Genomic DNA, 57,671 nt, shown 5'->3' on the forward strand with positions numbered 1-57,671 from the left:
GAATGACTTCTCCTCCTTCAAATGGTCCTGCTTCAGTGATCCTTTCGTCCAAAACAACTAAAAAAGAACACAAAAAACTCCCGCCCCTATGGGACGAGAGTTGCTCTCACGTGTTACCACCCAAATTCCCCATGTTTTTCGCAAAACACAGGCTCTGTCGGTCCTTCGACCGCCCATTAACGCTGGATCACGCCTCAGCCTTACGACAGCAGCTCTGAAATCGCTGTCTGCACGCTCGAAAGAGGTTCCTCCGGGACCATGTTCCATCCTCCTCCCAGACCGGTTCTCAGCTCATCCGGCTCTCTGCACTGGGGGTGTGTCTGTACTTATCCCTTCACTGGAAATCATATAGAAGTTGTTCAAAAAGTAAAACCAGACTTTTGAACTTGCACATATAGGAAAAATATACTGAAATGCGGGCCCCTTTGTCAAGTGGGCAGCAGCCTCGATTTCAATTCCAGTTTGCTTCACGGCCACCCGAATACTTCAGGTTATAACGTTACTCGGATACCAGAGTAGACTTCTCCGCCTTTGGTGGCACCAGATCTACACCACCTGGATGAAACGGATGACATTTGGCAATACGTTTCGCTGTTAACAACGAGCCTTTGAGCGCACCGTGCACTTCAATCGCCTCCATGGCATAAGCCGAACAGCTCGGATAGAACCGACATGTTGGCGGCGTTAATGGAGAGATATAGTTGCGGTACACACGAATGGGTGCCTGAGCGATTCTGCGCGATAACTTCATCGTCAGTGCTTCCCGTGAGCGTGATGTCCCGACGCCGCTTTGGCAGGAGCATGCTCAGCACAGTCCTTGCAATAGCCAAACACCTCAAACTTGTGGTCCACAACCTGAAATTGTTCAGGCGCATCCGCAAGCTGCATCGGGCAAAAAATAATAGGATACGTCTTCTGACACTTCAGACAGATCATATGATGGTGATGATGATCTTCACTACAGTGTGCTTTGAATTTAACGCCATCTTCGAAGATGACCTGTTCCAGTACACCCAGTTCCTGCATCACCCGCAAATTCCGATATACTGTGTCAAAACTCAGTCCGCTGTAAGTCTTACCCATATATTCATAGACGTCCTTGGGTGTAAGATACCCGGGGGACTCGGCAAATAACCGGGCCAGTGTTTTCCGCTGATCAGTAATGCGGAGCCCCTGTGAGGACATAGTCGAAATAATCTGTTCTGTCGACAGCATGATCTAAAGCACCTCCTGTCTTACGAGCATTTTGCCTCTTCTGTATACATCTAATAATGCATCAAATTACGATTAGAGTCAACGAAGACACCGGGTTAGGTCATTCCAACAACACATAAAAAGGACTCCATACACATGCATTGCCATTACGTTTAGCTTTGAGCTAATGACATTACATATTAATGGAGTCCCTTCCTGACGGTTCAGATGATCAATCGTTCGGGCGACTTTTGGGGTGAACGGGTATATATGATATAAGCTTTCACTCCAAACCGTCCGTGCATGTTCATGATATTACTTTTCAGCCGGAAGCGGCGTGAACAGCAGGTTAACAGGCAAGTTACTTCCTGGTGCCGCCGAGAAGAGAATCGTTACACTCTCGCCGTATGAACCTGTGCGATACATTACGCTTTGCTCATTAGGTGCAGTTACAGATTTACCTGTGGAAATCTGAACAACTTGTCCGTTCACGAGTGCCACACCTGAGTATCTGCCTCCACGAGGGTTAAATGAAATCAACGTGCGCGGAGCAACATTATTCAATGTAATTTTGTACAATACACCGAAGTTACCTGCGTTGGAAGCTTCTGTGTAAGCCATCGGGTCCGTTCCCACAAGGTTCGGATCACTTGCATTGTCTCCAAGTGGAAGACGTGCAGGCTTCGATCCTATTTCTTGATCATACGTGATGATCCGTGTTGCATTCGGGTACGTTCCGCGGTTGTGAACACCATCACGATCCAGAACCGGCAGGCTCGACAACACTTCCATCGGGTCCTTGTTTTCTTCGATCATGATAATGTTATAATCCAGTTCATAGTCACTGAATACATCCGAATACAAGGAAATGACTTGTCCCTGTTTCATCGGAAGAACGCTCAGATCATTAAGAATCAGCTTGCTTTCTCCTGGCTGGATGTACACTTTCTTTTGTCCTGTGCCATTCTGCATGGACTGGAACCAACGATCAATGGACAACTTTCCAGCTACCGTTGCAAAAGGAGATGGTCCTGCAAAGCCCATGTTTTGTTGTTCAATGGACGCCGTGTATGCATTGTTGTTTGTCGCTACAACATACATTTTCACGTTTTTGCCCGTGTTGTTCACATGGTGAATCATGAATCGTGTCTGTCCGAAGGAAGATTCCTTGTACACAATGCCTTCTGTATTCACGGTTTCCGGGCTGTTACTGCGGATCAGCAGACTGGGTTCATCATAATAAGTGAAAGGTACTTTCTCCAATGCGGGTACTCCACCACCGTCAAAAGTGAACTTCTCACCAACTGGTGTGAACAATTGATTGAAGTCGGACAAACTATACAGCGTTTCGCCCGTAATGTTGATCATCTTGGTGTAGCTATCACTAGCACCATGTTTATCGGTAACTGTAATCGTTACGGTCTTCGGTCCTGGAACAAAGAATGCAAGTGCATTATTATCCCATTCGGTTTTAACAATTGCGTTCTCATCATCTGTGCTTTGATCAATATAAGTGATTTTCTCACCCATTTTGTATTCTTCTTTATCTGTCGTAAACATTGCGACAGGTGGCAGATTCGGTCTTTCAACCTTAATCGTAACCGAATACGGATCGCTCCATTGACCACTTGAATCCTGAACCGCATAGGTTACTGTGTATACACCTGGTTGGTCGAATGAATCCTGACGGCCTGTCCAACGCTCATCTACAATGCTGAGTCCCTTGGGAGAGCTGGATCTGGTGGTGTAGGTTACCTGCTCTCCGGCAAAGACCTCTTTTTGTACCGTGAAGCTTGCTACCGGTTTGGTACTCAGATTCAATACAACCGTTTTGGCAGATTGATTTACTTTATACGTAATGTCCAGAGCCTGTGTAATTGAAGTCAACGGCACCATGAACGTATTTTTTTGTTGATAAGCCGCGCCCTTCATCGTTCTGGACACACCATTAACGGTATAGATCTTGCTGTTGGTTTTGAAACGCAGCTCATCTTCACCACTAATAATGATCGTTTCTTTGGTTGTGTTATCGTATTTGACATCATAGCCAACCCGATCAACGAGAGCACGAATAGCTACATAGGATACACCATTTTTAACAGCCATTGGCTGCCCGGCAAGATATGTTTTGCCATCTTGCATCATTTTATTACTGTTCATATAAAGAGTAAGGTCTCCACCTCCGCCTCCAGCAACAGATGAACTCCCCGTAGACGGTTGCTCTACTTCTACTGGTGCAGGTGATGGTGTTTCCTCAGCTGTACCTTCTTCGTCCGTCGGTTCCTCTACCGGATCAACTGGAGTAACATCTGTTCCAGTAGGAACATTGGTTTCCGGATTCCCTTCTTCAGTTGTTTCATTATTTGATGTTGGCGTGTTTGTTTCGGATTTCACTTCGGATTCCGCGATGGTTTGTTCTTTCTTCACAACCTCCACGGATTTAACTTTGGCTGTATTCACTGGTGTAGTATCGCTCTGATCTGCTGACTGTGCATTGGCAGGAATCACTGCAAACGCCTGAAAAACAGCAAAAGCGGTAAGTATGGACAATTTCTTCTTCAAATTCATTCTTTGTCTTTGGCTCCTTCTGCTCCCATTTATAAATATCCCCCTCAAAAAGTCATATTATTAGACGCTTGCAACCGGGAAAAGTTGCTAAAAAGTTAAGAGGAGAATTGTAAACTTTTAATAGAAGGAAAATACTATGAAAATTGTTATCTATCAATAATCATTTCGGCATGGGATTCCAAAATTACCCATTGACAACTTTCAACAAAAAAATCTCTCTGCCATATGGTCTATCAGCACCATATCACAGAGAGATGTAAGGATTGAATAGATCTAGCGCAAACGGACAGGCAGGCGTCCTGTTGGCTGCAGTCCCCCTGTTAACACTTGGGACAGTGCCCGGACGACTGCTGGTGTATTCTCATAAGTACACACATAACTTCCCGGCCTCGAAATCTCCAGCAGATCATATGGATTGCGCAGAGCAATGACAATCAGCGAATGATTCTCACTCAGCTTTTCAACCAAATACTGTTGCCCTTTCGGAAGATGCCCTGCAGATGTGTATGTACATACGATAACTTGCTCACTCTCCGACACTTCAGCCAATATCCGATCTGCTTCATCATAAGTAGGCTGAGTTGTAATCTTGTGTTCACGAACTCTGCCTCGCAGTTGCGATAACGCTATACCAAGCGATTCTGTATGGGACCATGGTTCATCCACCTCTGTCCGCTGCACAACCTCAGGCCAGATGACATGCACGTCCTTCTCTGGATCCAACGGCAGTAGTCCATCATTATGAACGATGGTAATGCTGCTTGAAGCAATCTTGAACAGCGTCGATTCGTTTCGTTCACTGGGATCACTGGGTTCAGTGGATTCATTGTCATTAACAGGTTCAACATCGGTTATTTCGATCGTTTCACTTGCTTTAGGCGAATCAAGACCAGTGTCCGGGTACCCGCAGCGCGCTGCCTTCCATGTAATAATACGTTCCAGTGCCTTGTTAATGATATCTTCCGTAATTCGCCCTGTTCGAACGGCTTGAACAATGGCTTCAACAGCAGCAACCTGATCTTGCAGGGTATGACTTACCAGAATCAGATCTGCTCCTGCCTCCACAGCACAAATGGCAGCTTCAGCTACCCCATACGGCTTGGATATTGCATGCATTTCTAGACAGTCTGTAATAATAATGCCCTCAAAGCCCATTTCTTCGCGTAGCAGACCAGTTAAAACTTTACGCGACAACGTTGCCGGAATGGGCTCAGGCTCAATTGAAGGGAACATCACATGAGCTGTCATAATAGCATCAACTCCGGCCTCAATCGCCTTGCGGAACGGCAACAACTCCATCTGTTCCAATCTGTTTCGATCATGAGGTACCGTAACCATACCCAGATGAGAATCTACGGCGGTATCTCCATGTCCCGGAAAATGTTTGGCAGTAGCAGCTATGCCCTGTGATTGATATCCGCTGATGGCTGCTACGCCATGAGCGGCCACACTTTCAGCATGTTCACCATACGAACGCACACCGATAACCGGATTGAGCGGGTTGTTATTCACGTCAACCACGGGGGCAAGGTTCATATCAACACCGATGCTTTTTAACTCACGCCCCAGAATTTGGGCACACGCCAGGGTATATTCCGGATTGCCTGTCGCACCAAGTGCCATATTACCCGGCACTTGAGTCATTCCCTCTTTGTCAATCCGTGCAACCATGCCACCTTCCTGGTCCACCGAAATCATGAGTGGAAATGCCCCCGATGCAGCAGCCATATCTTGCAGTTCGGCGGACAGCTTTGTCAATTGATCTACACTGTGCACATTGCGGCGGAAATAAATGACGCCTCCAATATGATAGTCACGAATTAAATGAGTAATCTGTTCATCTGCGTGCTGACCGTGAAATCCACACATCAACAATTGGCCTACCTTTTGCTCCAATGTCAGCTCATTCAAGGGTTTCATTCGACCTCTCCTCTCGTTTCCGTTGCCGCTATGAACCCAGTCGTTTGCTCTGTCTATACTCCGAAGGTTTCATGTGGAAGTGTTTGTGAAACACCTTGGAGAAGTAACGGCGCTCCTTGAACCCTGTTGCTTCCCCAATCGCTGTAATGCTCCATTCGGTTGTACTCAACAATAAAGCAGCACTTTCCATCCGTTTCTGGGTCATGTATTCCACAAAAGTAACACCCATTTGAGTTTTAAATAGCTGGCAGAAGTATCCCGGACTGATTCCGAGCCAATCGGAGACTTCATCTATTCCCAAGTCCTGTTGCAGCCGTGCATCCATATACTCACAAGCAGACAGGATCAGTTCCGATACGGAAGGACGTGGCTGCGTTTGTTTGCCCTGACAGGCTTGGGTAAGAACCTCTGCAAGTTCAAGCAGTTCCCTCATGGACACGGCCCCTTGCAGTGCATTCCAATAATTCACTTCATGCCCTTCAGAGATGGCCTGTACTTCGCGCAGTTCCCGAAGCATGTGTACAAGCATAAACCGAAGATTGGTTTCATCCATTCTATTGAAGGTGTGTCCTGAATTCCCCATTCGTTGTTTAAGACGATCCAACACATCGCGTAACCCGTGCTTGTTCCCTTGACGAATCCACCGAGTAACCAGCTCCAGATCTTCTCTTGTAATCCATGAGTTAGCCCCTTTGAAGGCGGTGTGATCATACGATAAAGCGGTTTCGGGACAACTCGAACTCAGCACCCTGTCTTCACTCTCCGAATGGAACATCAGTATTTTTTGACAATGCCGGTATCGCTCCAGAATTTGACTTTCCCGGTTCACGGGCACATCATCCTGAACAACCCTGATCCTCACACTTGAATTCAAGGATACGATCGCATTCAATTCATGATACAGTTGATGGGCCAGTTCCTCTGAACGACATTTCCACTCACTCGATGCCTCCAGCAGGATGCACCACTCACCTTTGCGAGTCGAAAGAATCTGACAGTCCCCCGTCATGCTCTCTGCCACTTCCCGAAGTCTTGAACTGATGTTCTCATGCCATCGCTCATGCTGAAGCTCGGACCAGCCGATAGAATGGCGAAAATAACCGACCGCATCCACCAGCAGCAACGTATACGGTGCAGCCGCTGTTATGAACTCAGGAACAGAGGCAGGATAGGCAATTTTCTGCGGTGCTTCTCCCCGCAATAGGTCAATCAAATGTTTGTGTCTGATCCAGCTTTCCATCTCTTGGCTGCGATAACGTTGCGATTCGTTTTCCATACGTCTCTTCTGGATCTGCCCGGCAAGCTCACGCAGTTTATGTTCCAGATTCAAATAATCGATGGGCTTGCATATGTATTCATGCACGTTATATTGAATAGCAGTCCGAGCATACTCAAACTGCTGATAACCGGTCAGCAAAATAATTTCACACGTTTCACCTTGCTCTCGCAGCAACCGAATGAGTTCCAATCCATCCATGGACGGCATCCGAATATCGCATAAGAGAATGTCTGGATGAATTTCTGTTACTTTCCCCAGCGCTTCTGCCCCGCTTCTCGCTGTACCTGTAATTTTAATCCCCATCTCTTCCCAGGGTAAGATGTAGTTCAGATTCTCCAGAATCGGGAGCTCATCGTCAACCAGCATTGCAGTCAGATTCATCCGGCTTCCTCCTGCTCATATAATGGTATGATGCATCGAATCACAGTGCCATACCCCGGTGCAGAACATATGAATATGCCATACCCGGTCCCGTATTGAATACGAATTCGATCTGCCACACTTCGTAATCCCAATCCCCGGCGTTCCGTTATGGATGATAATGATTCCGTCCCTTTGACCAGCATGTCTTCCGGCGGATCTGCTGCCATGTACTCAAATCGTGCGAGCATTTCCTGGGGAATACCAATCCCACTATCCTCAACACATAACACAAGTTGATCCCGTTCTGCATATGCGCTTATCCGCAGTACACCTGGATAGGTGATTCCCTCAAACCCATGTTGAATGCTATTTTCCACCAGAGGCTGGAGCGTCAGTTTGAGCAAAATTGAACTGTATAGATGGGGTGGTATGTCAATCTCATAGGTGAACAAATCACTGAACCTGTATTGTTGAATTTCCAGATAACTCTGCAAATGCCTTATCTCCTCACTCAGCGGAATCTCCTCCTGATCCTGAATGCTGATACGAAGCATATTGCCCAACCTGGTCACCATCTCGCTTACTTTGCGGCCCTCGCCACGTAGTGCCAATCCATTAATGGATTCCAATGTGTTAAACAGAAAATGGGGTTTGATCTGGGCTTGGAGTACACGTAGTTCCGCTTGGGCCTTCTGCTCTTGCTCAGCCCGAACACGACGGAATAATCCCCCAATACGTTCCAATAGCTCATTGAATCCTTGCGCCAGCAGCTGCATCTCGTCAAAACCTTTACCTTCCACCCTTGCGTTAAAATCACCATCATCCACACGGCGCATAAATCTTACAAGTACAGCAATATTGCCCGTAATGCGATTCATGAAAAATAGATTAAAGATCATGGCGGCGAACAGGCACGACAGAATAATAATGACAGACCAGCCTGCAAAAGCATTTGTTTCCGCAGATAAGGCTTCCCATGAAGTCACACTGACGAGACTCCAGTTATAGTTCTTCAGATGATATTGCGAAATGATGCTCTCCTTGCCGTCAAAGACCGTTCTGACGCTGCGAAAGCCGGGACCGTAACTGCCGGATTCTGCTCCAAGGTTCTGCATGTTCTCACCGTTATAACGCCCTGCTGGATCATAAACGATCAGTCCTTCTTCGTTAATTAACAGGAATGATGTATCCTGTGCCGAATCACTGATTTGCAGATGACGAAAGATCCGGTCAATTTCTCCTTTTTTGATCTGAACAACAAGCACGCCGATATTTTGAAAATAACTGAGTTCCTTGACCAGTCTGATCTGGGTGAAAACAGGTTCTACTCCGGTTAATTCGGAATACTCCAGAGGCGCGAGCCATTTGGGCACGCCATTAAGTTGCTGAATTTCGTTGAATAAGGGATGCACTTTGAATTGCTGAAAAGGAAGGGCTTGAAAATTCTCTTTGGTGAAAATGGAGACAATCTGGTTGTTCTCGGAAGAACGCAAATCATATAAAAAGGCATAACTGATGAACGGATAATTATATAGAAGGGAACGGAAATTGCGCTGGCTGGCATTCAGGGATAACTGATTACCGGTGCCCAGATCCTGCTTGGTCGGGTCTTTCGCGTTCAATGCCATCTGGAAAACAGATGTCGCTATCCCGTTGTCGGTCACATTATTAATCTGCTGAAATACATTCTCGATATTGTAACTAATGGCCTGAAGCGCATATTCGGCCTGTTGATTGTATTTTTTCTCAATCGTATGTGATGTGACCAGAAACATGCCAATGCCCAGCGCACACATCGGTACAATGATCAGCAGCAGAAATGCCAAGGCCAGCTTCATTCGCAAGTTCATATCCCGTTCTCCCTATTCACTGGTTCATGGTATTAACCTTTGACACCGCCTGCAGTTACTCCTTCTATAATTTTCTCCTGGAGTATGGCGTAGATCACAAGTACAGGTACAACACTGTATACAATACCTGCCGACATCTGAGCATAGTTCATCTGATATTGATCCCGAAACTGGACCATACCCACGGGCAGCGTGCGCAATTTATCGGTGGATAAGAAATAGTTGGCGAGTAAAAATTCGTTCCAGTTCCCGAGGAAATTAACGATAAAAACGGTAACAATAGCCGGAACCGTAAGAGGTATCACTATTTTAGCAAAGATACCCGGAGCCCTCAAGCCGTCCATAACCGCTGCTTCCTCAATTTCACCAGGCAGAGATCGCATAAAAGCCGCCAGTATAATAATGGTAAAGGGAATCGCATTCGCCACATAGGGAACGATCAATGCCAGATGTGTATCCAATATGCCCATTTTGCGTACAAGCAGATAAATCGGCAGCATGAGTGCATTGTTGGGAATAAGCATGCCCGCCAGAATCAAGCTGTACAGAAATAGACTCCATTTCCGGTGTCTCATCCGGGTTACGGCAAAAGCAAACATCGCACCGAGTGCAATTGTACACGCCGAAGACAGAATTGAGATGTATAGGCTGTTCCAGAAATACGTGCCAATCTTCGCATTCACCCAGGCCTCCACATAATTGTTAAACTCCCATGTTGTCGGCAGACCGAACGGATTCAAGGCAATTTCATTGTTATCCTGCTTGAAGGACGAGAAAATCACAAATAAAAAGGGAAACAAAATCGCGATTAAATACAACATTAACAACACATGAGGTATACTACTTTTTATGTTTTTCGCCATCAATATTCCACCTTCTCGCTCTTTCTCGCCACCAGCAGTTGATACATCGCAGTAAGCACAAGCGTCAGAGCAAAGATCAGTACCGCAATGGTATTGCCATAACCATATTTGAAATTGGTAATCGCATATTTGATCATGTATGTCGCCAGAACCTCGGTGGACCCAGCGGGCCCACCTTTGGTCATGACAATCACGATGTCAGCTGCTTTCATAGCTCCTGCAATGGACAACATGATAACGACGGAAATGATCGGACGAATCAGCGGCAGTGTTATCCGCATTGCACGTTGTACCGCCGTTGCACCATCGATTGCAGCTGCTTCATCCAAATCACGGGGAATCGCCAGTATGGCAGCCAGTACCATGACAATGTAAAATCCCGTCCACTGCCAGGCATTGGTAACCAAAATGGACAACATGGCAAATCGGTTATCGGATAACCAGTAGATTGGATCGATGCCCAGCACATGAAGCATTTTGTTTAATAATCCGATGTTGGGCTCATAGATGAACCCCCATAAGATACCGATCACGGCTGTCGACATAATGGATGGTAAAAAAACAGCTGTTTTATACAGACCTTTCAGCCTTTTCACATTGGCAATCAGTAGCGAAAACAGGACGATTAGAGGTACCTGAATCAGTACCGAAAATCCGATGAAAAAGCCGTTATTCCGTGTGGAAATCCAAAATCGTTCATCGGTCAGTGCCTTCACATAGTTGGATAAGCCCACAAAACGTGGCTCAGCGGAAACCCCATTCCAACTCGTCAGACTGTAATATAAGGAGCTGCCAATAGGATATAGAAAGAACATGATAAACAGAATCAGGGCTGGCATTACAAACAGCGTATAGATTAACGGGCTGCGGAGTGAAGTATTCATGGTCAGCCTCCTTAAGTCACTTCAACGGTCGCAGTTTCAACTTGGATTGATTTATTCCACTGAAGCGTTTGCTTCCTCCTGTACCTTTTGCAGTTCTTCTGCCATTTTCTCTGGCGTAGTCTGCCCACCAATCAACTTCTGAATCTGCAGATTACTGATCTCTGTCGTCACATCAGCCTGAACGAGTGCATCAAATGCCGGGAACGACGTCTTGGACGCATTAAGCACGGCCACAATTTCTTTCATCAGATCATCGGTAATGCTATCGGTTAACACTTTTTCATCCAGCTTCATGGCAGGCAATACACCATCTTCCACAAGGCCGCGAACCTGCATATCTTCATTGTAGAAATTTTTGATAAAAGCTTTAACGGCTTCCAGCTTCTGCGGATCATCCGCCACGGCTGCCGAGAATCCATATCCATTGTTCACATCCCGCATCAAGGACGTCTGATCACCTGCTCCGTTCTCTACCGGAGGCATATTAAAGAATCCAACCTTGCCAATGAGCGATTCCCCGCTCTGGCCTTCCTTGAATACAGATGATTTCCATGTTCCGTCATACATTAATACCGCTTCTCCGCTGGTAAATTGCGTGGTGTATTCGGCATATTCGAAGCCCAGTTCACCTTTTTTGAAATAACCCTTATCAACCCATTCCTTATGTTTGGCAAAACCTTGGACAACACCCGGATCGGTCCACTTCGCTTCACCTGTTGCAAACTTTGCGGTAATCTCCGGCCCGGCATAGCGGGACCACAGGTGGTTGGTTAACATAAGCGGAACCCAGCCTGCCTTGGATGCAGAAGCAAGCGGCACTTTGCCATCAGCCTTAATCTCGGCCAACATGTTGTCCAGTTCAACCATGGTGGTTGGAGCTTTCCATCCTTTTTGTTCAAAGTACTCTTTATTATAGAAAAAACCTTCGCCCGAACCGCCAATCGGCAGTCCATACACTTTGTCTTCATACGTAAATGGCTCAAGGGATGTAAACTGGTCCTGGATGCCCAACTCTTGAAGGATTGGAGTCAGATCAAGCAGCATACCTTCCTTGGCATACACTTTGGAATCCGGACTGCCGAACAGTTCAAATATATCCGGCGGGTTACCTGCCGCCATCTCCCCGCGAAGCTTCTCCTTGCGATTCACATCGGATTCGACACCATCCAGCGTAAAGGTCAGATTGGGTATCTCACCCTCCACTTTGTCCACAACGTCCTGCAGAATGGCCAATCGTTTCTGTTTGTCAGCCCCCACCTGCGTGTGGCGAAGGAGCATCTCAACCGGTTCCTTACTTGTTTCCTCCACAGGTGTATTGCCTGCGCCTTGCTGTGGCTCGTTACTTGAGCTTGCACATCCCGCCAAAGTCCATGAAGTGATAAGCAATAATGAAAGCAGCAATGTCATTCTTTTTTTCATCGGGTTGACCCTCCTCAAGATATTGAGCATTTGGCTTTACACTCTGATTATAAAAAGCCGGAGCTTACATCGTAAGGATGACAATTCATCAATGGAGGGATAAAATCCTTCACTGGACAAAAAACAGCCCCTGCGAAGTATACTCGCAAGGGCTGCTTGGCTCTTGGTTTTTACGTTATATATAAATGTTGATCACTTATCGGAACAAGCCACGCCAGCCGTTTCCTGGCGACCTTGTTCGATGAGGCGATACGCCCGCTCCACTTCTTCTTCACTTGGTGAAGGAACGCCATCCAGTGGATATATTTTGCCGAGTGCTTCCCATTTGTAGATCCCCATCTGATGGTATGGAAGAATTTCGAACTTCTCGACGCCATTTAATGTTCCAATAAACCGTCCGAGGTTAAGCAGATCCTCTTCCTCGTTATGAATGCCAGGCACATACACGTGGCGTATCCACATTTTCCGACCTTGCTCCGATAACCACTTGGCCGTTTTCAATGTTCTCTCGTTGGATTTGCCTGTCAGCTTGATATGTTTCTCGTCATCAATATGCTTGAGATCCAGCAGAACCAGGTCTGTGTTATCGAGCAGATCGTGAATCCGTTCCGGTTCGTTAAATCCGTTGCTGTCCAGTGTCGTATGCAATCCCCAGCGACGTTTCACTTCTTTGAAAATTTCGCCTACAAAGTGGGCCTGCAACGTTGGTTCTCCGCCAGATATCGTGAGTCCGCCTCCGGAGCTGCGGTAATAGGATAGATATGGCTCAATTTCAGCCAGTACCTCCTCAAGTGTCATTTCTTTTCCACCATCCAGCGCCCATGTATCAGGGTTATGGCAATACTGACACTTGAGTAGACATCCTTGCATAAAAAGCACGAAGCGGATGCCTGGGCCGTCAACCGTCCCGAAAGTTTCGAGTGAATGAATATGTCCGTTAACCATGCTGCCTCTTCCTTTCTGTATCCGCATCCGCTGTGCGTTTAATATGAGTTGGAATGTCTTGCTCTAGCGGTCTTCTACTTGCATATTACTTACATCGAGCCATGGAACGTACGGTTGATGACATCCAACTGTTGTTCACGAGTCAGTTTAATGAAGTTAACCGCATATCCGGATACCCGTACTGTCAGTTGCGGATAGTTTTCCGGGTGATCCATCGCATCAATCAGTTGCTGACGATCAAATACGTTAACGTTCAGATGATGAGCGTTTTGACCAAAGTAGCCATCCATCATCGCAGTGAGATTGGATTTACGTGTAGTCTCCTCTTTACCCAATGCTTTTGGCACGATGGAGAAGGTATTGGAAATCCCGTCAAGACTGTGTTCATAAGGCAATTTGGCTACAGAGCCAAGGGAAGCCAGGGCACCTTTTTTGTCACGACCATGCATTGGGTTCGCACCTGGAGCAAATGGTTCACCTGCTTTACGACCGTCCGGTGTAGTCCCTGTTTTCTTACCATATACCACGTTGGAAGTGATCGTCAGAACGGATTGTGTTGGTATTGCGTTACGGTATGCTTTGTGCTTACGAATCATGCCCATGAAGCTCTCAACCAGTTCAACAGCAATGCTGTCCACGCTATCTTCATTGTTACCGTAACAAGGGAAGTCGCCTTCGATTTCGAAATCAACAGCGATGCCTTGTTCGTTACGGATTGGTTTTACTTTGGCATATTTGATGGCACTCAGTGAATCTGCTGTAACCGAGAGACCCGCGATACCACAAGCCATCGTACGTACAATGTCACGGTCATGCAATGCCATTTCGATACGCTCATAGCTGTATTTATCGTGCATGTAGTGAATGACGTTGAGGGTATTCATATACAGCTTCGCGAGCCACTCCATCATTGGTTTGAAGCGTTTCATGACCTCATTGTAATCCAGCACTTCACTGGTAATGGCAGGATACTCCGGTCCGACCTGTGCTCCGGATTTCTCGTCACGACCACCGTTGATCGCATACAGGAGAGCTTTTGCCAAGTTGGCACGAGCGCCGAAGAATTGCATTTGTTTCCCGATCTTCATCGCCGATACACAGCATGCAATACCGTAATCGTCACCATAGATTGGACGCATCAGGTCATCATTTTCATACTGGATTGAACTGGTTTCAATGGATACTTTGCTGCAATAATCTTTGAAAGCTTCTGGAAGCTTCGTGGACCATAGTACAGTCAGGTTCGGTTCTGGTGCAGGACCCAGGTTGTGCAGGGTATGCAGGAAACGGAAGCTGTTTTTCGTTACGCGTGTTTCACCATTCACTGACATACCGCCGATGGACTCCGTCACCCATGTTGGATCTCCACTGAACAGTTCGTTGTAATCCGGTGTACGCAGGAATTTGACAATCCGCAGTTTCATTACGAAATGGTCAACGAGTTCCTGAGCCTGTTCTTCGGACAGAATGCCTTCTTGCAGGTCACGTTCAATGTAGATATCCAGGAAAGAAGATACACGTCCCAGAGACATCGCAGCACCGTTCTGCTCTTTGATGGCAGCGAGATAACCGAAGTACAACCATTGGAACGCTTCTTTTGCAGTAGTCGCTGGCAAGGAAATATCGAACCCGTGCATATCACCCAATTGTTTCAATTCTTGCAATGCACGAATCTGCTCAGACAATTCTTCCCGCAGACGAATGACATCTTCATCAATAACATCAACTTCGAGTGCGTTCAATTCGCCTTTTTTGTTACGGATCAGGAAGTCTACTCCGTACAAAGCTACACGACGATAGTCTCCGATGATCCGGCCACGGCCGTAAGCATCTGGCAGACCTGTAATAATCCCTGCTTTACGCGCTGCACGCATATCCGAAGTATAAGCATCGAATACACCCTGGTTATGTGTTTTGCGAATGTTTGTAAATATATCAATGACGCCTTGAGGCAATTCGAAGCCATATGCTTCACATGCATCAATCATCATCCGGATTCCGCCTGTTGGTTGAATGGAACGTCTGAATGGAGCATCCGTCTGAACGCCGACAATCTGTTCTTTGGACTGATCCAGATAACCTGGTTGATGAGAAACAATTGTCGCTGGTGTGTTCACATCAACATCAAGTACACCGCCGTTATCCCGTTCTTTTTTGGTCAAATCAGATACGATCTCCCACAATTCTTTGGTATTCTGGGTTGCACCTGCTAGGAATGCTTCATCACCGTAATACGGAGTCAAGTTGTGTGCCAGAAAATCATTCACATCTACGGATTTGGTCCATGTTCCTTTGGTAAAGTTTCTCCAGCCTGTTTGTTGTTTGACATCTTTTTCAATCACCGACATCTTAATCCCTCCACTAATTTGGATTTCTGGACACATAACATCTTGCTTCATTCGTAGCATTGTGTGCCCAGAGCCGCGATTAATGTGAATTGTTTCACATAAACCGGATCATGTTCTCTCTACTTGGGAACCGGAACCGCGGGATGAATGTTTTTCTTACATTTTCAGTATACGTCTTGAGGCTTTCATCATCTGTGATTTTTGTCACAAAGTCAGTGAACTAACTCACTCCACCTGCGCTATGTCCTATTGAACCCTGTAAATTCACACATAGCCACTGCGCGGGCAGAACAACCTTCCAATCGCTGCTCACTATTTAAATTTACTGAAAAAGCGAATGAACATTAGGTGGTGTACACTGGCCACTGCAAGTAGAGAATAACCTTCCGATCGCTGTTATCCCCGGATTTTTTGATCACTTTTTCAAAGGTGAAAATCCGTTGATAAAGGCGAACGCTCCGCTTCTTCAGGTTTTTTCTCTCCTCTCCGTTATCGTGTACATGTGTAGTTCAACTGATAAAACAACAAAGTTCAAAATTTATTTTAAAGACGCATGCTTCGCTTTTTAGGTTTGTTCTGCCCCTCTGTTGTTGTGTAAAGGGAATAGTTCAAACGGCCACATCACGGATTCCGTGTAACCTCTTTAGAACCCTTTTGCTCTTCTATGCTGGAGCAAATCAAATCTTAGAATATACCCTGAAAAACAGGTGCTTCACTCTTCTGTTTTTCTGCCCGTTCTGCTCTGTTCGTCATCGTGTTAGTGTCTCACTTGCTCACTTAACTTCGTGTAACCTCTATAAAGACGGCAATCGGGGCTCCCCTCTCGGGGAACCCTGATCTTTTTTTGCCGTAAGGCACGCTTCGTTCTAGATTTGTTATTCAAACTTTCCGTAGAAAGCGTTGCGGTATACATCAGCCAGTTCAGTTACCAGCGGCAACTTCGGATTGGCGGTTGTGCATTGGTCTTCAAAGGCACGGTCTGCCAGATAATCTACATGTGCTTCGAAGTCTTTAGCATCAAATCCGATTTCTTGGAACGATTCTTCAATGCCCAATGTTTTGTTCAGTTTACGAATGGCATTAATAAGACTGGTTACGCCTTCTTCTGTCGTACGTGCAGGCAGTCCCAGAATCCGGGCAATTTCGGCATACCGCTCATCCGCTACAAAGTGCGAATATTTCGGGAACGATGCAAATTTGGTCGGTTTTTTCGCGTTGTAACGAATAACGTGTGGCATCAGAATTGCATTGGTGCGTCCGTGTGCGGTGTGGTACTGACCGCCCCATTTGTGCGCCAAGCTGTGGTTAATGCCCAGGAATGCGTTGGCAAAAGCCATACCGGCAATGGTGGAGGCATTATGCATTTTCTCACGTGCCAGTTTATCACCTTGCAGTGCCGATTGCTCCAGGTATTGGAATACCAGTTGAATCGCTTTGATCGCAAGGCCATCCGTGTAATCATTCGCCATGACAGACACATAAGCTTCAATCGCATGAGTCAGTACGTCCATACCTGTATCTGCAACGGCTGTTCTAGGCAGAGAGTATACGAATTCCGGATCGACAATCGCTACGTCTGGTGTCAGCTCATAGTCGGCCAATGGATATTTAGTATTCCCTTGATTTTTATCTGTGATAACCGCGAACGATGTTACTTCAGAACCTGTACCGGATGTCGTTGGAATCGCTACAAATTTCGCTTTTACGCCGAGACGTGGATATTTATAGATCCGTTTGCGGATATCCATGAATTTTTGTTTCAGATCGTTAAAGTCCGTGTCCGGATATTCATAGAACAACCACATGGCTTTCGCAGCATCCATCGGTGATCCCCCGCCGAGTGCGATAATGCAATCTGGCTGGAAGCGGCGCATCATTTCGGTTCCGCGATCTACCGTTGTTGTGGATGGATCTGGCTCCACATCAGAGAATACTTCGATTGCTACCGGCATTTGGCGTTGACGCAGATAGTGTTCTACCTTTTCAACATATCCCAGTTTCACCATCATGGCATCCGTAATAATCGCCACACGTGTGATGTCAGGCATTTTGGCAAGATACTGTGTTGCCCCTTTTTCGAAGTAGACTTTGTTCGGCACTTTGAACCATTGCATATTCACGGTACGGCGAGCCACCCTTTTCACATTGATTAAGTTCACAGCGGTTACGTTGGAAGAAGTCGAGTTACGTCCATATGATCCGCATCCCAGTGTCAATGATGGCATATTCGTGTTGTAGATATCCCCGATGGCACCATGTGTAGATGGTGAATTCACAATGATCCGTCCAGTTTGCAGACGATCTGCGAATTTGCCAATCACTTCTTCATTTGTGGAGTGGATCACCGAGGAGTGCCCCATGCCGCCAAAAGCAACCACTTCTGCTGCACGCTCAATGCCCTCTGCTGCTGTTTTGACTTTGTAACAAGCGAGTACCGGACTTAATTTCTCTGCCGACAATGGGAATTTGGTACCTACCCCTTCAATCTCGGCTACAAGAATTTTGGTGCCTGCAGGAACTTCAATTCCGCACAACTTCGCAATGCTCACCGCAGATTGACCCACAATCGCCGGGTTCACCGCACATTTCTCGGCATTAATTGCACCTGCTGTCAATTTTGCTGCTTCATCTTTGTTAACAAAGTAACAGCCATTCGCGATCATTTTTTTCTTCACTTGATCAAAGATCGGTTCTTCAATGATGACCGCTTGCTCGGAAGCACAGATCATGCCGTTGTCGAAGGACTTGGACAGGATCAAATCCGTCACTGCTTGATTGATATCCGCGCTTTTCTCGATAAAGCAAGGAACGTTACCCGGTCCTACGCCCAGTGCGGGTTTACCACAGCTGTACGCTGCACGTACCATGCCTGATCCGCCTGTTGCCAGAATGAGAGCCACATCATTGTGATTCATCAGTTCGTTCGTACGATCCATGGAAGGATCATCAATCCATTGGATACAATCTGCTGGAGCACCATGCTTCACCGCTGCATCCCGCAGGATTTTGGCAGCTTCGCGGCTACAATTCTGTGCAGATGGGTGGAAACCAAAGATAATCGGGTTACGCGTCTTGATGGAGATCAGTGCTTTAAACATCGTTGTTGATGTTGGATTCGTGACGGGTGTAATCCCCATAATAATACCGACCGGCTCCGCGATTTTCTGGAAGCTCTCATACTCGTTATCTTCAATTACACCTACGGTTTTGTCATACTTGATGCTGTGGTAGACATATTCTGTTGCAAATATATTTTTGGTGATTTTATCCTCATATACTCCGCGGCCTGTTTCTTCTACGGCCATCTTGGCGAGCATCATGTGTTTATCCAGACCCGCAAGCGCCATCGCTTGCACAATCCGGTCAATCTGCATCTGATCCATCTTCATGAATGCGGCGTGTGCTTTATTCGCTTTGTCGATTAACGTTTGAATATACTGACCTGCTGTCGGTTCTTTTGCTGGGGCGACCTCGTTCTTTACAGCCATCTCCCTCATCCTCCTAAAGGTTCGTATTGGTTTGTCTCTCTTCTTTACATTCACATCGTAACATGACCATAAACTTAATTATGTGATTTTTTTCACAAAGTATAACAAATTTAATTTAAGTTTTGTAGTGTCCTTCATCCAACCATTTTCACTTCCTATTTAAAGTATAGGGCTGTAAAAATCATGTTCTCCAATAAAAGTGAATTTAATCACAATGTTTGAAATTTCGTCATTTTTGCCCCCTTTCCTTCCCCCTCAAACGGTAAGATTAGGTATATACTGAACTTAAAAATTGAACCACCGCAATTTGTACCGTCCTTCCTCCCGGCCGAGATGACCCTGATCAGGACGGCAACGGTTTGCGGCAAACCTCGGAGGCTACTGCAAGCTACAGGAGTCCATCCGACGGACACAAAGGGGAGATAGACTTATGTTAGAACTAACAACTGTACTGGAAAAACGCGGCAATACGAACTGTTTCTCGGAAGCGAATTTCAACCATCTGCTGGTTACCATGAAAGATAGAACCTATCCGGAAGGTACACATCTGTACTGGGAAGGAGACGTCTCTGACAAACTTTATTATATGAAACGGGGCCGTGCCCAGATCACCAAATCCACGGATGAAGGCAAGGAACTAATCATGTACATGTATCAGTCCGGTGATATGATTGGGCAGGCTGATCCCTTCTTCGGCTCGAAACACACCTTCTCAGCGGAAGTACTGGAGGATAGTGAGATCGGTGTACTGGAGCATAAGGACCTGGAGATGCTAATCTGCCAGCATTGTGACTTCGCGATCGACTTTATGAAATGGATGGGCATCCACCACCGGTTGACACAGACGAAGTTCCGGGATCTCATGTTATATGGCAAACCAGGTGCGCTTTGCTCCACCCTCATTCGATTGTCGAATTCGTATGGTGAGCCTCATGGAGAGCATGTCATTATTCATAAAAAAATTACCCACACGGACCTGTCCAATATGATTGGAGCTACCCGTGAAAGTGTAAACCGCATGTTAAGCGATCTGCGCAAGAAAGATGCGATCGAATATGACAATGGCATGATCGTCATCAAAGATCTGAAGATGCTGCAAGGGATCTGTCACTGTGAACTTTGCCCGAACGAGATCTGTCGTATTTAATAATTGACTATGCTAATCGAATGTTGCTTATAATTTTAATGAAAAAAGCCCATTTCTCCTAAATAGAGATTGGGCTTCTTGGTATGCTTAGGATGCATTGGTCAATTCAAGCTTCACCGCATCACGTGGATTCAATTTCATGTCCAAACCATTTTCCATTAGTTCTTTGTCGTTCACCATAATGACCCACCGCTCATTCATTCGGGGTGTGACATTTTCGACCGAAACGACGAATTTGTTATTCTCTGACATTCTTACAATTCCGCTGGACTTCAACACATCGCGAACGGTACACTCTTGAACGTAGACTCCGGCATATTGACGATTGAGGGTTGGCATAATGTTTCCACCGCTCACCTTGAGTAACGTTGTCTGATATGCAACGCCATCCCCCCCACTGTCAGCGGCTTTCACGTAAATGATCACTTCATCTTTGGCATGAAGCTCCATGTCCCAATCTTCCTGTTCAATGTCCTTGCCATTCAATTTGACAGCCCAGCTAAGCGAAGAATCCAGAGAAACTTCACCAACGGATTGTATCCGTTTGCCATCTGCCGTAAAATCAACCAGTCCGCTATTGAGTAATGCCTTTTTGAGTGTCAAACCCTCGCTAAAATCTCGCTTAATGGACTTGGTTGCATCAGGCAAAAACGTACTGCCATCTACAGCCACTGTAATCGTATTCGCTGTTTCTGTCTCTTTGACAATTGGCTGTTCAGAAGGCTGTGTCTCACTACAACCAGCCAAGATCGTCAGTAAGAGCAAACATACACCTATGTAACCGGGGATTTTCTTCATCATGTAGGTAACACCACCCTGCGTAAAATCATTCACCCTGTTGTCCATAACCTCTATTATGGCACAACCTTCAGCAAAAAAAAGTGTCAAAGCCGTTACTTTTAATGGAGTGCCTCTCCAAATAAGGCTTGTACAAGAAAGAGAGCCTGCACACAGGCTCTCCAATCTGAATCATTTTCTCGATTTCATTGGTTCTGCTGTTACTGCACACTAGCCTGCATGTATGTCCGTCCCCCATCTCCATCTTTCAGATATGGATTAAGTCCGAAGAACTGTTCTTCAGACACATATACACCTGTCAGCAATCGCCCTTCAAGCAAGCCTCCGTCCACCTGCACGCAACATGAAGGTGCGTCTACATACTCCTGATATAACGGAATCTGCCCATATTGTTGATGTATCTTGAACACCTTGCCTTGCTCATGCAAAGGCCGTTCAGAGAAATAGGTAGGCACAATATAACGGGCAATGACATCCAGTTCCTGAACGCTATAGAAGGCGTCATCCCCAAGCCAAGGTGCAAACATTCGAATCTTCTCATATTGAGACCAGACAACCGCCTGAATCAGCATTTCTGCGTGAACCAACCGACCTTCTCCGATATCCAGAAGCAACTGCTTTTCATCGATTGTTTCTTCCATCTGAGACATCGTTAAATCAGGTTGTCTCAGTTCACATCCGATACACTTCCAGCCCCTGGACGTTTGAATCCATTTTTGCAGCACAGCCGGAGCTAATCTCGGGCCATCGCTGTTCACAGAATGTGTATTCACTTCGGTTAGATCATCTTTAACCGAACGGGAGTATGCTGTGCGCTTAAATAACTCTGCAGCTTTTTTGTATATTAGATGGACCTGAATGGATGCGCTCTCAAGTTCTGCAATATCTTTCTTGCCGTAGCGTACTTCACGGGATAAGCTTTCTTCTCTCATGACAAGTGGGCCTCCTTCGCTCCGGCCGTCTGTGGCCATTTTCTATAGATTATACTACAACTCATGACAACATGTGCAACGCCCAAGAGAAAAACGCCGATCCACGTTATTTTTAAGACAAAAACCCCTGATTTCCACAGAAATCAGGAGTCTAAGTCATTCATGCAACGAAAGTGGGTGATGTTGCTTAGACGTTAGTCAACCCACTTCTCAGCCCAGTCTTGAATTTGATTCATGACAGGCTGGAGCGCTCTACCTTTATCCGTCAGTTCATATTCAATACGAACCGGCGTCTCAGGATAGACGTGACGAACCAGAATACCTTCACCCTCCAGATCTTTCATCCGTTCGGATAACATCTTATCACTCATGGATGGAATCAGATTGGAGATATCCTTGAATCGCTTCGAACCACTCATCAACGTTTGAATAATTAAACCATTCCAGCGCTTGCCCAAAAAGGAAAACGCCGTCTCAAAACGCGGACACATCCGCAAGTCTTGACCTTCCACATTAATCACCTCTTTAGAGATCACTCAACTTACATTTTGTTAGTATATTTCATAATAACATATTTAAGCATTAAAGAAAACGTCTGCCCCTAAAAAGTTTAAATTTTAGAAGTATTACTTGTTATATCCCAGTATACCTTACAGCCCGTCTCGTAACCATGGGAAATATCGTATAACTTCCCCATAATACTATCTTACCCAAAAGGAACCCAACTGCCACAGTCATCATCGACTTGCAGAAGGGTTCCTTGGTATGGATATGTTATCCCAGATTTTTTGATTCCTTTCTAGGAATAAAGAAATTGTGAATTAAACCAGCACGCCACCAAATGGTCTTACAGGTTCGCTCTTGCCAAATTCCGGCTTAAAGCTGCGGGCAGGATATGCCCATTTTACTGCGTTACTGATTACTCGCAATATTTCCGGTTTGTAATAGGTCGGATACGTCTCATGACCTGGTCGGAAATAAAAGATTTTACCTTCACCACGCCGGAACGTACATCCGCTCCGGAATACTTCCCCACCCTGGAAGTTACTTACAAACACCAGTTCATCCGGTACTGGAATATCGAAGAATTCACCGTACATCTCTTCTTTTTCCAATACAATCTTGCCTTCAATGCCATCTGCAATCGGATGAGATGGATTAACACACCACACAATTTCCTGCTCGTCAGCTACACGCCATTTCAGATCGCAGCTGGTTCCCATCAGCGCTTTGAATGGTTTGGAGAAATGACCTGAATGGAGCACAATCATTCCCATCCCGTTCAGCACTCGCTGTGCAACTTTCTGTGAGATCTCATCGCTTACACGATCATGTGCCATATGTCCCCACCATATAAGCACATCTGTGGAATTCAGCACTTCATCAGTCAAACCGTGTTCAGGCTGATCCAGTGTAGCCGTACGAATAGCAAAGCCTTCGCCGCCAAGTCCGTCAGCCAGTGCTCGATGCAGACCATCCGGGTAGACTTCCCTTACTTCATCGTGAATTTTCTCATGGACAAATTCATTCCAAATGGTGACGTTGATCATATTCAATTTCCCCCTAGTGTAGCTCTAAACCCACCACATATCGCCCAGCGGTTCTTCAATCAATACTTGCTGGAGATTTTGTACGGCTTTAGAGAATCCTTCTTCAACCGACATCAGACCGTCCTCGTGTTCAATACTTACTACGTAATCATAACCGACCAGACGCAAGGCACTAATAATATCTGCCCATGTCTTGTTATCATGTCCATAACCGACCGAGCGGAACTGCCAAGCGCGATCCAGCATATTCGTATAGTCCTGCATATCCGTTACACCGTGTTTGTTCACGTTTACCGGATCAATTGTTGTATCTTTGGCATGGAAGTGATGGATGGCTCCTTCACGGCCCAAGATGTGAATGGCCTGAACCGGATCAATACCTTGCCACCACATGTGACTTGGGTCCAGATTGGCTCCGATTACTTCACCTGCTGCCTCACGCAGTCTCAGCAAGGTTGCTGGTGTATGAACGGAGAATCCACCGTGCAGCTCCAATCCGACTTTTACGTTACGATCTGCTGCAAATTTACCCCACTCTGTCCAATACGGGATCACTTTGTTCTCCCACTGCCACTTCAGGACCTCCTGGAAATCATTCGGCCATGGTGCAACAGGCCAGTTCGGATACTTGGCATCCTCATGGTCTCCCGGACAACCGGAGAATGTATTCACTACAGGCACTTCCAGCTTCTCAGCCAGTTCTACCGTTTTAACAAAATCATCGTGGAATCCCTTCGCAATATCCTTTTGCGGATGAAGCGGGTTACCGTGACAGCTCAGTGCACTAATTGTCAAACCACGTGACTCCACTGCATTTTTGAAGTTTTTAAGTGCCGTAGGATTGCTTAACAATTCATCCGGCTTACAATGTGCATTGCCTGGATGTCCGCCTGTTCCGATCTCTACTGCTTTTAATCCCTTGGATGCTACATAATCAAGAGCATCCTCCAATTTACGTCCTCCGAATAGTACCAAAAATACGCCGAGTTTCAAGTGCGATTCCTCCCTGGATTAGATATCGAATAATTGCTGAATTCATGAAAATTGAACTGTATACATTTACCGCTCAGAATCATATGCCTGTTTGCTTAGTGTGGAAAATCGAGAGTGTTTCTATCCTGAAATTGAACGTAAGAATACTGGTTATTCTTCATCATTCGTATGGGCATCAAGCGTTAACACTTGTTACTCATACTAGAGCGATTCCACGCTTTCAATCTCAGTTTGAACTGTGCGAGTTACTGCAAAAGCGTCATAGCTGCTCTCCAGATGTATGTGCTTGCCTTCAAGTGAAGAACGCTGGAATGAATGCATAGCTTCCAGTACGTGATAAGCGAGCTTGCCACTGGCTTTGTGTTCGCGTCCGGCACGAATGGATTCAACCATTTCGGTTACGCCGATGCCTCGTTCGTTTTGTCCACTTTCGAAGACTGGTTTGACTGTCTCCCAAGTGTCTTGACCGTATCTGCGAACCTTCACTTCCCCGTTAAAATAGTTGGGGTCCGGTACGCTAAGCGTACCTTCTGTACCGTAGATTTCAATACGTGGCAGATCCGAAGCTCCGCGAATATCGAAACTGGTAATCATGGTCGCAATGGCACCTTCTGCGAAATCAATGGTTCCTGCCAAGTGGGTAGGCGTCTCTACTTGCAACGCTGTACCTTCCTTCGGCCCGGAGCCGATCTTGCGATCTGCAATCTGTATGCCTGCCGAGGCGCTAATTCTGCGTATCGGTCCAAGCAGCGTAATCAGAGCGGTCAGGTAGTAGGGTCCCATATCAAACATCGGTCCACCACCTGCAACATAAAAGAACTCCGGATTAGGATGCCAAGCTTCCGGTCCTCCACCCATGAAGAATGAAGTCGCTGCAATCGGCTTGCCGATCAGGCCATCCTCAATCGCTTTACGAGCCGTTTGAATGCCTGAACCAAGGAACGTATCCGGTGCAGAACCCACGTACAATCCCTTTTCTTCAGCCAGTTCAACAACCTTGCGACCATCCTCAAGCGAAATTGCCAGCGGCTTCTCGGCATACACATGTTTGCCTGCTTCGAGTGCAGCCAGATCGGTCATGGCATGACTGCCAGGAACCGTAAGGTTCAACACAAGTTCAATTTCGTTATTTTGCAGCAACTCATCTACATTGTAAACGTTTGCGATATTAAATTCATCTGCCCGTTCCTGAGCGCGTTCACGAATCAAATCCGCAACAGCCACGACTTCAATGACCGGGTTGTTTTTGAGATTTTCCAGGTAGATGGCGCTGATGTTACCACACCCGATGATGCCTGCTTTCATTTTCTCCACTGTGACGTTCATCTCCTTACGCATGGTGAAAATCTGCGTTTGAATGGTTGAGATACATATGTTTTGTTGGATGTTTCCTGTTCCTTAAATCTAATACTATGGTATTCCGTTTCAGCTTCAATTAAAATGAATAATATGATTGAAACATGAACTATCTGGTCATAATTTTCAAATTGCAAGGAGTATGCCCATGTCGACAGATCAATCCTGCCAAGTTCTTACAGCAGGCTTTTCATTTCATCGTAAACCCTACGCTATGGTGCAGCCTGAAGGGGTCAAGAACTACCTGTTAAGACTGCAAACAGACGGACGTTGCCGTGCACGCATTGACGGGGACATGTCCCTAGTGGATGCGGGCGATCTGCTTCTTTTTGATCCTGATGAGCCCTATGAGCTGAGAATAGACAATGAAATTAATCCGATGGGAGAACGACTGGTGGAGAGTGGTGACTATCACATCTTCTTCAATGGTTCCTGGGTGGATGAGTGGTGGAAGCGTCACAAACGGCCGACACGGATCAAAGTCGAACTGACGGAAAGTCTTTTAGTCCTGTTTCGACAGCTCGTGCTGGAGCAACGCCGCATCTCTAATCCTTATCCTGAAATTTCAAGTTATTATATGCGAATTTTATGTCTCGAAGTGGATCGTCTGCTTGCGGAGCATCCAACGATAACCAATACCAATTATGTGGCTTATGAGATCAAGAACTACATTGAAGAAAACGCTTCCTCTTTATTCAAGCTGGATGATGTGGCAACACACATTGGCATCAGTGTCTCACGGGGTGTTCATCTCTTCAAAGAGGCATTTGGCAAAAGCATCATGCAATACACGCTTGACGTACGGCTGAACATGGCCAGGGAACGGATTATTTTCAGTCCAATGACCCTGGAGCAAGTGTCCGAATCTTCCGGCTTCAACAACTATACCTATTTCCATCGGGTATTCCGTTCCCGGTTCGGCATGTCCCCGAAGGAATTCCGCGTCATTCACCGGGAACAGATGTAATCATACCAGTATACGTAAGTTGAACTTATTTGCGCGCGGCTATGGCCTCGGATACAACCATCGCCAGATCTTCATTGCCAAACATGGACAACACGCCAAGTACCGTATCATCCGGGATCTCACCGGCTTCCTCCTTGGATACAATCAGCTTCTGCACCTGCTGCAAACGCTCGTTGCTCTGCTGATTCGGGTAGGCTTGCCGGTACATCTCTTCCGGGTCCAAACCATTATTCACACACCACTGGGCAAATACGAGGATCATCATCTCTTCTTCCTGTTTATAGGTTTCAATGACCGCTTCCTCGATCTGCTTGTTACGTTCCTTTTCATATTCATCCATGACGTGTAATCCTCCGTAAGTGTATTCTCTAACTATTTGCGAATCAATTGTTCAGCCAGTTCATGACTGTCCATGACATGACTTGCACTGATCAGGCAATCATCTGGCGAGTCCAGACAAGCCAGGAAATTATCAACTGCTCCGCTAAAACCTCTGCGTGCTAACACGGTGTCCCAGCTCCCGAACGCTTCTTTGGTTTCCAGACTCCCCTGTTCCAAGTAGCTAATCGTGTCCATGTTCACCACTTCAGCAGAACGCCCACCACCATGCAATTCGACCTTCTCCAGATCTGCCCCAGCTTCACGCACCATATCGAATCGACCGTAGGCTGTTCTACCCAGCTTGGCCGTTCCGGTTGCATGCAGTAATCGGTCCAGATCATTCTTCCGAATCCATTGGTGAAGCAGCTCCACATTATGATTCGAGTACCACAACATCAGATCGAGCAGATGGATGAGATCATCATAGATCGTTTCTGCCGCAGGACGATCCTGAATGCCTGTACGATGTTTGGTCACTGTCAGGGAGTCGAAGCCTTTTCCACCCTCCATCCATTGTTTCGCTTTTTGATACATCGGTGCGAATCTGCGGTTGAAGCCCACGGCCAGCAACAGACCTTGTGCCTCGGCAAAAGCAGTCATCTCTTCCGACTCCCGAAGCGTATAGGATAACGGCTTGTCTACATACACGGCTAATCCCTGTTCCAGACATTGCATGACAATGTCAAAGTGCGCTTCTGTTGCTGTATGTACAAACACCGCATCCAAGTCCCAGGACAACAGTTCTTTCAGATCCGTTGTTCCCCGTTCTAATCGATACGCCTCCTGAACGGCTTTGACCGGCTCCGGAGATCGGTTCATAATGCCTACAATCTCCACGTTCGGATGAGCGGTTAACAGCGGCAAATATACTTTACGTGCAATATCGCCGAGGCCGATAATTGCAACTCGTTTACGTTGGGTTGTTTCCATGATGATCATTCCACCTTCAGTTCGGTTCTATATTTCCACGTCCTATAGTGTAACCCTTCGGACAGCAACTTGCCAGTGATTGCAGCAGACTTCTCACGAATTGTTCAGACCATAAGCGAACGTGGTAAACTTATAATGAAAAGCAGTACAGATCGGGACACGACTAGACCTGCCTGATCTGAAAGGAGCGTTTGGGATTTTGCGAAAATGGTTATGGCTTCTGTTATATGTTTTACTTGCAGGAGTCACGTTTATTTACAGATATGAACTGCTGGCCTGGACCGATCTTCATCAGTCCATTCCGCTGTTACTCGCCATGGCAACATTGTTTGCTCTTGTGCCTGTAATTCCTTATAAGTTTGTTATTATCGCCTTTGGTTATAGTTACGGTACCACCACGGCAGCCTGGATATGCTGGCTTGGCACTACACTTGCTGCCATGGTCGTCTATGGCGGAGCAAGAACCATCTTCAGACATCAGGCGAGATCGTACCTCGAACGCATTCGGGGTCTGAGCCGTTTTACCACATGGATGGAAGCACATCCGTTTATGGGTGTTATGTCGATGCGCTTGTTGCCGGTCGTGCCTCAGATGGCCGTTAATATCTACGCAGGTATAACGTATACGCCATTCTGGGTCTTCATGGTTGCTACGGCTATTGGCAAAATGCCCGCGATTTTTGTTTTTGCCTATGCAGGTGCACAGGCTGAAACCTCGATCTGGCTGAGCTTGGCGATCCTTGCCGGATACCTGGTGTTCATGGCCATTGTATTGCTCCTATTTCGCTTTCGGTCACGCAACAAAGCCTGAATTCAGAAATTCGCAAGTATTCAGATCCAGTTTGTTTTCAATCCTGCTTGGTTGGCTTGCCAATTCAGGATATAATAGAAGAGCAAGCCCTGTGCTTGTGTTAACAGGTTAATAAAAATGGTAGATTGCTGGAGCTCGAACACGAGCGCTAAATCTTCATCAGAAATGGAGTGACTATAGCATGGAACAACATTCAAGTGAGTTAGCAACTTTTGCAGGCGGATGCTTCTGGTGTATGGTATCCCCCTTTGAAGAACTGCCCGGTATTCACAAGATTGTATCGGGTTATACAGGAGGACATACCGAGAATCCAACATATGAAGAGGTCTGCTCGGAGACAACAGGACATGTAGAGGCTGTGCAAATTACATTCGACCCTGCCATCTTCCCTTATAAGAAACTGGTTGAACTGTTCTGGCAGCAGATCGACCCTACGGATACAGGCGGGCAATTCCATGACCGCGGATCTTCCTATCAGACGGCCATCTTCTATCACAGCGAAGAGCAGCGTCAGATTGCCGAAGCGTCCAAAGCGGAGCTGGGACAAAGCGGGCGTTTTGACAAACCCATCTTCACGCCGATCTTGCCAGCCAAACCGTTCTATGAAGCCGAAGAACATCACCAGAATTATCACCGGAAGAACCCTGCCCACTACAAACGGTACAGCAAAGGTTCTGGACGCGTAGATTTCATCGAACGCAACTGGTCCGGCAAGGTGGACAAAGACGGACTGAAAGAGCGTCTGACGCCGCTTCAATATGAAGTGACCCAGAACAGCGCGACCGAACCTGCATTCCATAACGAATTCTGGGATCACCACGGTGACGGGATCTATGTGGACATCGTATCCGGCGAGCCATTGTTCAGTTCTACTGACAAATACGATTCGGGTTGCGGCTGGCCGAGCTTCACACGTCCATTGCGTGACCACAATGTGAAGGAAAAAACCGATCTCAGTCACTTCATGATTCGTACCGAAGTGAGAAGTCGTGAGGGGGATTCCCATCTGGGTCACCTGTTCAATGATGGTCCTGCTGAAGCTGGTGGAATGCGTTATTGCATCAACTCTGCGGCACTTCGTTTTGTACCCAAAGAAGACCTTCAAAAAGAAGGATACGGTGAGTACGCCGTCCTTTTCCAATAAGTTTGAATACCAAAAAGAGCAGTGGGATGATCCCGCTGCTCTTTTTGGTACTTTACAATCACATCATATTTACAATCCAACCAATCCAATACGCAAATGGAATTAATAACAGCTGTGCCACCAGTGTACCGAATAAACGGGAAACGAGCATACAGCCATAAATCTGGTTCATGCGATCCAAACGGATCTCGCCACGTAATGATCGGTCACTGAGCAAGGAAATCCGCGGATCAATCAGGATAGTTAGCATAATAGTCGCTATGCCATTAATTAGCCCGGTCGATTGAGAGGCAGCTACAGCCTGACCGGGGTAAAGGTACGCTGCATATAAGCTGGACAGGACACCCGTGGTGTAGATTGCGGTTACCGCTACATTCAGCATCATTAATCGTCTTGGCATCCCATGCTGTACCAATCGTTTGGCCATCTTCCAGGATGGCGGAGTGATGTAATACATTGCATTTCTAATCTTGCTTCGCTTCAACATCCCACGAACCATCACAGGAATGGAACCTGCTGCTTCAAAATGCACGACCATTCGGGATGAGAGTTTAACCATGGTCGGGAAACACAATATGGCTAATGCGGTTCCGATGGTAGCCGCCCCCATCAGCCAATGTAGTTGTGCTGCAAAGTGAGGATTAGCTCCACGTGTTGCGGTATCCACCAGATTACCTACCATCGGACCCTGAGCCATATTGGAAGTTCGAGAAACCAACAGCAAAATACCAGCCAATGAAATGGCTAGCGCGATTCTGCGCGTACGCAAGCCACCTAGACGAAGTGCATAAGATAGGCTGTCTGCTGCATGAATCAACATAGTGAATATCATCGGTATTGCCAGACTGAGGCTAAACATATGTATGTACTCCTTTATCTTCCTTTTGTTGAACTTATTTCTTTCATGCACAGCATTATACTCTTCTGTGTTCTAAAAGTATAGGAACGAGATCCTTCTATATTCGTTGTACTAAAGTATATTTACACTTGACACTCCGATGACAGAACAACCTTCCGATCGCTGTTATCCCCAGATTCTTTTGATTCCTTTATGCTTACGGAGTAGCTTTTCACAGAAAGCTTTTAGCTCTGCTTCTTCCCGTTCCTCTTCATCGTTTATCTCTTCCCTCACAGGGTAATATACAACTAATCCATTATTGTACAGGAGGGATTCATATGCCTTGGAACAAACAGGATTATCCGGTATCCATGAAGAACCTGGAACCACGTGTCAGACACAAAGCAATTGAGATTGCGAATGCGCTGCTTCAAGACGGGTATGAGGAAGGACGTTCGATTGCCATAGCGACAGCTAAGGCGGAAGAATGGGATGAAAATCATCCCTCACCGGAAGGCTCGAAATCGAACTCCACATCTTCTTCCGAAAATTCTAACCATAAAGAGTCATCTTCCACGCAGCGTCGGCATTCCGAACCTGTCTCATCGTCCAAGAGTCATGACAACATTCATGTGGTGCCTACCGACTCCGGTTGGGCAATTAAGGAAGAAGGAAAGTCTACCTATCTGTCTACATTTGAAACGAAAGCTGAAGCTGTGGATGAAGCTAAAAAACGCAGTAGCCATCAACATATTCGCGCCATTATCCATAATCAGGATGGGCAGATTGCTTCTTCGATTAAGCCTTGAATGAATTGCATGACACCGGAAAATGGCCGTATTCATTGTTGGCTGTTATTCTACAGTTCAGCGAATAATTAATCATGATCTGGACGAAAACAACAAAATCCCTTTTGCTGCTGACATGCAGTCAAAAGGGATTTTGTATGAACGTAACCGTCAATTAAGATCTCAACAAGATCCATACAGGTTATGATTATTCTGAAACGTAAGATCAATGGGATACCCCTCTAGCCACCGTAGTCCGCTGTGAAACAGCAGCAGCATTAACTGCTTTGGCTGCAGCCGATGGCATCGGCAATTTCACAGCCGAAGTCGTTACCACGGTTCCGCGAGCCGGAACACTAACGACGTACGTGATGACTTTACTGGCGATCCATACGGCCAGAATCGTATATAAAGTTTCTTTTACCGGAAGAAAGAAAAGTGACAATCCCAATACAAAAGCATCACTGACAAAGAAAACGGTTCCCAGCTTCCATCCCTTCCAGCGGCTAACCAGCACGGCGAGAATATCGTCTCCGCCTGTCGCTCCGCCGAATCGAAGCACAATCCCAGCGCCTACCCCAGTCAATATACCGGATAGAACTGCCGGAATCCACAGATTTCCGTTAAACGACATCACCAGTGTGGAGTATCGTTCAAAGCCGTCATAGAATAGGGAAAATGCAGCGACGCCAAGCAATGCCTGAATCATGAATTTCCAGCCTTTGAGGAACCAGGCCAGGATCATGACCGGAATGTCGAGCAGCAACATACCGATGGCAGGTGATAAGCCTGTTGCGTATTTTCCGAGCAGGGCCAGACCGACAAATCCGCCCTCCGATAAATGATTCTGAAAGTTAATGTGATAATAGGCAAAAGCTAAAATAAACGTACCGAGCAGCATAATGGCGAATTTGATCGCCTCTGTTTTAACGTGTTGTAAGGTTAACGATGTTCTCTTCATTCAGGTTCCCTCGCAGTTTGTAGGTTGGTTTTTTAGACCGACCGTACCCTGCAAAAGGCAAGCCTGGAAGAAATCATCGTGTGTGTCCTTCGAATATTCATTCCAATCCCCTCTTTCGCAGAGTCAGCCGTTTTTTTGAACCGGTTGATGTACTCTACAAGGGGCGCTATGTGTATGAGAGATCGTAACGTTTCCAGATTGTCCTTGGGGAGATTGTCCTTCGGGGACTCATGGTATCCTGATCCTTTCTGTTCTGTTGTGGTTAGCTGTGCTTGGTTAAACATTATACTTTACACTATAATACATCGATAACAGTACCCTCTTCCGATCGCTGTTATCCACGGATTTTTTTGATCCCATATTTTAAATGGGAAAATCCGTTGATAAAGGCGAGCACTTCGTTTCTTCAGACGGGTTCTGCACTCTTCGTTACCATGTAAAGATTCTGCTTAAACACCAAAGCTAACTTGCTTGTTCTTCTATTATATAACACCAACGTGACCGGGTCTAAACAGCGGACCCGTCAAATATGCGCATAAAGCAGCATCTGGGCTGCTCCAGCAGTCGTACGGGCACACCAGGAGTAGCAATGCTTGCTAATGGTGCAACCTGCTCCTTTATTCTATGACCAAAGCTTCCAAAAATAACTGTCAGTCACCCAACTGTGACAAATTGGGGCCTTTTTTTATTTTCTTGTACTTTTTAAAGGAATCATCTCCCTTTCACACATACACTATAGCAAACGTAATCGGCTTATGATTTGTCCAGTTCAGACGTTTCCAGACTTACTCTGCTGTTTATGGTATAATATAACAATTGAATCCCACTACCGTTTAAGCGAGGCGGATTGATGAAAACGTTAAAGCCAAGAGTCTTTATTGGCTGCTCGCTGGAAGCGAAGCCGATTGCAGCCGCAGTACACGAAAACTTACGTTTTTCAGCTGAAGTTACCCCTTGGTATTCCGGGGTTTTTAATCCAAGCAGCTATACCATGGACGATCTGGAAGTAGAGGTACGTACGACTGACTTTGCGATTTTTATTTTTCATCCGGATGATATATCCAAGATTCGCGGGAAGTACTACGCGTCGGTCCGGGATAATACAATGCTTGAAATGGGTCTGTTTATGGGTCGTCTGGGACGAAAGCGTATTTTTTTCATTCTTCCTGAAGATATTACGGACATCAAGGACACGACCAAGATCGAAGGATTGCGGATGCCCACAGATCTGCTGGGATTAAATCCACTCGTATATGAAATCCGTTCTGACGGAAAGTGGGCACCAGCCGTGTCCGTGGCATGTTCCAAGATTGCAGACAGTATTGAGGAACAAGGACGCTGGAGTGATCCGGAATTGGAGAACATCATTGAGAAGCATAAACGCACCGAGGGAGAAGCAAGGTTACAATTGCTTAAGTTGCTGCGGTTCTTTAGGGAATTGCTGCGTACCCGCAAAGCAGATGCCAAAATGCTGGAACGAATGAGTGATGCCCTGCGTACTGCCTTTGTCTCTCATCCTCCATTCGCTGTACGTGGCACAGCCATATACCGTACAGATGACAGTGGTTATATTGAGCAATTATGTGGTAATGTTGGAGAACCGGGGAGAAAGTATGACTTGTCCGCTAATGACGACAAACAACCGGATGATCCCAAGCGCATCCTGGTGATTGATTCTTACCGGGAGAACAAGATCAAGATCAACCTATATGATGATTACCTTGAGAAAGAGTATCTGCTATGCTATCCTGTAGCCAAGAGGTATGTAATCACCGTTCACATTATTGGACATATTGAAGCGGATGAGGCGGTTTTTCAGCAGATTGACCTACAGAATCGTCAACTGTTCAACGCCATCAACGATTTGTTAGGAGGCGAACCGGAATGAAACCGGAAACGAAAAAAATAAGCAAGCGCTGGGGCAGCGAGAAAAAGGTACGCCTCAGTTCTGCGCCCGAATCATCACGACCGGTTCCGGAACCCAAGGAAGAAGATCGTTTCCACAAGCCGGCCGTACCGCTAACGACTATTGGGCCCTCCCTTAAGGGCAAGGAAAGACCTTATAAGGTCATCCTTGAAAAAGAGGCGTTCTACGAAAAGCCTCAATATCTTGCTTAATTTCTTAAACACGTCATTAAACCTGCCGCTGAATCGGCAGTATTCCATAGGCCCCGCCGCCCAAGGCAGGGGCTTTTTTGTTGCACATTTTTAGTAGAGTGAATTGCTTTTTCTTGTTGTCATAGCATCAGCGTATTAAGGCAAGCCAGCCTTAGATGATTATTGCAGTTGATTGCAAAAATTCATTGCTTGTTATTACTTCTGTAGTAGGCGCATTGCATAATGCTTATTTGGTTTATGGCCTTAGGTTTCCTGCAAAACCCATAAATTATACCTAATTTTGGAGCAGGCTTGTCCTCAAATCCTTAGCCTCATACACGATCTGTATCCTCAGGAAAATACGTTAGTGCTTGCTTCCAATATTTCTCGGTTGTATTGTGTATCTCCATTACATATATTGATTATAATATAGGAACACATGTTCTGTAAATAAAAATTTACAATTATAGGTTAAGGAAGTGAACATATGACATCCTCAACTTCCGCCCCATCCCCTGCGGATGAAGACCATCGTCTAATTAAAGGTTTGGTTGTACGCACCCTATTGCTGGATGTACTTGAGCGAGATATTCGAACGTTGGATACACTTATGCTTAAGATGCCTGAAGTCTACATTCTTTCGCTGACACGTATTCAGAACAATGTGCTCAAGGAGATGTTGGGTCTTCGCAAGCAGATGAGAATTCGCGGTGTCAAAGTTCTGGAAGAGAATCGTGAAGCTGATGGTATCGAAACTCTGTATATGTGCAGGGGGTATTGGCAACGGTTCTATATGTTATGGACGTTCGCACGCAATGAAGTCAAAAAAGAACTCAGTCGGCATCTGCAGATGGACTTGGCACAGAGCTGATGCAACTCTGTTCCTATTGAACCGGAGCATACGCCTGTTGTTATCCAAACACATATGGATCTGCGTCCATCCGTCATTACGCTTGAATCCAACTCCTACTCGCTTCGTCCGATTCACTGCTCGTATGATTCCGCGCCCTCCGCTTAATTCAAAACAAGTTGACCACAGAAGGTTATGTTCATTAAGATGGAGGAGAGATAACCAACCATTCCAATAAGGCATGATCTAAATTCAATTCCTATACTAAAACAAGCATCCTGCCATTCATGGCAGACAGATTGTTCCTTAGGGTTTGAGTTCAACTGGATATCTCTCAACGTCTTATCAATCAAGGAGCTGTACTTCATGGATCTGAATACACATTCGATTAAACGAACACAAGCACATACAGGCATTGCTGCAGATGTAACTGAACTGATCGGCCAGACACCTGCCGTTAAACTGAACCGACTCACAGGCAGCGACTCCGCTGACGTATACGTGAAACTGGAATACTTCAACCCCAGCGGCAGCGTCAAAGACCGTGCCGCCTATAACCTGATACTTCAAGCTGAACGTGCGGGACACTTGCTACCCGGCGCAACCATTATCGAACCAACCAGTGGCAATACCGGGATTGGTTTGGCGATGAATGCCGCTGCCAAAGGATATAAAGCCATCCTAATCATGCCGGACAACATGTCCAAGGAACGCATCAACATCCTGAAAGCCTACGGCGCAGATGTGGTGCTCACCCCTGCTGCGGAGCGGATGCCAGGTGCGATTCGCAAAGCGAAAGAACTTCAGGCAGACATTCCGGGAAGTTTCATTCCGCAGCAATTCGAGAATCCGGCGAACCCAGATATTCACCGGATCACGACAGCTCCCGAGATTATGCAGCAGATGGATGGCAGGCTGGACGCCTTCATCGCTACGGCGGGAACTGGCGGAACAATTACGGGAACCGGGGAAGAACTGCGTAAGCAGTTGCCCGATATCCGTATCTATGCGGTGGAGCCCAAAGGTTCTCCGGTGTTGTCCGGTGGCGAGCCCGGACCACACAAGCTCGTCGGTACAAGTCCGGGGTTCATTCCGGACATCCTGAATACCGACGTGTGGGATGCCATCATCCAAGTGTCCGATGAGGACGCACTGGATACGATGCGGCAGCTTGCTGCCCGGGAAGGGCTGTTGCTCGGCCCTTCCTCTGGCGCTTCGGTGTGGGCCTCCCTTCGCATCGCGAAGGAACTGGGGCCAGGGCACCGGGTGCTCTGCATTGCGCCGGATACCGGGGAACGGTATCTGAGCATGGATATTTTTTAACACAGCTAACATCTTTACACGTCAAAAAGGGGCTTCCATGTCCCACAAGCCATGAGCCCATAAGTTATAAGCTTGACAGAGGCCCTCCCTTATGAGCATTCATTTAGTACTCACACATGTATTGTTCATTTAGCGCTCATTGCTTCTAATGAACCTGAGACACGCTATTCGCTCCTATTTATGCAGGTTTGAAGTGTAACGAATCACAGCGGCGTTATTTCCCCGAATTGGGTTGATTTACGGGCTTAGAAGCTATTTTCGGCGGGATAACGTTACTGAGATTCGTTAGAATTTACATCTCTTCATTATCACCCCAATAAGGTATGATAGGTTCGTTAGAATTTTGGAGCGATTGGTAGCGAGGAGCGAGGGGAAATCCCTCGAAAAAAAGGGAAGAGAAGTACATTGAAGGAACCATCAAAATAAAAAATAAGCTCTTGCTCACATACGGATGGTGCATCCGCAGAGAACAAGAGCTTTTTTCTGATGGGAGCCATCTCGGCCCGGTTAGAACGTATAATTCAATGTACATGTAGGATTTAGTACGATTTTGTATGATTTAGAATTCAGTCATTAGTGTGTCAGGGTTGTCCATTCCACACCTTCAGGGAGCAGAGCCGCAATGCGGTCTTTGGCTTCCTTTTTGGTATACAGCGATTCATCGAGAATGACTGCGGAACCGGAATCCGTGCTTGTCCGAATCAGACGTCCAAGACCTTGCTTTACTCGCAGAAGCATATACGGAAGATCGATCTCTTCGTATGGTGCAGCCGACGCACTGCGTTTTGCATTGAACACAGGGTCCTGTGGTGGATATGGAAGCGACCAGATCATGACATTGGATAATGACGGTCCTGGAACATCCAGTCCTTCCCACAGATTGACGGAGCACAGCACACTCTCCTCATCCTGCTGGAATGCCGCGATCAGATCACTGATCTCCCGATCACCCTCATACATAAAGCGCAAACCTTCTGCTTCTGGCACATGAACAATGTCCTGCTTGAACGCGCGCAATTCTTCCATCGTACGGAACAGGATCAGCGCACGTCCCCCACTCTCCTGAAGCATGGATACTGCGTCGCGCATGCGATTTTCGTTCTCCGGGTGACCCGGTACAGCTTCATCGGTAATTTTCATCTTCATTTTGTCCGCATAATCATACGGGGAAGCCACCGAGAACGATACAAAATCATCAATGCCCAGGCTGTCCGCCACATAACGGAATGAACTATCCACAGATAAAGTTGCAGAGGAGAACACGATTGGAATACCTGTGTTGAACACACGCTCATTCAGCATTTCCTTCACCGTACGCGGCATGATCGATAATGTCGTCTCGTCTTCACTCTCTTCCGCCCAGCAGATATAACCATCTTCCTTACGGAACAACGCAAGTGCAGACTGAATCATGTCCAAATGTTCTTCAACGACACGCATCTGGTACCCATCCAGCGAGAACAATCCACTTTCGAATACCAATTCTTCGCCAATGGCATCCAATACGTTGGTCAGACGTTCAATCTCACGCAGAAGCGGAGCTTCTACCCGAACTTCTTTCCGTTCCGATCCCGGAATCGCCACCGTATACGTATCGAGCAACGCAAACAATCGCTCACTGCTCTCAATGGCTTCATCCACACGCTCGGCGAGGGATTCACGAATCTCTCCTTCAAGCAGGCGAGTCACGAGTTCCTCGAAGATGCGGTGTTTCAGCTTGTAACTCAGTGCGTTCAGGGCTGCTTCTTCCAGCAAATGTCCTTCATCAAATACAACCGAGCTGTGATCAGGCAGCAGTGGCAGTTGTCCCTCACGTTTGCGCGCATCATACGTCCACACATGCTCCATGTAGTAATCATGGGAACAGATGATGATGTCTTTGGAACGACGGTAATGGTCACGCGACAGCGTCAGGCCGCAGCGTTGTCTTTTTGGACAAACAAAACAATCCTGGAACGGGTCCCAGTTGATTTTGTTCCACTGACGATCATTCAGATGTGGGTACTGTTTGCGGTCACCATACGGATGGAAAGCCTGAAGTGTACCCGGCGTGTTCACAAAATCCGGCAAACTCTCGTGCACTTCTTCAATAACAGGCGCATCCTCATCGGCGAATCGCACCGCACTTAATTTGTTCAGACAGACGTATTGGTCCGGGGACTTGCCCAGACGTGCGTCCACTTCCAGATCCAGATGTGCAGCCAGCTTCGCAATATCTCCGCCAGGCTTCACAAGCTGTTCAATCAAGGACTCATCGGCACAGGCGATCACCGCCGGTTTGCCCGTATAACGTGCATAACAGACCGCGTAGAGCAGATAAACTAACGTCTTACCTGTTCCTACTCCGGCCTCCGCCATAATGGTCTTTTTATCTCCATAGGCCCGTTCGAGCTGGTATGCCATAAAAATCTGTTCATCCCGTACCTCGAAGCCGGACTCTGGCAAAATATCGTAAAAAACATCGGCTACCCACTCTCCCAGACGGGATACAAAAGGTTCAGCCGGATCATATGCAAAAGGATAACGTTGTGTAGACAATCCTAGGTCAGCCTCCATTCTTAGACGCGGTCCTCTTTCATTTTCCGTTCAAAAAAGGCCGCAGGGCAAAAGTTAATTATCTCACGCAGTAAGGTTGATGACAAGCTTTTTTTACGAGGAAATCGAAGGGCAGTTGATTAGCTTTTTCAAAAGGTCGTTTAGATGTTCGTTGGTTGCCATAATGTATAGAACCTGCCCACAGGGAAAATATATACAGGAATCCAACTTAAGGAAAGGTGGCGTTCCACTCTATGGATAACCATTCTTCACAATCCGAGCATTCCTCAGACCAATCAAGCGAGACTTTAACGGACCGACAGGGTCACCCCATCACAGACAATCAGAACGTACGAACCGTGGGCAGCCGTGGACCGACAACACTGGAGAACTATCACTTTCTCGAAAAGATCACTCACTTCGACCGCGAACGTATTCCGGAACGGGTTGTGCATGCCCGGGGTGCTGGTGCTCATGGCGTATTTGAAGCGTATGGAACGGCCGGGAATGAACCGGTATCCAAATATACACGTGCACGTCTGTTTCAGGAAAAAGGAAAAGAAACCCCCGTATTCGTTCGATTCTCAACGGTTATTCACGGTGGACACTCTCCCGAGACGCTGCGGGACCCGCGTGGCTTTGCCGTCAAATTTTATACCGAAGATGGCAACTGGGATCTCGTCGGTAACAACCTGAAAATCTTTTTCATTCGTGATCCGCTCAAGTTCCCGGATATGGTACACGCCTTCAAACCCGACCCGTTGACCAACGCACAGGATATGGAGCGGTTTTTCGATTTTGTCTCACTCAGTCCCGAAGCAACCCATATGGTGACGTTCCTCTTCTCCCCTTGGGGTATTCCGGCCAATTACCGTCAGATGCAAGGGTCGGGTGTCAATACATACAAATGGGTCAATCAGGAAGGCACGGGCGTGCTCATCAAATACCACTGGGAACCGCTGAATCAAGGCATACGTAACCTGTTGCAAAAAGATGCGAGCGAGATTCAGGGGCAGAATTTCAACCATGCCACGCTGGATCTGTATCATGCCATTGAACAAGGCGAATATCCCGAATGGGAGCTGTGCGTTCAGGTGATGGAAGATGGCGAGCACCCGGAGCTGGACTTTGACCCGTTGGACCCAACCAAGTTGTGGCCGCAGGATCAGTTTCCGTTTCTACCCGTTGGCAAAATGACGTTGAACCGTAATCCCGAAGATTATTTCAATGAAGTGGAGCAAGCGGCATTTGGTACAGGTGTATTGGTGGACGGGCTGGATTTCTCGGATGACAAGCTGCTGCAGGGACGCACCTTCTCCTATTCGGATACCCAGCGTCACCGGGTCGGTGCGAACTACCTGCAACTGCCTGTGAATGCGCCGAAGAACCGTGTTGCGACGAATCAAAGCGGCGGACAGATGCAGTATCAGGTGGATCGTGCACCGGGGCAGAATCCGCATGTGAACTACGAACCCTCCTCTCTTGGTGGGTTAAAAGAAGCGGCGCCACGCGGCCCGGAACATGAACCGTTGGTGGAAGGCAGGCTGGTGCGTGAGAAGATCGAACGTACGAATGATTTTGGACAAGCCGGGGATACGTACCGGGCATTCGAGGATTGGGAGCGGGATGAGCTGATCAGCAACATGGTCGATGCTCTGGCCCAATGCAAACCGGATATCCGGGAGCGCATGATCTCTCATTTTACCCAAGCAGATGCGGATTACGGGCGCCGTGTGGCGGAAGGACTGGCGTCAGTGCCAACCGATGATAGTGCGACAGTTCAACCGAAACATGAACCAAGTGTCGAGCAAGTGCAGAAGCGAAGTCGTGAGACGGACGGATATTAAAGTGGGCAGCGTTGTATAACTCTCGTCTATGCATCGCTTATAGTGCATGAGATTGTTCGGACGATAAGTCCCAGCGTTGGTTTAATGGAGCATATCGCTTGATTCGATGAGTCTTGCCATGAAGGACAGTGCCTACAATGATCAGATAATACAACTTCGAATATCGCCCCAATAGTCTCGTTGCCTCTGGCAGCCGCTATGGGGCTTTTTGTTATGCGTTGATTGCCCCATCATTTCGATAGAGGGCACCGGATTACATTTATGCTTCCTATCGGATGCGTGTGGCTCTTTTTTTGAAAATGCGAAGTTCATTTGGGTGGATTGAGGGTGAGTCTCGTGCCTTGAGGGTTGTAAAAGCGTGCATCTCTAGGTTCATTTCAGATGATTCATCGTTAAATCAGGGCTACCAACCAATGTCAGGATTACATGTAACCTGTGAAACCCCAGGCACTGGGAGCGACTACGCCTAACCTGCCTGTGTCTAGACCTATCTGATCAAATGATTATTGAAGATAACGTTTACAACATTTACCATAAAACTATGCTGTACAGGGAGTATTCATCCCATCGCAATGAGCTACTTCATCAATGCATCTGTCCGGCATATCGTAACAGCTCACGCATTCTATTTTCCATTAACCAAGGAGGTCTACTAATGAAATTATTCCCATCCACATCTACTCATGTGTCTGCACGATCTGTACATTCCCTGAAGGAGCGCTCCCTCAAATCAAAAATGGCCCAGATCTGTCTGAGTGCCGCATTTCCTCTTTTATTAATTGGTGGTGGATCGGTTAGCGCGGCGGATGTAATCGAGAGCAGCTTGCAAAATAATCCATCAGAAGCCGTGGCTACCTCAAGTGTGACACTTGCTGCGGGTGATCTCTATGTCTCCCCTAACGGCTCAGCCAGCAATCCGGGGACCATAAATAGTCCAACGTCGCTGGCCAACGCATTGACCCAGATCGCCCCGGGTAAAACGATCTATCTACGCGGCGGAACTTACAACTTCTCGCAGACCATTACCATTGAACGTGGTAACAGCGGCACCTCCTCACAACGTAAAAATCTGGTGGCGTATGGATCGGAAAAACCAGTCTTTGATTTCTCTGCTCAAGCCTTCGCTTCCACCAATCGTGGACTGCAAATGTTCGGAGACTACTGGTTCGTCAAAGGACTTGAAGTGAAGGGTGCAGGCGATAACGGAATCTTCATCGGAGGCAGCTACAATCGCCTGGAGCAGATCGAAGCCCATCACAATCGGGATACGGGGATTCAAATGGGACGTTATGCTTCCACCGCCGCCAAGAGTGAATGGCCTGCGTATAATGAAGTCATTCGTTCCTACTCCCACAACAACTATGACCCGGATGACGGCGAGGATGCAGACGGTTTTGCCGCCAAACTGACCGTAGGCCCGGGCAACGTCTTCGACGGTTGTATTGCGGCCTATAACGTGGACGATGGGTGGGATCTGTATAGCAAAACGGACACAGGCGCCATTGGCGCGGTCACGATCCGCAACAGCATCGCCTACGGTAACGGCGCAACGTCAGACGGTACCTCCACCTCCAACAGCGATGGCAACGGCTTCAAGCTTGGCGGCGAGAAGATTGCGGTGAACCACATTGTCGAAAACAACATTGCATTTAATAACAAAAAACATGGCTTCACCTACAACAGCAATCCAGGTTCGATCCAGATGAAAAACAACACTTCCTGGAACAACGGGCAAAGCAACTTTGCTTTTGATGTAGGCACCCACATCTTCACCAACAACCTGTCCTTCCAAGGCGGCGCCAGTGACAAAACGAGCGGAACCGACGTCAGCAGCACCAACGTCTGGTGGAAGAACAAAAAAAGCGAGAACGCCAAAGGCCTGCTCGCCAGCGCAGCCGACTTTGTCTCCCTCGTGCCTTCTGTAACGCGTAGCGCGGACGGAACACCTGTTTTGGGTAATTTTCTGAAGCTTGCGGGTGGCAGTGATCTGGTTGGGTCAGGTACGCCATCGGGTACGAATATTGGTGCGCGGTAGGTTGTAGTGTAGGTGGAGTTTGAGTAGGACATGTGTGTTGAGTTCACATATGGATTAAAAGACGCTACGGAATAAACATAAAATCCCCTTCTCTATGCCAGCCAGATTGCCGGTGTTGGAGAAGGGGATTTTTGAGTTGCTATACATACACTGCTGACTTATAAATTGATAGATACTCACGGTTTGCATAAGACCTCAATAATGAGTTTACCGCCTGTACGAAAACCTTGCTCAAACGCTGCTTCAACATACATTGATGTGGATTGTCCGATCAGGTCTACCAGTTGTTCCAAAGCATCGTATTCGTTATCGGTAAGCTGTGTTCTGTAGTCTTGCATCAGGTCCGATATCTGGCGATTGATCTCCTGATATTCAGCTTGCTCAGGATGAATCGACTCGTCTAACCGCAAGTTCCCGTGAAACAAATTCTCGATCAGGTACTTGTTATCCTTCATGGTAAGGTCACCTCAGGAAGATTGTACATCAAAAGAGCAGGTGAGATAGAAATTTAGCGGGAAATCCGCTAAGTATATATTAATACCAAAATTCTTCGTTAAGCTCTTAAGTCTAAGCCCTACTCGTAAGTGAGCTAACCTATCTATCCTATAAAAACAACAGCATCTTTGCGCTGAAATGCTAGGGGCAATTTATTTTGAAGAATTGTTATTCTTTCAAACATTTTATTCCTTTTTTCCTCAGTTAAGTTTTTTACCGCCCAATCTTTAATTTGAATTAGTTCCTCAATAATTGACGGTACATCTTCCTCCTCTACATCAACACCTGATGAAAAAAGGTCTGTCCATTGTAACCCTAGTGCTTCAATCGCAGGTTGCCAACATTCTTTAAAAAACGATTCTGTAGCAATGGGAACAAAGAAACTCTGTTCAAAATCATTTTGTGGTTCATATATTACAGCACTGATTGACATGCACTTATTCACCTCCAAAAGTAGCACTAAATTTGTAGTCTGGAAACTCTTCTTTTAGTTTATTAATGCTTTTGTTAACAGCTTGCCTCAATTTGGGTGTATCACCGTCTAGTCTAAAAACAAACTCTTTAATACCTTTTATTTCTTGAAGTGCCGGTATTTCCTGCGACCCATTCACAGTTGTTCTTGTCGATGTGGCGTTCTCTAGAGCAAAAATCCGATTTCGCGTTTTCGTAAGTATTTGTTTATCCGCGAATTCTTGTGGTGTTTGTGCAGGCAGTCCTGTTTTAGGATTAACTTTATGTAGACCTTGAGCAGACTTATCTTCATAAAAGACCCCTTTTTTCAAGTCAATTTCATCAAATTCACCAAGAGATTCTCCCCTTTTATTAATAATCTCAACCTCTTTTGCACTCTTAACCCCTGAAACATCACCCGTCCCCTTAATCTTACTACCTTTCCTTGCCTCAGCCGCTTCCAAATTCTTTTTAATCTTCGCCACAGCTGGATGAGAAGAAGGCAAGCGAAACGGTCCTTTGCCACCCGGCATACTCCCGCGAACCATCTGAAATGCCATAAATAGCTGACTGAACTTCAGAGAAGTCAACATCATCTGAGCATACTTATCGGATACAGGCTCGCCTGTGAAGGGATGAATTCCATTTTCAAAGGCTTTGATCTGCATCGCATAAATATCTTCACCTAATGGTTCAACAGTTACAGCTTGCATTCGATTAAAATCCAAATGCCCCTGAGCTCTCTCATAAGCTTGGAGCGCAGACTGATCCGTAACCCCATTCTCGTTGACAGGCATCGACATCCACTTTCCAAAAACATTGACTTGTGCCATCCCATAGCCCTTATCATCCGAACCGGCATAATATCTCGAGATCACCATCATCGCTACAGCGCCAACGGCATTACCCAGACTCACCTTCTGAGCATCAGCATTCTCAAACCGCATGGCGATATCCTTGAGTTCCTTGGAGATGCCCACCATACTTTCCAGCGCCTTCTGCAAAACAGGGCGCGACTGCTCAAATTCATAATAGAATCGCTCCTGCGTTACACCCAGCCACATCTGCTGAAGGAACATGATTTGTCTTGAGAGATCCTCACGTATATGCTCCAATTGATGTCTCGCCTGATCTACTTGATTCGATACGTTATGTAACTGTTCAGGAGTAACTTTAATGGTACTCATCCATTTTCACCGCTCATCTACTATATGATAAGACTTTGTTAGCAGAAGTTTAATGGCAATGATATCCGGCTAATCTCCTGATTTCACTACATTAATTCCCACTAAGAATGATTAGTTTCCGTCCTTCAGTCCCATACGATTTCTATGTAGGTGTATACATGTTCCTGATGGTTCCTTTTATTTCACGACTACAGGATACTGTAGCATCTTTACTGCGACGAGCAACACGCTTTAACAATTCATAGAATTAATGAATAAACTTGACTTGAATTGATAATTAGATGTACTATATGTTTATATAAATGGAATATATTTCAATTTAAATACTTATTTTGAAATCTTATACTTCAAGATATGTGTCAGAGTTTACCACAGCTAAGATATCAATTCTTATAATTGAGTTTACCATTTTGTCTGCAAAACCCAATCATTGGCAGGCATTCATTTTACATATACATTCCTACTTCATAGAGTTTTCTAGCCTGTAGAGTTCTATCTCTTTATTTCTGTTTTCAGTAAAGAAAAAGAGGGAAGAACCACTTTCATAAGAGGGGAGGGCAAGGGGCTTTAATCTGCAAGCAGGTCTATTCGTCGTTATCCATATTTTTGTAAAAAAAAGAATACCCATAACAAGAAAGGTGGAATTTATTACTATGAAAAAGTTGGTTGGTTTAGCTCTTATTCTTGTTCTCGTGCTTTCGTTTAATGTAGCTGCTTATGCAGATGGTGATGTGACTCAAGCCAAACCGTTAACAAAGGAAGAAATTATTAATTCCAAAGAATTCCGTGAAGCTGTTGAGGCTGCTAAGGCTGAATTTAAAGCGCAAAAGTCTAAAGATACGGGTGGTCCAGTTCTGTTTGCACCTGCTCCGAACGTATCTCACATTAATGTATACGGTGTTGTATCTCCTAATGGCGGTCAAGAGATTTACGGCTTCAATAACAACCCGCTCTCCACGACCAATGATCATGGTGGGGCTTGGATTCAGTGTATTACGTTCCAGATCGGTTATGACAGCAGTCACTTCGGCAAACTCGCCGGCAATACAATGACAAACAACTGGTCTGAAGCTATTGATCTGGACGGTGATCGTGTCATAGATGCTTTCGCCCATTCTTGGGTTTATGAATCCCCTAATACAACAGGTGGACAATTTGTAGGTACGGTCTATTCCATTAACATCCCAACACAGTGGACCGCTTGGATTAATGTTCGTTAACAGGAAGGATGTTATATGAATATTCGGGGAATTCGCCATCGTGGTTCTATCCTGAGGAATACGAGAAGTAAGCCTAAAAGTTCATCATCTTTGGATACGAATCGGATCGCACCTAAATTTGATATGACAGCTCACTCTTCTGCTAACAATTACGTTAGTGTATTTTCTTAGACTGCCTTGAAGAAGTATGTCAAGAAGTCCAGGAAGCGTGGAACAAAGCAGAGGGAAAAACAGTGGCTTCTTCAATCCATTAACTGAAGCTGATGGTAAAATTGAGGTCCCTCCTTTCTCACGCAACATATGGAGATGGAATACAACCCGATGCTTCGTTATGGTGCTAGGGAAGCCCCTGTACGCATGGATAATGTGTTTGCAGACAAAGATTCCGCCAAGTCTTTAATTCTGGTTTGATGGACACGGATTTGATTCTTGATCAGACGCAGGGTTATACATCCCCCTGCGTCTTTTCTCATTGTGACATTAAAGGGCGCGACTTTGTATAGGAACCCACGTTGTATAGTAGGCTACTTTCCCTCTGCTTGTATGAATACATTCGTGTTCTCGTCAGATCGCTCTTCGGAAAAGCCAAAGTTCAACCAATCAAAGTTTCCTACGTCTTTCACATCTGTAATCTTATGCTCTGCCATATAACGAACCATTTCGCCTCTGGCCATTTTAGCCCAGGTTGCCTTTTCAACCAGCTTCCCATCGACCATTTGTCCGAATATACAAGTAATGAACCTGGTTTCCTCACTCAGAAAAGGCAAAATATTTTGCAATCTCTAAAACACTAACCACAAATTTAATAGATTGTATTTTGCCAGACTTGCATTGGAAAATGCCTAATAAATACATTATGTTTGTGCAAACTGTACATATAATACACTCAGGACCTCTATCACCATAAATTGCATTTCTTTGAGATTTGCTTTGTAAGAGTTATCTCCTCTCGTTGCAGCATTAAGCAACATTCAACTTTATAAGATGTCAAGTTTTTACGTACCTGATGGATCATTATAACAACTGATTATTACTCATATAAGAATACAAGTTCAAACTACGTCGATCGTTCTAATTCATATCACAATTAAGCACTTCTTCTTGCTTTGCCTATTTTCATTGCAGCCGTTATCTTTTCCTTCAAGAATGAATAACTCCTCTACTTAATCAATTCTATCGGCCAAAAAGAAAAAACCTTAAGGACATTGCCCCAAGGTTTAAGCGTAGGAAATTATACATTTTCATTATACGAAATAGACTCAAATAATTGACCAAATACAGGTATTAGTTTAGTTACATACCAATTTACGTCAGTTATTTTGTTATAACTTTCTACATCAAGGACTTTTCGATTGATATCAGGACTCATAAGTATGGTACCATTCTCTTCAATTAAAAATGTTCCCCCTACATCAGTATCTTTCCAAGTCATTGCCACTCCAATTAATTCTCTTTGATTATCCTTTATGACTAAAATCTTTAGTAACTCCTCTAGAGGAATTGATTTACGTTGCCAATTAAATTCATTATCATCTCCAATTGGTAGATAAGTCACTTTTCCTTGATCGTTATAAGACCAACCGAAATCTTCGAGTTTGCGAAGAATAGTCATTCTTGAGATTTGCTTTGATAAACTTATTTCAATGGATATTGAAACAGACATGCAAAATCCCCCTTATCTTTAATCTAAAAATTCCTTGAATCCAATCCCTTTTTTAGTCAGCCAATCTTTGATCTGCTGAGGTATTTTAGTGTTTGAATACAAGTAATATTTCGCATCATTGCTTTTTGCAATCTCAAGCCTAGAACCCATATCTGATTTAAACTTTGCTACTCCACCATTCTTCCCTTCTAAAATCTTATCCCAATAATTTCCTGATTTTGCTTCCCACCATTTATTTCCGACACCACCATCAAAGTCACGGCCACCTTTTGAGAAGCTTCCATTTCCACCTAACCGCTTGGTCAAATAAGCTTCAAAGTCTTTACCAATAAGCCCTTTGGCACTTGAGACATTATTCGACCCCTTGGTGGATTGTCCATTATTAGAAGTTGATGGCTTACTTTTTGCTGACCCGCTTCCACCTCGACTTCCACCACCTCCAGAACCTCCATTAGGGCCCATACGTCCTGCGCTTGCACTACCACTACCTTGTCCCAAACCTTCTAACGAGTTTTTACCAGGTCTCTTATTATGCCCACTCGGATCCACATATTTTATCGGATTATTACTCACATACGAATACAAATTCAAACTAAGTGGATCATCCAGTTCTCCCTCATACGTATCCTCACCGATGAAACGTGCCATGCCTGGATCATACCAACGTGCTCGTAAATATTGCAACCCTACCGTATCGTCCCAATACTCCCCTGCATAGCGAAGTACATTCGGTACGGTTTCCTCTGTTGTTAAAGGTCCACCCCAGATGTCATAAGTGTAACTGTTCAGCACTTTGCCTGCATCGTCCACGAGGCCAACGACATCGCCATGACCATTCAACTGATAGTATTCCAGTTTACCTGTTTGCTTGTCCTGGCGAGCCCATAATTGCCCATACAGATCATAGATATAAGCATATGTTAGCTCTGCTTTTCCAGATGTTACAGTGGCCTCAGCTATAAGTTTGGCTTCTTCATCGTAATAATAACGAATCGTTTGGTCGCCTTCCGTACGTTCATACAACAGTCCATCTCCATTATAGCTGTAGGTTACCGTTTTGCCTTCACCCGTTGCTTTAATCAGACGATTCTGGCTGTCATACGTATACTGTGCATCCTTTAGACCGTATACCTTACCACTTCCGGTACTGTACCGGTTACCATTTGGGTCATAAGTATACGTTTCTTTTTGCGTACCCGTTTCGGTCTGAATCCGGCTCAATTCATCGTATGTGTATTGATCAGTTTCCCCATTCTGTGTACGGGACGTGATGTTTTTATTACCATCATATTCATAGGCGAACTGTTGCACCGCAGATGTCCCTTGAGAGATCGTGATTCCCGACAGGTCATAGCCGCTGAACTGGTAGCTTGTGCTGAGGCCCTTGCCAAACGACAATTTCTCCAGCAAGCTATTGGACGTATAACTGAATGTCATACGATCTACAGGCGTCGTTCCCGATGCTGCGAGTGCAGAAGCCCCTCCTGAACCCGAAGTAATATCCATGGAGGTTACCCGATTCATGGCATTTACTTCGCCGTGAATGCGCAAGGATTGTCCTTTGGCATCCGTTAAGGTATATCCTAGACGTTGCTGGGTATTGTTTTCGTAATCAAGCCTTGTCCCATCCGGGAATGTCAGTCCGTTCAACATCCCATCTTCAGCACGATAACTGTACGTGGTCTTTCCATAATCATCGGTCATCGATGTTCTACGGCCGATTTCGTCGTAAGTGTAAGAAACGTTGCTATCCGGTGCTTTCATGCTTGTGAGCATGTTGTCACTGTTATACGTATACTCTGTTACTTTCCCAAGTCGATCCTGTTTTTTAATCAGATTGCTTTTTTTATCGTAATATAATGTTGTTGCATACCCGGCTGGACTCGGATGCGTCTGTTTAATGATTCTTCCCAATTCATCATACTGTTTTGTGACTGTTTGCGCATTTGGAGAGACGATTTGGGTCACCTGCCCAAGATAACTGTAGAAATAACGACTTGTTTCTTGTTTCGGTGTTGTCGCAGTTGCGATTTGTCCTAATGCATCGTACGTATAGGTTGTTCTCTGGCCGTTGCCATCGATGGATGTAATTACGTTTCCATCCATATCATACTCAGTTTGTTGTAACGGAACGTAGGCACCATTCCGATATTCTTCCACCGCTGTCACTCGACCGAGTAAATCCATCTTCTCTCGTGTTTGATTGTCGGCAGCGTCCTTATAGACCACCGTTTGGGCCACAGCATCAATGTTGGTAGTTCCAGTGGTTCCGTCCGGATACTGCGTCTCAACCACTTGGCCAAACGCGTCGATCACAAATCTCGTTACGTTGCTCTCAGCATCTTCAGCTGCCGTGACATTACCTTCGCGATCATAGGCGTACTTGTATGTAGCCTCAGCCGTTTGTTCTTCTACCAAAAGACCTAACGGATTATATCGCTCGGCCGTGATAATGCCATCTGGCGATGTACTTGTAATGATATTCTTGACATCATCGTACACCGTGGTCGATTTCGTGCCGTCGGCATGTATAACCTGTAGAAGCCGTCCCTCTTGATCATATTGGTACGATTCCTGTTCACCAGCAGCATTCGTTGTCTTTTCCAGCTCACCAGCTTTCGTATAGTCATACGTCTCTACAAGGGATTCTGCCTTGCCGGCGGCATCATGTACGGTCATGGACCTGGATTTCACCAAATGCCCTGCATTAGCCTGATAACTCAACGTTGCTACGCTGTCTTTAGCTAAATAGCCTCCTTTATCCGTGGTGCTGATGACTCTTCCTTTATCATCCAGCTTCACTTCCGATTCAGTGAGCAACTGACCGCCGTATCCATTTTTAGTTGTGCTCCGTAGAACGGAACCTTGGCTGTTATAGGTTGTTTCGGTGTATCTCTCCAAGGTACTATTAATCTTGCTGGTAGAACGGACAGGCTTGATCCAGTTGTATGGAGCTTTGCCTGTTTCATACGCATAGGTAGATTCCTGTCCTGTACTTTGCTTTTCGGACGTCACCATGCCGTTGGCATCATATGCAATAGTCGTTATCAGCTTTTCGCCAGCACGTCCACCCTCACTAACCCACTCCGTTATTTGAGTCGGAAGGTTTCGCTTCGTCTGATTATCGTACTGCAACTCCGTGGAATAAGTCACGTCATCTCCAGTTAACGTGTGCTTATCTGCGCGAACCAAATCTGGATGAGCTGCAGCGCTAAACGTTTTGGAGAACGTCCAAGTATCTACAGTGTTCTCTGCTTTAACTTTTGTTGTCCATGATGCGGGTTGACCGTATGCTTCCAGGTCTTCTCCAGAATATTCAAAGTTAACCTTGTCCAGAACGCCTTCGCCTTCCGTTGTACTAAACTGGTTCTTGCGCTCTCTTACTTTAAATACGAAATGGGATGAAGCTTCGCCAATCTGCTTCAGCGCAGGAATATATGCATAATCTGTTATAGCTGATGAAGGGCTTGTAATACGCGATAGTAAAGCTGTATGCATCACACCTTGAGCATTTTGATTGCTTTGCAACTCAGGTAAAAAGTTGAATTTCGATTCCGGATAATAATACGTATACGTCGTTGTCCGATCGAGAGCATCTGTGTATTCTCGCAAAATACGAATGCCTTCGTCCTCGCGTTGCGTGTACGTTGCCTTCCGATCCGTTCCGGCAAGCTGTACAGTAACCTTCAGGTTGTCATAAGCAAATGTCAGCGCCTGACCTTCGCTGTTTTCAATTCGTGCAATAGCTTGGTTTCCGTTCAATGTCGTATAGTAAAAATTCACGGTATTGCGGTAGCCATCTGTAATTTGCAACAGTTCTCCGGCTTCATTAAATAGATAATCGTAGCCGTTTCGGATGGATAGACGATAACTGCTAGATACGCTATTAACAGTCACGGTCGCATCTCGCTTAACGGTTAAGTCATTCCATACGTAACCTTCCAGTTCCAGGTTCGCGTTTAAGCGGTAATAGCCCACACCTGGAATCTGAATATACTGATTATCGCCACGTTTTTCCATGAAAGGAATGTCCCAACGCCAGCCTTGCCCCAATCCAGCAGAGAGTTCTTCCTTGCGTGGCGTAACCATATTGGAGTACGTTTGTGTCGTTTCGTCATATTCAACGCCAAGTTGCCCAGTGGCTCTAGCGCTGTCATAGACGCGTGTCAGATCAAACGGAATGAGTCCAGGTAGAGAAAGGTCAGTACTCTGAATCATCATTTCCCCTGTAGCAGTAGAGATGGATTCCGCTCCATAAGACGTCATATAAAGCGATGCGTCATCTCGGATATCGACATGGTTAAGTCCCGTTTCGTCCACGGTCGTTCCCGTACCTGGAGTATCCTCTCCAAGAGCATTAATCGAAAAGTTGTTTTGCTGTGATGAACCCGAAGGGCGTAAACCCTCCATTTGAATCGGTTCGCTTATTTCTTGTGCTTCTAGCCATTTTTCAGCAGCCTCGCCGCCTGTGCGATCTGTCTGTAAAGCTTTATACAACTGGTACAACGAATAACCCTGATCTAGTTTCTTCTCGATCCAATCTTCTTTGATACCAAATTGCTCTTTTAAACTATGGATTGTAATGTAGGTAGCGGAAGGGAGGGAATCCCTACCTTCTGCCGCCGCTGCTGTTTGTCCTCCATATCCAAAAGAACCGAACCCACTAAGAACCAATATGACGCATAACCAAATAATCGTTATTTTCTTAAACACTCCATCACCTCAACCTAAATTTAGACAATCATTAATTAAATGGAAAAATCTTTTTCGTTCGTTTCGTTAAATTACCGTTGCGATCATACTCAAACACAATTTGATCTCCCGTAAATAGAACAACTTTAAGCAGTTGATTGCCATATCCGTACTCATAGCTGTTGTCATTGCGAATGTTCATCCATGCTGCTTTTATGGCTCCCTGAATCGGTTTTCCTTCTTTTTCACTCAGCTTGAGATAATAATTCTGTCCACCTTCAAGCTCCCATTCAAGAACGGTATATTGCTCACCATATACCTGTTCCTGATCTATTGAAGCAGCTACCGGAATGCTCAGTTCCTTATCTGAATACAATTCGATCCGAGGTTCAATGGAAAAATCACCTAATTCCTTTATGGCAATCCGATACTTGTCAGAGCTATACGGACTGAAACGGTAGTACACATTCCCTTGCTGAACTGTCGGAAGCGCCGTCTCTGTGTTTTCATACAAAGTCAGAAACTCCACTTCCACTTCCTTGACCGTAAAGTGCCGATAAGCACCTACAAATTTCAGTGTTTGGGATGACACGTTATGCACCTGAATGTCAGACTTTCCAGGTACAAATTGTCCTCCTGTAGCGTTCTTTCCTTCCTTAACAACAGCTTGATTCTGATTTCGAATAACGTAATCATAGGTTCCTCCTTCTGAAGGAGAACCAACGAGTATAGCCTCATAAGATGAAGTATTTGAGAACAAGAGCGTGTTATTTGGCGTCAAATTCCGCTTGATAAGTGCAGGCTCCTGACTGGAGCTGGCTGTCACAGGAGAGGTATATTGAATCGTTACAGGTTCCGTAGATACTACGGTAACAACAAGCGTTGCACCTGCTGGAATATCCCATGTTGCATGACTCATACCTTCCACGAAATACAATGCTTTATTAGATTTGTCGTAGACCGTATAATCCACAACGGAGTTTACTCCTGCGATTCGTTCAATTTGAGCAGGTTTTGAATCCGGATTCGTAAAGACTGCACTCTGTCCTTGATTGACAGTGATTTCTGTCTCTGGTGAAGGGACTTGATCATCTTGTCCACGGAAAACGCGGTAAATTCCACCATACGTTATGGGTTGATCTGAGATGTTGGTAACAACAACTTTTTTACCACCCAAGACATACGCCTCAATCGCTGTTGCTGTTCTACTGCTTGACACTGTTCCATCTACGTTGTAAATCGTGTAATCATACACCCGCCCCTCACTGCTGGAAGCATCATTTCGGACCCTTTTCGCATCTGAGCTTATGTTGGTAAAGGCATAGCTCTCGCCTTTGTTCAACGTTACGCGCAGATAAGCTGGTTCCTGACTATCCACTACAGAGAAATCATCCGTGTATTCAAATGTTACAGGTGTACTTCCCCCTACGGTAACGACGGCTTCACCACCAGAAGGAATGGTAGCGAGACTTACATTGCTATTGAATTTGTCACTATGTGCTCTGCCGTCTGCCTTATACACCACAATATCAAACAGTGCACCTAATTTTTTGGCGTTACTCCGTATTGGGTTGCTGAGTGAGCCTCCATTATGGAATTTTACCGATTGCCCCGGTGATACCGTAATTTTAGTTAGTGCTTCATTTGGTCGATCCTCTACATCAAAAATGGTGTAAATCGCACCTATGGTTACAGGCTGAGCAGATACGCCTGTGATTACTGCTTTGTTTCCATAGTAAACAACTGGTTCAACCGCTGTTGCTTTTCTTGTACTCCGTTCTGTGCCATCCGGATAATAGGTGACGTAATCAAATATCCGCCCTTGGGTTGTGGACGCATCACTATCTAGATATTCCCGATCGGTACTGTTATTCCAAAATGTCACGCTTTCTCCCTGTTTGAGTGTTACGCGATGGTACGCAGGTTCCATGCTTTCTTCAACCGAGAAATCATCCGTATAACTAAACTCAATTGGGACTTGCCCAACTACGGTCACGACTGCGTAACCTTGTGAGCGAATGATCGGATTAGTATTTTTGTTGAATCCATCCGAATGAACGACGTTTTCTGCTGTATAAAGAACATAGTCAAAAAGGGCTCCATTGGTACTGCTGGCATTGTTTTTTATCGGATTAGCCAACGAACCATTATTACTGAAAATCATAGATTCTCCAGGATATACAGTGATTCGAGTAATCGCATCACCACCGGCTTTTTGGACATCAAATGTCCGATAGGGCACACCATATGTTACAGGCGTTGCTGTAACCAAGGTTACAACAGCGGTTCTTCCTGCTGCTACAGTAGGCTTAGTGGATGTATTCGTCCCTGTAGAACTTTCTGTTCCATTTGGAAGATAAACGACATAGTCATGCTTATCTTTGGTGGAACCATCACTTTGGAGCGCATCTGATTTGGAACTGATATTGGTAAACTGGTAGCTCTCGCCCTGATGTAGAGTCGTACGCGTATAGGCTGGCTCATCACTCCATTCACCGGTATATACTTCGTACGGAAGTCCAACGGTGACAGGCTGTGCTCCGGCCCCCGTAAAGATGATCTCGTTTCCTCCCCCTAAGTATGGTTTGCCGGTTGATTCAAAATTCGAACTAGAAAGGCTTCCATCTTCATTGTAGTTTGCATAGTCATATCTCCGGTCTTGAACTGTGGAGGTATCCGCACTAACAGCTCTCGTTTGTGTTCCTTCATTGACGAACCGATAGCTCTCACCTTTGGACAAGGTGGCTCTATGTAAGGCAGGATTCGAAGATACACTATAAGTAAATTCAGCAGGTATTGTTACTGTAAATGCATTGCTCCCACTTGAAGTCACGACAGCGGTGTATCCTGCTCCTACGGATAAGCTACTAGTCGAATTCATGTTATCCGTTGAAATACTTCCATCTGCTTTATAAACAGCATAATCATAAGAACTGCTTCTCGATGAAGCAGCATCTGTGCTCAAGGATCTTGAGCGAGTTCCATTATTAGTGAAGCTATAGGAATCACCAGGATACATAACTATAACTTGCTCTTCGGCAAATGCCATGGCTTGAGGAGTAAAGAAATCTTCTTCGTACGTATCCTCAGTTACGGTCTGTGCATCATCTACATCTTCCACATCTTCGTCTACACCTTCTGGTTCTTCGTGGATATCCGGATCAATAAGATCTAGATACTCGTCTTCTGTTACAGTTGATTCCTCCATAAAAACATCTACATTCTCAGCGCTACTTTCAGTCATTATTATGGCATCCGATTGATCCGAAAGCGCATAACCGCTAGTTGGATACATGGTTCCAATCAACAACAAAGCCATCAGAAAAACAATAAAACCTTTTCTTAAACTCATGGAATTCATATTCCTCCTTTATGTTTTTCCTCCATTTCCTCCCTCAACAGATGTATAAATGGAGCCTAATAAATCATTATCGTCATTTTCCTTATTTTAGGACATAGTAAATTAGTCCCTAAATTCAGGGACTTTTTTCCTTTTATATTTCAGATAACAATTCAAAATAAACCTGTATTATCTTGATTTGAATAGAATATTAGATTAAATGTAAAATACTATTTCAATTGAGTTGATCGTCTTTCCTATTTTGATTAGGAATTAGATTTAATATCTGAAAAATTAAAAAAGCCGCCAATTGGCGACTTTTAAATGAATCAAATAGGTATCATTCTAGTACATCATCAGCGGAAAACTGGTTACTTTCCCTCTGAATATATACAATACATAAGTACTCCCTTTCGACTTCTCTAGCCAAATTTAGAATGCAATTGCTTTCAGATTGAAGTTGATCCGCCAACTTGCTGCCCCAGAATTGATAGAGCAATTTGAAACCTGGACCTTGCAGCTTGCCCTGCATCTCCAATAGATACGGGGTAACGCCATCCAAAGGCCGTAAATTGCCATAAAAACCGGATAATATGCGTAAATGCTGCTGAAGATACGCCAGTTCCTCATGTTAAAAAACGCCCGGTGCCATATATTGATACTGAATGCCCTCGTAGGCATAGATGGCTGGCGTAAGATTTGCTCTTATATTCATATTTCGAATCCGCTCCACGTTCTGTTCAGCGATTGCATCGTTACACTTCCACATCACTTTGAGCTCGTCATAGGATAACTTTTGAAGCAGACTCAATAGCTGTTCTGACTCGTTTATGAATTGCGGCATCTGCGCGATAGCCATCAAATCGGTGTCGATCTTCATCTTTTTCGCTAGTGATATGATCATTCTCATCGTGCTGATCCATCCTTAATCTACCGTTGTTACTCTCGTTATCCATTGTACAGAATCGGCTATGTGAAGCCAATGGTGAAGCTTACTGTATCTCCTCGCAGTACCTCTGAAATGCATCAAAAATAAACAAGCCAGCCCACGATTGGACTGGCTTGTTTATTCGAATTTCAACACATTAATTTGTTTAGAAAGCAAGGCGTGCATTTTCAACCGCTAATTAGGGAGATACGCTTCCCGCGCCGCTATTTTGCTCTGTTTTGGTAGTCGGCAATTGAATCATTGGCGTGTTGGACCCACTTACATATGGAAG

At 45.7% G+C, this 57,671-nt stretch carries 44 protein-coding genes and 1 pseudogene (2 of these 45 only partly in view); 12 read left to right on the plus strand and 33 right to left on the minus strand.

Annotated features, from left to right (window positions below; translation table 11 throughout):
* From metG to adhE, 13 genes are all read right to left on the minus strand, one after another.
* On the minus strand, positions 1-21 hold the beginning of the coding sequence (gene metG, locus MKX40_RS20270; RefSeq protein ID WP_339235517.1) for a methionine--tRNA ligase. Its footprint begins 2,025 nt before the window's first position; the window shows 21 of its 2,046 coding nt (coding positions 1-21); it begins with the start codon at positions 19-21; its stop codon lies beyond the left edge, outside the window.
* 478 nt (positions 22-499) lie between these two features.
* On the minus strand, positions 500-751 hold the full coding sequence (gene yidD, locus MKX40_RS20275) for a membrane protein insertion efficiency factor YidD (RefSeq protein WP_091018158.1): 252 nt from the start codon (positions 749-751) through the stop codon (positions 500-502).
* 2 nt (positions 752-753) lie between these two features.
* Positions 754-1,215 carry a Fur family transcriptional regulator gene (locus MKX40_RS20280; RefSeq protein WP_339235519.1) on the minus strand — a complete coding sequence of 154 codons (462 nt, stop codon included), beginning with the start codon at positions 1,213-1,215 and terminating at the stop codon, positions 754-756.
* Between the two features lie 294 nt (positions 1,216-1,509).
* Positions 1,510-3,762, minus strand: coding sequence for a stalk domain-containing protein (locus tag MKX40_RS20285; RefSeq protein WP_339235522.1), 2,253 nt, complete (start codon positions 3,760-3,762; stop codon positions 1,510-1,512).
* 273 nt (positions 3,763-4,035) lie between these two features.
* Positions 4,036-5,682, minus strand: a complete 1,647-nt coding sequence (nagZ, locus tag MKX40_RS20290; protein WP_339235525.1) for a beta-N-acetylhexosaminidase — start codon at positions 5,680-5,682, stop codon at positions 4,036-4,038.
* 28 nt (positions 5,683-5,710) lie between these two features.
* Complete coding sequence (locus tag MKX40_RS20295; protein ID WP_339235528.1) at positions 5,711-7,342, minus strand: response regulator; 1,632 nt, start codon at positions 7,340-7,342, stop codon at positions 5,711-5,713.
* Positions 7,339-9,174 (minus strand): sensor histidine kinase, encoded by a 1,836-nt coding sequence (locus MKX40_RS20300; protein WP_339235531.1) that lies wholly within the window; start codon positions 9,172-9,174, stop codon positions 7,339-7,341. The genes MKX40_RS20295 and MKX40_RS20300 overlap by 4 nt, the downstream gene beginning before the upstream one ends.
* A 32-nt stretch (positions 9,175-9,206) precedes the next feature.
* Complete coding sequence (locus tag MKX40_RS20305; protein WP_339235533.1) at positions 9,207-10,037, minus strand: carbohydrate ABC transporter permease; 831 nt, start codon at positions 10,035-10,037, stop codon at positions 9,207-9,209.
* Positions 10,037-10,921 (minus strand): sugar ABC transporter permease, encoded by an 885-nt coding sequence (locus tag MKX40_RS20310; RefSeq protein WP_339235535.1) that lies wholly within the window; start codon positions 10,919-10,921, stop codon positions 10,037-10,039. Before MKX40_RS20310 ends, MKX40_RS20305 begins: the two co-directional genes overlap by 1 nt.
* Positions 10,922-10,972: 51 nt before the next feature.
* Positions 10,973-12,340, minus strand: coding sequence for an extracellular solute-binding protein (locus MKX40_RS20315; RefSeq protein WP_339235537.1), 1,368 nt, complete (start codon positions 12,338-12,340; stop codon positions 10,973-10,975).
* Positions 12,341-12,532: 192 nt separating this feature from the next.
* Positions 12,533-13,285, minus strand: a complete 753-nt coding sequence (gene pflA / locus MKX40_RS20320; RefSeq protein WP_339235540.1) for a pyruvate formate-lyase-activating protein — start codon at positions 13,283-13,285, stop codon at positions 12,533-12,535.
* Positions 13,286-13,374: 89 nt separating this feature from the next.
* Positions 13,375-15,633: a formate C-acetyltransferase gene (pflB, locus tag MKX40_RS20325; protein ID WP_339235542.1), complete on the minus strand. Its 2,259-nt coding sequence runs from the start codon at positions 15,631-15,633 to the stop codon at positions 13,375-13,377.
* A gap of 875 nt (positions 15,634-16,508) precedes the next feature.
* Positions 16,509-19,121, minus strand: coding sequence for a bifunctional acetaldehyde-CoA/alcohol dehydrogenase (adhE, locus tag MKX40_RS20330; RefSeq protein ID WP_339235545.1), 2,613 nt, complete (start codon positions 19,119-19,121; stop codon positions 16,509-16,511).
* A 430-nt stretch (positions 19,122-19,551) separates the two neighbouring features.
* Here adhE and MKX40_RS20335 point away from each other — a divergent pair, with 430 nt between their 5' ends.
* Positions 19,552-20,268 carry a Crp/Fnr family transcriptional regulator gene (locus MKX40_RS20335; RefSeq protein WP_339235547.1) on the plus strand — a complete coding sequence of 239 codons (717 nt, stop codon included), beginning with the start codon at positions 19,552-19,554 and terminating at the stop codon, positions 20,266-20,268.
* An 87-nt stretch (positions 20,269-20,355) separates the two neighbouring features.
* Here the strand turns inward: MKX40_RS20335 and MKX40_RS20340 are convergent, their stop codons facing one another.
* From MKX40_RS20340 to MKX40_RS20365, 6 genes are all read right to left on the minus strand, one after another.
* Positions 20,356-21,069: a hypothetical protein gene (locus tag MKX40_RS20340; protein WP_339235550.1), complete on the minus strand. Its 714-nt coding sequence runs from the start codon at positions 21,067-21,069 to the stop codon at positions 20,356-20,358.
* Between the two features lie 197 nt (positions 21,070-21,266).
* Positions 21,267-21,998: a hypothetical protein gene (locus MKX40_RS20345; protein WP_339235553.1), complete on the minus strand. Its 732-nt coding sequence runs from the start codon at positions 21,996-21,998 to the stop codon at positions 21,267-21,269.
* A gap of 194 nt (positions 21,999-22,192) precedes the next feature.
* Positions 22,193-22,489 (minus strand): helix-turn-helix domain-containing protein, encoded by a 297-nt coding sequence (locus tag MKX40_RS20350; protein ID WP_253442681.1) that lies wholly within the window; start codon positions 22,487-22,489, stop codon positions 22,193-22,195.
* Between the two features lie 330 nt (positions 22,490-22,819).
* Positions 22,820-23,548 carry a ThuA domain-containing protein gene (locus tag MKX40_RS20355; RefSeq protein WP_339235555.1) on the minus strand — a complete coding sequence of 243 codons (729 nt, stop codon included), beginning with the start codon at positions 23,546-23,548 and terminating at the stop codon, positions 22,820-22,822.
* A gap of 24 nt (positions 23,549-23,572) precedes the next feature.
* On the minus strand, positions 23,573-24,541 hold the full coding sequence (locus MKX40_RS20360) for a sugar phosphate isomerase/epimerase (RefSeq protein ID WP_253438881.1): 969 nt from the start codon (positions 24,539-24,541) through the stop codon (positions 23,573-23,575).
* A 201-nt stretch (positions 24,542-24,742) separates the two neighbouring features.
* Positions 24,743-25,855 (minus strand): Gfo/Idh/MocA family oxidoreductase, encoded by a 1,113-nt coding sequence (locus MKX40_RS20365; RefSeq protein ID WP_339235559.1) that lies wholly within the window; start codon positions 25,853-25,855, stop codon positions 24,743-24,745.
* 190 nt (positions 25,856-26,045) lie between these two features.
* Between MKX40_RS20365 and MKX40_RS20370 the strand changes: the two genes are divergently transcribed.
* Positions 26,046-26,864, plus strand: a complete 819-nt coding sequence (locus MKX40_RS20370; RefSeq protein WP_339235562.1) for an AraC family transcriptional regulator — start codon at positions 26,046-26,048, stop codon at positions 26,862-26,864.
* Between the two features lie 25 nt (positions 26,865-26,889).
* Here the strand turns inward: MKX40_RS20370 and MKX40_RS20375 are convergent, their stop codons facing one another.
* Complete coding sequence (locus tag MKX40_RS20375) at positions 26,890-27,204, minus strand: hypothetical protein (protein ID WP_091028755.1); 315 nt, start codon at positions 27,202-27,204, stop codon at positions 26,890-26,892.
* A gap of 32 nt (positions 27,205-27,236) precedes the next feature.
* Positions 27,237-28,175 carry a Gfo/Idh/MocA family oxidoreductase gene (locus MKX40_RS20380; protein WP_339235564.1) on the minus strand — a complete coding sequence of 313 codons (939 nt, stop codon included), beginning with the start codon at positions 28,173-28,175 and terminating at the stop codon, positions 27,237-27,239.
* 199 nt (positions 28,176-28,374) lie between these two features.
* Between MKX40_RS20380 and MKX40_RS20385 the strand changes: the two genes are divergently transcribed.
* Together MKX40_RS20385 and msrA are read left to right on the plus strand one after the other, a co-directional pair.
* Entirely contained in the window at positions 28,375-28,986 is a 612-nt protein-coding gene (locus MKX40_RS20385; RefSeq protein ID WP_339235567.1) for a VTT domain-containing protein, read from the plus strand.
* Between the two features lie 181 nt (positions 28,987-29,167).
* Positions 29,168-30,130 (plus strand): peptide-methionine (S)-S-oxide reductase MsrA, encoded by a 963-nt coding sequence (gene msrA / locus MKX40_RS20390; RefSeq protein ID WP_339235569.1) that lies wholly within the window; start codon positions 29,168-29,170, stop codon positions 30,128-30,130.
* Positions 30,131-30,188: 58 nt separating this feature from the next.
* On the opposite strand, the gene MKX40_RS20395 is transcribed toward msrA, so the two are convergent.
* On the minus strand, positions 30,189-30,989 hold the full coding sequence (locus tag MKX40_RS20395) for a lipid II flippase Amj family protein (protein ID WP_339235572.1): 801 nt from the start codon (positions 30,987-30,989) through the stop codon (positions 30,189-30,191).
* Positions 30,990-31,306: 317 nt separating this feature from the next.
* Here MKX40_RS20395 and MKX40_RS20400 point away from each other — a divergent pair, with 317 nt between their 5' ends.
* On the plus strand, positions 31,307-31,777 hold the full coding sequence (locus MKX40_RS20400) for a DUF2188 domain-containing protein (protein ID WP_339235574.1): 471 nt from the start codon (positions 31,307-31,309) through the stop codon (positions 31,775-31,777).
* Positions 31,778-31,982: 205 nt separating this feature from the next.
* Here the strand turns inward: MKX40_RS20400 and MKX40_RS20405 are convergent, their stop codons facing one another.
* A complete protein-coding gene (locus MKX40_RS20405; protein WP_339235576.1) occupies positions 31,983-32,717 on the minus strand; it encodes a YitT family protein in 735 nt (244 codons plus the stop codon).
* Between the two features lie 850 nt (positions 32,718-33,567).
* Between MKX40_RS20405 and MKX40_RS20410 the strand changes: the two genes are divergently transcribed.
* The 4 genes from MKX40_RS20410 (at position 33,568) to cysK (ending at position 36,987) form a co-directional block, all read left to right on the plus strand.
* Positions 33,568-34,605: a nucleotide-binding protein gene (locus tag MKX40_RS20410; RefSeq protein ID WP_339235578.1), complete on the plus strand. Its 1,038-nt coding sequence runs from the start codon at positions 33,568-33,570 to the stop codon at positions 34,603-34,605.
* Positions 34,602-34,835, plus strand: coding sequence for a hypothetical protein (locus tag MKX40_RS20415; protein ID WP_017687536.1), 234 nt, complete (start codon positions 34,602-34,604; stop codon positions 34,833-34,835). Before MKX40_RS20410 ends, MKX40_RS20415 begins: the two co-directional genes overlap by 4 nt.
* A 466-nt stretch (positions 34,836-35,301) precedes the next feature.
* On the plus strand, positions 35,302-35,685 hold the full coding sequence (locus tag MKX40_RS20420; RefSeq protein WP_253438912.1) for a hypothetical protein: 384 nt from the start codon (positions 35,302-35,304) through the stop codon (positions 35,683-35,685).
* Positions 35,686-36,030: 345 nt separating this feature from the next.
* On the plus strand, positions 36,031-36,987 hold the full coding sequence (gene cysK / locus MKX40_RS20425; RefSeq protein ID WP_339235581.1) for a cysteine synthase A: 957 nt from the start codon (positions 36,031-36,033) through the stop codon (positions 36,985-36,987).
* A 573-nt stretch (positions 36,988-37,560) separates the two neighbouring features.
* On the opposite strand, the gene MKX40_RS20430 is transcribed toward cysK, so the two are convergent.
* Complete coding sequence (locus MKX40_RS20430) at positions 37,561-39,525, minus strand: ATP-dependent DNA helicase (protein WP_339235584.1); 1,965 nt, start codon at positions 39,523-39,525, stop codon at positions 37,561-37,563.
* Positions 39,526-39,776: 251 nt separating this feature from the next.
* Between MKX40_RS20430 and MKX40_RS20435 the strand changes: the two genes are divergently transcribed.
* Both MKX40_RS20435 and MKX40_RS20440 read left to right on the plus strand, forming a co-directional pair.
* Positions 39,777-41,369 carry a catalase gene (locus MKX40_RS20435; RefSeq protein ID WP_339235587.1) on the plus strand — a complete coding sequence of 531 codons (1,593 nt, stop codon included), beginning with the start codon at positions 39,777-39,779 and terminating at the stop codon, positions 41,367-41,369.
* A 655-nt stretch (positions 41,370-42,024) separates the two neighbouring features.
* The gene (locus MKX40_RS20440; RefSeq protein WP_339235590.1) at positions 42,025-43,404 is read left to right on the plus strand and encodes a right-handed parallel beta-helix repeat-containing protein; all 1,380 of its coding nucleotides are present in this window, start codon (positions 42,025-42,027) and stop codon (positions 43,402-43,404) included.
* 176 nt (positions 43,405-43,580) lie between these two features.
* On the opposite strand, the gene MKX40_RS20445 is transcribed toward MKX40_RS20440, so the two are convergent.
* The 3 genes from MKX40_RS20445 to MKX40_RS20455 all read right to left on the minus strand — a co-directional run bounded on the left by MKX40_RS20445 (position 43,581) and on the right by MKX40_RS20455 (position 45,536).
* Positions 43,581-43,859: a DUF6809 family protein gene (locus tag MKX40_RS20445; protein ID WP_339235592.1), complete on the minus strand. Its 279-nt coding sequence runs from the start codon at positions 43,857-43,859 to the stop codon at positions 43,581-43,583.
* A gap of 143 nt (positions 43,860-44,002) precedes the next feature.
* Positions 44,003-44,332, minus strand: a complete 330-nt coding sequence (locus MKX40_RS20450; protein ID WP_339235594.1) for a hypothetical protein — start codon at positions 44,330-44,332, stop codon at positions 44,003-44,005.
* A 4-nt stretch (positions 44,333-44,336) separates the two neighbouring features.
* Complete coding sequence (locus tag MKX40_RS20455; RefSeq protein ID WP_339235596.1) at positions 44,337-45,536, minus strand: WXG100 family type VII secretion target; 1,200 nt, start codon at positions 45,534-45,536, stop codon at positions 44,337-44,339.
* A 653-nt stretch (positions 45,537-46,189) separates the two neighbouring features.
* Between MKX40_RS20455 and MKX40_RS20460 the strand changes: the two genes are divergently transcribed.
* Positions 46,190-46,756, plus strand: a complete 567-nt coding sequence (locus MKX40_RS20460; protein WP_339235599.1) for a DUF4879 domain-containing protein — start codon at positions 46,190-46,192, stop codon at positions 46,754-46,756.
* A 524-nt stretch (positions 46,757-47,280) separates the two neighbouring features.
* Here MKX40_RS20460 and yaaA read toward each other — a convergent pair.
* The 6 genes and pseudogenes from yaaA to MKX40_RS20490 all read right to left on the minus strand — a co-directional run.
* On the minus strand, positions 47,281-47,535 hold the full coding sequence (gene yaaA, locus MKX40_RS20465; protein ID WP_339235601.1) for a peroxide stress protein YaaA: 255 nt from the start codon (positions 47,533-47,535) through the stop codon (positions 47,281-47,283).
* 452 nt (positions 47,536-47,987) lie between these two features.
* The gene (locus MKX40_RS20470; protein WP_339235603.1) at positions 47,988-48,419 is read right to left on the minus strand and encodes a hypothetical protein; all 432 of its coding nucleotides are present in this window, start codon (positions 48,417-48,419) and stop codon (positions 47,988-47,990) included.
* Positions 48,420-48,437: 18 nt separating this feature from the next.
* Positions 48,438-53,132: an RHS repeat-associated core domain-containing protein gene (locus tag MKX40_RS20475; protein WP_339235606.1), complete on the minus strand. Its 4,695-nt coding sequence runs from the start codon at positions 53,130-53,132 to the stop codon at positions 48,438-48,440.
* 31 nt (positions 53,133-53,163) lie between these two features.
* Positions 53,164-56,463, minus strand: coding sequence for a hypothetical protein (locus MKX40_RS20480; RefSeq protein WP_339235609.1), 3,300 nt, complete (start codon positions 56,461-56,463; stop codon positions 53,164-53,166).
* Positions 56,464-56,791: 328 nt separating this feature from the next.
* Positions 56,792-57,361 (minus strand): annotated as a pseudogene (locus tag MKX40_RS20485) (YaaA family protein).
* A 217-nt stretch (positions 57,362-57,578) separates the two neighbouring features.
* Positions 57,579-57,671, minus strand: partial view of an SPFH domain-containing protein gene (locus MKX40_RS20490; protein ID WP_339235611.1) — the 3' portion only. It continues 786 nt past the right edge of the window; 93 of the gene's 879 nt are visible here — the last part of the coding sequence; its start codon lies beyond the right edge, outside the window; the stop codon is at positions 57,579-57,581.

The organism is Paenibacillus sp. FSL R5-0517 (assembly GCF_037974355.1).
GTDB lineage: Bacteria > Bacillota > Bacilli > Paenibacillales > Paenibacillaceae > Paenibacillus.

Excerpts from the sequence above, each read along its gene's own strand:
- yidD (WP_091018158.1), bottom strand. The coding sequence starts at position 751 with ATGAAGTTATCGCGCAGAATCGCTCAGGCACCCATTCGTGTGTACCGC.
- MKX40_RS20280 (WP_339235519.1), bottom strand. The coding sequence starts at position 1,215 with ATGCTGTCGACAGAACAGATTATTTCGACTATGTCCTCACAGGGGCTC.
- MKX40_RS20285 (WP_339235522.1), bottom strand. The coding sequence starts at position 3,762 with ATGAATTTGAAGAAGAAATTGTCCATACTTACCGCTTTTGCTGTTTTT.
- nagZ (WP_339235525.1), bottom strand. The coding sequence starts at position 5,682 with ATGAAACCCTTGAATGAGCTGACATTGGAGCAAAAGGTAGGCCAATTG.
- MKX40_RS20295 (WP_339235528.1), bottom strand. The coding sequence starts at position 7,342 with ATGAATCTGACTGCAATGCTGGTTGACGATGAGCTCCCGATTCTGGAG.
- MKX40_RS20300 (WP_339235531.1), bottom strand. The coding sequence starts at position 9,174 with ATGAACTTGCGAATGAAGCTGGCCTTGGCATTTCTGCTGCTGATCATT.
- MKX40_RS20305 (WP_339235533.1), bottom strand. The coding sequence starts at position 10,037 with ATGGCGAAAAACATAAAAAGTAGTATACCTCATGTGTTGTTAATGTTG.
- MKX40_RS20310 (WP_339235535.1), bottom strand. The coding sequence starts at position 10,921 with ATGAATACTTCACTCCGCAGCCCGTTAATCTATACGCTGTTTGTAATG.
- MKX40_RS20315 (WP_339235537.1), bottom strand. The coding sequence starts at position 12,340 with ATGAAAAAAAGAATGACATTGCTGCTTTCATTATTGCTTATCACTTCA.
- pflA (WP_339235540.1), bottom strand. The coding sequence starts at position 13,285 with ATGGTTAACGGACATATTCATTCACTCGAAACTTTCGGGACGGTTGAC.
- pflB (WP_339235542.1), bottom strand. The coding sequence starts at position 15,633 with ATGTCGGTGATTGAAAAAGATGTCAAACAACAAACAGGCTGGAGAAAC.
- adhE (WP_339235545.1), bottom strand. The coding sequence starts at position 19,121 with ATGGCTGTAAAGAACGAGGTCGCCCCAGCAAAAGAACCGACAGCAGGT.
- MKX40_RS20335 (WP_339235547.1), top strand. The coding sequence starts at position 19,552 with ATGTTAGAACTAACAACTGTACTGGAAAAACGCGGCAATACGAACTGT.
- MKX40_RS20340 (WP_339235550.1), bottom strand. The coding sequence starts at position 21,069 with ATGATGAAGAAAATCCCCGGTTACATAGGTGTATGTTTGCTCTTACTG.
- MKX40_RS20345 (WP_339235553.1), bottom strand. The coding sequence starts at position 21,998 with ATGAGAGAAGAAAGCTTATCCCGTGAAGTACGCTACGGCAAGAAAGAT.
- MKX40_RS20350 (WP_253442681.1), bottom strand. The coding sequence starts at position 22,489 with ATGTGTCCGCGTTTTGAGACGGCGTTTTCCTTTTTGGGCAAGCGCTGG.
- MKX40_RS20355 (WP_339235555.1), bottom strand. The coding sequence starts at position 23,548 with ATGATCAACGTCACCATTTGGAATGAATTTGTCCATGAGAAAATTCAC.
- MKX40_RS20370 (WP_339235562.1), top strand. The coding sequence starts at position 26,046 with ATGTCGACAGATCAATCCTGCCAAGTTCTTACAGCAGGCTTTTCATTT.
- MKX40_RS20375 (WP_091028755.1), bottom strand. The coding sequence starts at position 27,204 with ATGGATGAATATGAAAAGGAACGTAACAAGCAGATCGAGGAAGCGGTC.
- MKX40_RS20380 (WP_339235564.1), bottom strand. The coding sequence starts at position 28,175 with ATGGAAACAACCCAACGTAAACGAGTTGCAATTATCGGCCTCGGCGAT.
- msrA (WP_339235569.1), top strand. The coding sequence starts at position 29,168 with ATGGAACAACATTCAAGTGAGTTAGCAACTTTTGCAGGCGGATGCTTC.
- MKX40_RS20395 (WP_339235572.1), bottom strand. The coding sequence starts at position 30,989 with ATGTTTAGCCTCAGTCTGGCAATACCGATGATATTCACTATGTTGATT.
- MKX40_RS20400 (WP_339235574.1), top strand. The coding sequence starts at position 31,307 with ATGCCTTGGAACAAACAGGATTATCCGGTATCCATGAAGAACCTGGAA.
- MKX40_RS20405 (WP_339235576.1), bottom strand. The coding sequence starts at position 32,717 with ATGAAGAGAACATCGTTAACCTTACAACACGTTAAAACAGAGGCGATC.
- MKX40_RS20410 (WP_339235578.1), top strand. The coding sequence starts at position 33,568 with ATGAAAACGTTAAAGCCAAGAGTCTTTATTGGCTGCTCGCTGGAAGCG.
- MKX40_RS20415 (WP_017687536.1), top strand. The coding sequence starts at position 34,602 with ATGAAACCGGAAACGAAAAAAATAAGCAAGCGCTGGGGCAGCGAGAAA.
- MKX40_RS20420 (WP_253438912.1), top strand. The coding sequence starts at position 35,302 with ATGACATCCTCAACTTCCGCCCCATCCCCTGCGGATGAAGACCATCGT.
- cysK (WP_339235581.1), top strand. The coding sequence starts at position 36,031 with ATGGATCTGAATACACATTCGATTAAACGAACACAAGCACATACAGGC.
- MKX40_RS20435 (WP_339235587.1), top strand. The coding sequence starts at position 39,777 with ATGGATAACCATTCTTCACAATCCGAGCATTCCTCAGACCAATCAAGC.
- MKX40_RS20440 (WP_339235590.1), top strand. The coding sequence starts at position 42,025 with ATGAAATTATTCCCATCCACATCTACTCATGTGTCTGCACGATCTGTA.
- MKX40_RS20445 (WP_339235592.1), bottom strand. The coding sequence starts at position 43,859 with ATGAAGGATAACAAGTACCTGATCGAGAATTTGTTTCACGGGAACTTG.
- MKX40_RS20450 (WP_339235594.1), bottom strand. The coding sequence starts at position 44,332 with ATGTCAATCAGTGCTGTAATATATGAACCACAAAATGATTTTGAACAG.
- MKX40_RS20455 (WP_339235596.1), bottom strand. The coding sequence starts at position 45,536 with ATGAGTACCATTAAAGTTACTCCTGAACAGTTACATAACGTATCGAAT.
- MKX40_RS20460 (WP_339235599.1), top strand. The coding sequence starts at position 46,190 with ATGAAAAAGTTGGTTGGTTTAGCTCTTATTCTTGTTCTCGTGCTTTCG.
- MKX40_RS20470 (WP_339235603.1), bottom strand. The coding sequence starts at position 48,419 with ATGTCTGTTTCAATATCCATTGAAATAAGTTTATCAAAGCAAATCTCA.
- MKX40_RS20480 (WP_339235609.1), bottom strand. The coding sequence starts at position 56,463 with ATGAGTTTAAGAAAAGGTTTTATTGTTTTTCTGATGGCTTTGTTGTTG.